The following is a 52,342-nucleotide window of genomic DNA, read 5'->3' on the forward strand; positions in this document are numbered from 1 at the left end:
AGAGGTCAGCAGCGCCGGCCCCCGGTCCGGTGCGCGCCCTCTCGTGGTGCCTGTTGAGAGGGCAGCGAACCGCGGCCCTTATCGGACGGCCCTCGGACCAACTTACGTTTTGTACGCACCAGTCGCGGGCAGCGCCTCTTGCGCCCGAATAGCACCGAAGGTGCCGGGCGCGCGCCGGACCGGCCCGATGGGCCGGCGCTCTTGTGGGTGGCGTGCCTAGCTCACAGTGAGCAATGACCTTGTTGGGATAAAGCGCATAGCTCAGAGGTCAGCAGCGCCGGCCCCCGGTCCGGTGCGCGCCCTCCGTTGTGCTGGTGGAGAGGGTGGCCTAGGAGCGGGAAGAGACGTTATGCCCAGTCTCGGCTCGCCCCGACCGGCCTCAGCCGGGCCAAACGGCGGGAATCCCGCTCCAAACGGCCTCCGCCGCCCCAAACCGTGCGCCGCCACCCCAAACCCTCCCCCCTCCAAACCCTACCTCCCACCGGAAATAAAATTGCGGTGAGGCGACATAATATTGCGCATTCCCCGGCGTCTGCTATATGATCGCTAAATCGCTGACCCCACGTCCATGGAGTTCCTCATGCCCGCGCACCGGCTCGATCCGATCGACAGAAAAATCCTGTCCGAGCTGCAGGCCGACGGGCGGATGACCAACGTGGAGCTTGCCAAGCGGGTGGGCATCTCCGCGCCGCCGTGCCTGCGCCGGGTCCGCGCGCTCGAGGAACAGGGCTTCATCAAGGGCTATCACGCCGATGTCGACCCGCGCAGCCTCGGCTTCGAGGTGCAGGTCTTCGCCATGGTCGGGCTGCAAAGCCAGGCCGAGGCGGACCTCTCGGCCTTCGAGGCGCGCTGCCGCGACTGGCCGCTCGTGCGCGAGTGCCACATGCTGAACGGCGAGGTCGACTTCATCCTGAAATGCGTGGCCCCGGACCTCTCGACCTTCCAGAGCTTCCTGACCGGAGACCTGCTGACCGCGCCGAACGTCGGTAGCGTGAAGACCTCGCTGGTGATCCGGGGCGCCAAGGATGACCCCGGCGTGCCCTTCGAGGTGCTGGAGGAGCGGCTCTCGCGCACCGCCTGACGGCGGGGCGGGGCACCGGCCTCACCACCTCAGCGACCCAAAGCTCCGAATAACAATTGCCACGGCGCAAGGGGCCGCCAAAGAACCGCCTCAGCCGCCCAGGCGCAGCACCGCCTCGCGCGAGGTGCGGGGACGGGACAGCTCGCCGAAATCCTCGAGCCCGCGGCAGCCGGGGAAGAGCGACAGGAAGGTCTCGAGATAGCCCGGGCCCAGCTCGCGCCGCAATCCGGGGCCGGGGTGGTAGCTCTCGATCTCAAGGTTGCCGACCTTCAGCGCCTTATGCTCGGCCAGCGCCACGTGGTAGATCTGCACCGAGCCGCCGGGCTGCACCGGGATCACCCGTTCGCCATCGGCGTAATCGGCCAGGGGCACGAAGACGCTGTCATGCCCGATGGTCTCGCGGAAGCGGTCGCGGCGCACCAGGAAGCGGGCGGCGGGCCCGAAGACCATGTCGGTGCCCGGCATCTCGGGCCCGAAGGCGCCGCCGGTGACGCGGTAAAGCGTGGTCAGGATGCTGTCGCTGTCCTCGACCCGGGGCACATAGCTGGTCGAGCCGATCCAGACGACGGGTTCGGCGCCGTCCGAGGTCTCGACGTAATCGCCGGGCACCAGGTCCTCGACCGCGACCGGCCCCGAGGGGGTCTGCAACAGCGTGCCGCGCGCGAAGCCGCCGGCGGTCTCTTCGAAGACCGGATGGGCGGGCGCCGTGCGCGAGAGATATTCGACGGTAAGATCCGGGAGAAGGGCGGCGGCCTCGTATCTGCGCATGAGAGAAAGGGCACGACGAGGCCGCCCGACCGGACGAGCAAACGACTCTTGCGAGACGCGGTGTGAGCGCGGTGCATGGGCGTTGAGAAGGGGCGCCTGAAGACTGTTCATGTGATCACCCTATAAATAGGCTGTCACATCCGTGCTGGCCCCCACCAACAACGACGAACGGACGTTGCGACTGCGTTCATCATCAATAGGCCGGATCCGCGGCATTCTGTCAAAAAAAGAAACGGATTGGCGGCACCGGGCCGGCCAATCCGAGTCACGAGGGAAGATTGTTCTCGGGGCGCGGGCCAGTCCCGCCACAATTGGCGGGCGGGCCTGCGAATCACTTCAGGCGCTCTTGCGGTCCCGCGGCGCGGGCGCGGCGGCGAGCTTGCGGCGCGCGATGGCCGCGCTGCGCGGGGCGCCGCGCTGGAAGGGCAGGGCGGTGTCGAACTCTTCGGCGCTTTTCAGGATCGAGGCGATGAAGCGGCGCTTGGGGGTCATGGCGGCGGTGTCCTTTGGCTCTTGTCTTTGCTCGGGCGGGGTCTCGCTGCCCCTGGCCTCGGGCTCAGGATGTCGCCGGTTTGGGGCGGGTCTTTGACGGGTTCGAGACAATTTTCCGAAAACCGCCACATTGTTCGGGAATCTGCCGATGCGGTCGATTGATCGAAAATCATGGTCAATCAGGCGTGTTGTTCCGGGATTGTTGCGCGGATTGCGGCAAAACCGGGGCGCGCGGGCTGCACAGAGGCGCCCAGCGCCCGCTCAGAGCCGGATCGTCGAGATCAGCCGCCCGTAGTCGGCCTCCTGCGCATGGGTGGCGCGGCGGAAGGAATAGAAGCGATGCGCGTCGGAATAGGTGCAATGCCGGGTCCATTCGGCGCGCACGCCCGCCTCGCGCAGAAGGTGCAGCCCGAAGCCCGGCAGGTCGAAGAGCATCCGGTCGCCGTTGCCTTGCGCGAAGAACCGCAGGTATGCGCGGTTCTCGGCCTCGAAGGTGTCGAAGAACTCGGGGCCGACCTCGTAGGCGCGCTGGCTGATGGTCGGGCCGATGCTGGCGCGAATGCGGTCGCGCTGGGCGCCGAGCCGCTCCATGGCCGTCACCGTCGCCTCCAAGACGCCCGCCAGCGCCCCGCGCCAGCCCGCATGCGCCGCGCCGATCACCCCGGCCTCGGCATCGGCGAAGAGCACCGGCTGGCAGTCGGCGGTCAGCACGCCAAGCGCGATGCCGGGGCGGTTGGTGACCATGGCATCGGCGCGCGGGCGCGGCTGGCCGAGGTCGGGGTCGGTCACCGTGACCACCTCGGCGGAATGGATCTGGTGCACCGTCACCAATGCGCTGCGGGCGACCTGCATGGCCTCGGCCACGCGGGCGCGGTTGATCTCGACCATCTCGGATTGATCCGAGGAGCCGGTGCCGCAGTTCAGCCCGTGGAACACGCCCGAGGAGGCGCCGCCGCGGCGGGTGAAGAAGCCGTGCCTCAGGGGCGCCAGCGCCGGAGAGGTGATGATCTCCAGCGTCACGGCGCCAACCCCGGCGGCACGCCCGCGTCCTTTGGCACGATACCCATTACCTTGAAGAGAGAGCCCATTTCCTCGGGGTGGGTCAACCGGCGATGCGCGGCGACATGGGCTTCGAGCGCGGGGCCTGCGAGCCGGGCGGCCAGCGCCTCGGCGCGGGGCGTGATGCCGAGCCGTTCGAGGAAGACGCCCTGGGTGACCACCGGCGTCGCCATCGCGGGGGCGGCAGCGCGGGCCAGCGCGCCGAAGTCCACATGGGCGGTCAGATCGGCCTCGCCCGGGGTCTCGAGCACCGGCACCTTGCGGTGCGCCTTCAGCGCCTGGAAGCTGTCGCCGAGGCTGGTCTCGGCGCCGTAGTCGATCACCAGCGCCAGCCCGCCGGCCTGCGCGATGCGCTCGCCGATGAGCGTGGCCACGCCTTCGGCCGCCTGACTGACCTCGACGAGGTCGCCGTCGCGGGTGTCCTCCAGCCGGTGGGCCAGGTCGGGGCGGTCCGTCGCCTCGCCGAGACCGAAGGTCAGGCGCTCGCCCTCGAGCCCGATCACCCGCTCGCGCCAGCCCGGTCCGTCGCGCAGGAACTGCCGCAACGGCAGGGCGTCGAAAAACTCGTTGGCCAGAAGGAAAAGCGGCGCGTCCGCGGGCAGGGCCTCGGAGCTGTCGACCCAGGCGACCTCGTGGCCTTCCAGTGTGTCGCGCTGGCGCGCGCGCAGGGCAGGCGAGGCCTCGACCAGGGTCACGCGGGCGGCGGCGTGGAAGCCCGGCACCCGCGTCGTGGCGCGCAGCACGTCGGCCATGAGCGTGCCGCGCCCGGGGCCCAGCTCGGCCAGGGTGAAGGGCGCGGGCGCCCCCTGGTCGAGCCAGCTTTGCGCCAGGCACAACCCGACCAGCTCGCCGAACATCTGGCTGATCTCGGGGGCGGTGATGAAATCGCCTGCGCGGCCCAGCGGGTCGCGGGTCGCATAGTAGCCGTGGCGCGGGTGGAAGAGGCAGAGGCTCATGTATTCCGCCACCGACATCGGCCCCTCGCCCGCGATCCGGGACGTGAGAAGCGCCGAAAGCGTCATGTCCGCCGCGCCCGCATCACCAGGTAGAGCCCCAGCGCGATCATCGGCAGCGACAGGATTTGCCCCATGGTCAGCCCGTAGCCGCCGATGTGCCAGGCCAGGCCCAGCGGGTTCTCGGGGGTGACGAACTGCGCGTCGGGCTGGCGGAGGAACTCCACCGTGAAGCGCGCGAGCCCGTAGCCCGCCGCGAAGATCCCGGTGGCCAGCCCCGGGCGGCGGAGGAGGCCGCGCCGGAAGGCGAGATAGAGCAGCACAGCGCCCAGGATCAGCCCTTCGAGCGCCGCCTCGTAGAGCTGCGAGGGATGGCGCGCGCAAAGCTCGCCGATCGGCTGGCCGCAGGACTGTGCAAGCTCGCCGGGGAAGATCACCCCCCAGGGCAGATCGGTCGGGCGGCCCCAGAGCTCGGCGTTGATGAAATTCGCGATCCGCCCCAGCAAGAGCCCCGGCGGCGCGGCCAGCGCCAGCATGTCGGCGGTGCTTAAAAGCGGCGCGCCCTGCCGCCGGGCATAGAGCGTCGCGGCCAGCACCACGCCCAGAAGCCCGCCGTGGAAGGCCATGCCGCCCTGCCAGACCGCGAAGACCTGCATCGGGTGGGCGAGGTAGTAGCCCGGCTGGTAGAACAGCACGAAGCCCAGCCGTCCGCCGAGGATCACCCCGAAGATGATCCAGGTCAGCAGCTCCTCGACCTGTTCGGGGCGCATCGGCGGCGTCTCGCGCGGCCAGAGTGCCGGACGGCGGACCGCCGCCACCGCCAGCCGCCAGCCGATCAGGAGGCCCGCGATATAGGCCAAGGCGTACCAGCGCAGGGCGAACTCGGTCCCGAAGAGCGAGATCGAGACGAGGTTGGGCGAGATCTGCGGGAAGTCGAGCGCGGCGATCATGGCGCTGAGAGGCCATGCCGGGGCGGGAGAGTCAACCTTGAGACGAGGCCCCGCAAGGGCCATATAGCGGGCAAGCGATCAGGAGAGAGACATGCAGACGCGCAACAAGGTATTCGACGATCTGAGCCAGCTGATGACCAACGCCATGGGCGTGGCGCAGGGGGCCAAGACCGAGGCCGAGACGGCGATGAAATCCATGCTCGACCGCTGGCTGGCCGACCGCGACTTCGTGACCCGCGAGGAATTCGACGCCGTGCGCGCCATGGCGCAGAAGGCCCGCGAGGAGAACGAGGCGCTGAAGGCGCGGCTCGAGGCGCTCGAGAACGGCTGAGGCGGCTAAGGCGCGGTGCCCGGCTGGGGGCCGCGCATAAGTCATTTGAACGGGGCGCGCGCGGTGGCTGACCGGCGCGCCCCGTTTCAGTTGTCCGCCGCCGCGTCATCCGCGCCGAGCGGGTGGTAGCAGGCCACGGCCCCGCCTCCGGGCGCCGCCTCAAGGGGCGGCGGTGCTTCGCTGCAGCGCGCGCTTGCCCGCGGGCAGCGTGCCGCGAAGGCGCAGCCCTCGGGCGGGTTCAGCGGGTCGGGCAGCTCGCTGCCCCGCGCTTCGGGCGCGGTCAGCGCCCGGCCCACGACCGGCGCGCTTTCGGCCAGAAGCCGCGTGTAGGGATGGCGCGGCGCGCGGAAGATGCGCTCGGCCGGGCCGATCTCCACCAGCGATCCGAAATAGAGAACCGCCACCCGGTCCGAGACGGCCTCGACCACGGCGAGGTCGTGGCTGATGAAGAGGTAGGTCAGCTCCAGCCGTTTGCGCAGATCGGCCAGCAGGTTCAGCACCTGCGCCTGCACGCTCACGTCCAGCGCCGAGACCGGCTCGTCGAGGATCAGGATCCGCGCCTCGGCGGCCAAGGCCCGGGCGATGCCGATGCGCTGCGCCTGGCCGCCCGAGAACTCGTGCGGGTAGCGGTCGAGGAACTCTGGCCGCAGGTTCACCGCCTCGAAGATCTCGGCGATCCGCGCCGCGCGGGCGGCTTTGTCCATGCGGTGCAGCTTTTTCAGCGGCAGTTCGAGGATCTGCCGGATCGTCTTGCGCGGATTGAGCGAGGAGATCGGGTCCTGGAAGACATACTGGATGCGCTTGCCGAACTCCGCCGGATTGGCGGTGTCGAGCGCGGTGCCCTCGATCTCGATGCTGCCGGTGCTGGGCGAGACGAGACCCACCAGCATCCGCGCCAGCGTGGTCTTGCCGCAGCCCGATTCGCCGACGATGCCCAGGGTCTCGCCCCGGCTCACCTCGAGCGAGACGGGCTGCACCGCCCGGACACCGCCCTTCGGGCCGCCGAAAAGCCCGCCGCGCAGGGGAAAGGTCTTGGACAGGTTGTCCAGTCGCAGGGCCTTGGTCATTCGGCGACCTCCCGGGCGGCTAGGGTCTCGGGGTAGAGGCAGCGCACCGCGCGGGCGCCCTCGTGCGTCAGCGGGATCGGGCCCGCGCGGCAGCTCTCGCGGGTCTTGGTGCAGCGGTCGGCGAAGGCGCAGCCCTCGGGCAGGCGGTCGACCGCGGGCGGCAGGCCGGGGATCGCCTCGAGCCGCCGGCGCCCGCCGCCCAGCTCGGGCACGCAGGCGATGAGTCGCGCGGTATAGGGATGGCGCGGCGCGGCCAGCACCGCGTCGGTCGGGCCTTCCTCGACCACCTTGCCGGCATACATGACCGCCACCCGGTCGCAGAGCTGGGCGACCACGCCGAAGTCATGGGTGATGAAGACGATCGCCAGGTCGCGCGAGCGGCGCAGGTCGTCGAGCAGCGACAGGATCTGCGCCTGCACCGTGACATCGAGCGCGGTGGTGGGCTCGTCGGCGATGATCACCTCGGGGTCGTTGGCCAGCGCCATGGCGATGCCGACGCGCTGGCGCATGCCGCCCGACATCTCGTGCGGGTAGTTGGCGATGCGGTTCTCGGGGTTGGGGATGCGCACGTCGCGCAGAAGCGCCACGGCCCGGGCGCGGGCGGTCTTGGCGTCGACCTTCTGATGCGCCTGGATCGCCTCGATCAGCTGGTCGCCGACCCGGTAGAGCGGGTGCAGCGTCGCCAGCGGGTCCTGGAAGATATAGGCGATCTCGCGGCCCCGGACGGCCCGCAGCCGGGCGTAGGGCGCGCCGATCAGGTCCTCGCCCTGGTAGCGCACCGCCCCGCCGGTGATCACGCCCGGCGGCGAGGCAACGAGCCCGGTGACCGAGAGCGCGGTGACCGATTTGCCCGAGCCGCTTTCGCCGATGATGCCCAGGCATTCGCCCGGCTTCACCGCCAGGTCCACCCCGCCCACCGCGCGCAGCCGGCGCTGGCCGACATGGAACTCGGTTTCCAGCCCCTCGATGGCGAGGACCCCGGGCAGCTTCTGCTCGGGCGGTGTGCTGCTGCGCGCTAGCCGGGTCGCCGCCATGGGCCGCGACAGCGCGCCGGACTTCAGTCGCGGGTCGAGCGCGTCGCGGATGCCGTCGCCCAGGAGGTTGATCGACATGACGATCACCAGGATCATCACGCCCGGCACCACCGAGGTATGCGGATGGCTGATCAGCGCCGCCCGCGCCTCGCCCAGCATCGAGCCGAGGTCGGCCTGCGGCGGCTGGCTGCCGAGCCCCAGGAAGGACAGGCCCGCGGTCTCGAGGATCATCCAGCCAATGGTGGTCGACATGGCGATGACGATCACCGGCAGCACGTTGGGCAGGATCTCGGTCAGGATGATCTGCGGCCGCGACAGCCCCGCGAGCCGGGCGGCATCGACGAACTCCTTGTGCGCGAGGCCCACGGTGATGCCGCGGATGTTGCGCGCGAAGAAGGGCACGTTCACGGCAGCCACGGCGATCAGCGCGTTCAAGAGGCCCGGCCCCAGCGCCGCGACGATGGCCAGTGCGAGCAGGATGTAGGGAAAGGCCATGAGCATGTCGACGCCGCGCATGATGACATTGTCGAGCCGTCCGCCGTAGAAACCCGCGATGACCCCGATCGCCGCGCCGATGCCGGCGGCGATCACCGCGGCGGCGAAGCCCACCGCCAGCGAGAGCCGCGTGCCCCAGAGAAGCCGGGACAAGAGGTCCCGGCCCAAGTGGTCGGTGCCGAGCAGCGCACCCTCGGAAAAGGGCGGCAGGAAGCGCTGGGCGGTATTGGTGACATCGGGGTCGGCCAGCGGCAGGAGCGGCGCGGAGAGCGCCAGCAGCACCACCAGGGTCAGGAGGATGCCGCCCGCCAGCGCCAGGCGGTTGCGGGCGAAAAGCGAGAAGGCGCCGGTCATGTGCGGATCCTCGGGTCGAGCAGGCTTTGCGCCACGTCCACGGCGATGTTGAAAAGCACGTAGCAGGCGGCGACCACGATCACCCCGCCCTGCACCAGGAGGATGTCGCGGCGCAGGATCGCATCGACCAGCATTCGCCCGATGCCGGGCCACTGGAAGACGATCTCGATATAGACCGCGCCCGAGAGCACGAAGCCCGCCTGGATGCCCAGCACCGGCAGGATCGAGACCATGGCCGCGCGCAGCGCGTGGCGCCAGATCACCGAGCGTTCGTGCACGCCCTTGGCGCGGGCGGTGCGGATGAAGTCCTGCCGCAGCACCTCTAGGAGCGCCGAGCGCGAGAGCCGGGCGATGACGCCGGTCGCCACCACGGCGAGCGCCAGCGCCGGCATGGCCAGATGCGAGGCCAGCGCCGCGGCGTCGCGGGCGCCGTAGATCGGCCACATGCCCGAGACCGGGAACCAGCGCAGCTGCACCGCGAAGAGCAGGATCATCATCATGCCCAGGAAGAACGAGGGGATGGAGATCCCCAGGAGCACCGTGAAGGTGATCGCCTTGTCGGCCCAGCCGTATTGATTGGCCGCCGAGATGGTGCCCGCGATCACGCCCAGCACCGAGCAGAGGACGAAGGAGGTGCCGGCGAGGATCAGCGTCGCGCCGAAGCGCTCCATCACCTCGTCGAGGACCGGGCGGTTCAGCGCGAAGCTCTGCCCGAAGTCGCCCTGCAGGAGGTTGCCGAACCAGATCACGTATTGCCGCCAGAGCGGCTCGTCGAGGCCGAGCTCGCGGTTGATCCGGGCGACGTTCTCGGGCGTGGCGTAGCTGCCGAGGATCGCCGTCGCCGGGTCGCCGGGGATCAGCGCCATGATCAGAAAGACGATCACCGTGATGCCCAGCAGCACCGGCACCGCCGAGACCAGGCGTCTGAGGATATATCCGCCCATAGGCTCTGCCTCCCTTGCGGGCCGGGGTGGTCGGGCAGGGGCCCCGAAGGGCCCCCGCGCGGGATCAGTTCTTGGTGACCTCGTCGAGGAGCAGGAAGAACGAGGGCTGCAGGGTGAAGTCCGCCACCCGGTCGTTGGTCACCGCGTTCTGCTTCCAGTTGGCGACGAAGACCCAGGGCGCATCCTCGTGCACGATGGCCTGCATCTCCTTGTAGAGCCGCGCGCGCTCGTCCTGGTCGGTGGCCCGGCGGGCCTCCTCGAGCAGGCTGTCGACCTCGGGGTTGGCGTAATAGCCCGAGTTGAAGCCGCCCTGGTCGGGCCAGGCTTCGCTGCGCAGCGCCAGGAAGGGCAGGGTGTCGGGGTCGTTGGTCATCCAGGCCATTTCGGCCATGTCGGCCTTGCCCTCGAGCCCGGGGTTCACCTCGCCGAGGAAGGTGTTCCACTCGTAGGTCTCGATGGTGACGTCGAAGCCCACGGCCTCGAGGTCGGCCTGGATCGCGGTGCCCATGGCCACCGGGTCGAGCATGCCCGAGCCGCCCTCGGTGACGTAGAAGGTCAGCTCCGCACCCTCGGCCCCGGCCTCGGCCAGCAGCGCGCGGGCCTTCTCGGGGTCGTAGGGATAGGGCGAAAGCTCCTCGTTGTAGGCCCAGGCAAAGGCCGGGGGCGTGGGCCCGGCGGCGACCTCGGCGGTGCCTTCCAGCACCTCGTTCACGATCGCCTCCTTGTTGACCGCGTAGTTGGCGGCCTGGCGCACCAGCTTGTCGGCGAAGGGGCCCTCCTTGGCGTTGAGGATCAGGAACCACAGGTGCGGCCCGGCCTGTTCGTGCAGCGCGTAGCTGTCGCCCTCGAACTGCGAGAGCGCCACCGGCGGCACCTCGACCATGAGGTCGATCCCGCCCGCGAGCATCTCGGCGGTGCGGGTGCTGGCGTCGGTGATCGGACGGAAGACCACGGCTTCGAGCGCGGGCGCGCCGTCCCAGTGGTCGGGGTTGGCCTCGACCACCACCGCCTCGTTGGGGCGCCATTCGGCGAATCGGAAGGCGCCGGTGCCCGAGGGGTTGCGGCCGAAGTCGCTGCCGTGCTCCTCGACCGCGGCGGGCGAGACGATCAGCCCGGTCGGATAGGCGAGGTTCGACAGGAAGGGCGCATAGGGCTCGTTCAGGGTGAATTTCACCGTGGTCTCGTCCAGCGCCTCGACCGTCTCGATGGCCGAGAAAAAGAAGGACAGCGGGAAGGGCCCGGTGTCGTAATAGGGGTGCTCCTCGTCGAGCATCCGGTCGAAGTTGAACTTCACCGCCTCGGCGTTGAAGGCGCTGCCGTCGTGGAAGGTGACGCCCTCGCGCAGGGTAAAGGTGTACTCGGTGCCGTCCTCGGAGATCTCCCAGTCCGTGGCCAGCGCCGGTTCCACCTCGAGCGTGCCGTCGCGGTAGCGCACCAGCCCGTCGTAGACGTTCATCAGGATGCGGAAGTCGTTCACCGCCGTCACCGCGGCGGGGTCGAGCGCCTTGGGCTCGGCGATCTGGCCGACGACAAGCACGCCGGGCGGGGTTTGGGCCTGCACGGGCGCGCTCAGCGCCAGGGTCAGGGCGGTGCCGGCGGCCAGGAGGCCTCGGCGGGTCAGATGTCCTATCGGCATGGGGGTCCTCTCCTGTTTCGGGCGATGTTATTTTTCATGATAAATTGCATCAGGCCAAATTTTCATTATAAATTCAAGCGCGCTGATACGGAGACAAAGCGATGACGATTTCGATCCTCGCATATGACGCGGAAACAGGCGCTTATGGCGGCGCGGCGACCACCGGCAGCCTCTGCGTCGGGGGCTGGGTCCTGCGCGGGGACGCCGAATCGGGGCTCTCGGCGGCGCAGGGCTCCTTGCCGAGCACGCTTTGGGGCACCGGGGTTCTGGCGCGGATGCGCGCGGGCCAGGCGGCCGAGGCGGCCGTGGCCGAGACTGTCGGCGGGGACGCCGGCCGCGCCCACCGCCAGCTCGCGGCGCTCGATCTTACCGGTGGCACCGGGCATTTTACCGGCGCCGACAGCATCCCCGCCGCGGGCGCGCGCGGCGCGCCGGGGGTCATCGTGACCGGCAATCTTTTGTCGGGCAGCGGGGTGCTGGATGCCTGCCTGAAGGGCTATCTCGACAGCCGGGGCAGCCTGGCCGAGCGGCTTCTCGCCGCGCTCGAGGCGGCGCGGGCCTCGGGCGGGGACAGCCGGGGGCTTCTCTCGGCGGCGCTCCTGGTGGTGGCGCGGGATGCCGCGCCGCTGAGCCTCAGGGTCGATTATTCCGAGACGCCGCTCTCCGATCTGGCCCGGCTGCACGCAAGGGCCACCAGCGGCGATTACGCCGAATGGGCGCGCCTGGTGCCGACGCTCGAGGCGCCGGAGCGCGCCGAGCCCTACAGCGCGCCGATCCGGCCCGCGGGGTGATCAATGGGTCATGAAACGCTTCATGACGACGGCCTGCTGGTCCTCCATCATCTCCCAGGCCATCTCCATGTGGGAGCGCATGATCGCGCGGGCGGCCTCGGCGTCGCCGGCCTCGATCGCGGCCAGAAGGTCGAGCTGGTGGCGCCGCCCGGTGCGCCAGAGCGCCTCGTTGGGCGCGGCGTAGAGCTGCTTGTAGACCGTCAGATCGGTGAGGATCTGCGACATGAAGCCGATCATGAAGGCCAGGAGCGCGTTGTCGGCGAAGCTCGCCAGCCGGGCGTGGAAGCGCAGCGAGGCGACATGCTGGCGGCGCTCCTCCTCGGGGCCGGCGGCGGGTGCGGCATAGCCCTCGACGATGGCGCGCAGCTCGGCGAGCCGCTCGGGCGAGAGCCTGCCGGCGAGGCTCGCCGCCACCTCGGGTTCGAGCGCGACGCGGATCTGGTAGATGTCGGCGATCGAGATGTCGCGGAAGTAGAAGTAATTTGCCAGGAGCGCATGCGCCCGTTCGGTCGAGACCTCGCCGACGAAGCTGCCGCCGCCGGGGCCGGTCTTGGTCTCGACGAGCCCCTGCGCCTGGAGAAGGCGCATGGCCTCGCGGATGGTGCCCTTGGACATGCCGAAGCGGGCGATCAGCTCGGTCTCGCCGGGCAGCCGGTCGCCGGGCTGCAGCCCCTGTTCGACCACCCAGTCCTTGATCGCCTCGGCCACGCGGATCGGGCGCGAGCGCTTGCGGCCCTTGCCTGTCTCGGGGGCGCCGGTGTCGACCATCACATGCCTCGTGTCACTTCCGAAGGTATCCATAGAGCCTATTCATCATGATAAATACAAGGGATTGCATGTCTGACGGAGTGGACGCCGCCGCCTGGCTGGAGAAGATCGCGGGCTGTTCGGAGCCGGGCCCGGGCGTCACCCGGCTGCCCTGGACCGAGCCCCATGCCGCCGCCCTGCGGCAGATCGCAGGCTGGATGCAGGCGGCGGGGCTCGAGGTCACGCGCGACGCCGCGGGCACCCTGGTCGGGCGGACGCCGGGGGCCACCGAGGCGCCGGCGCTGCTCTTGGGCTCGCACCAGGACAGCGTGCGCGAAGGCGGGCGCTTCGACGGCATCATGGGCGTGGCGCTGGCCTGCCTGGCGGTGCGGCGGCTGCGCGATGAGGGCGTGGCGCTGCCCTTCGCGCTCGAGGTGCTGGCCTTCGCCGACGAGGAGGGCGTGCGCTTTCCGACCGCGCTCATCGGCCCGCGCGCGCTCGCCGGGCGGTTCGACCCGGAGGTGCTGGAGATGCGCGACTCCGACGGCGTCTCCATGGCCGAGGCGATGCGCGCCTTCGGCGCCGCGCCCGAGGAGATCGCGGGGCTGGCCCGCGACCCCGCGCAGGTCGTCGGATACCTCGAGGCGCATATCGAGCAGGGGCCTGTCTTGGAGAGCGCCGATGCGCCGGTCGGGGTGGTGACCGCGATCTGCGGCATCGCGCGCTACGGCCTGCGGTTTTCTGGCGAGACCGGCCACGCCGGCACCGTGCCCATGGGCGAGCGCCGCGACGCGCTGGTCGCCGCCGGGCGCTTTGTCGCGGATGTCTCCGAGGCCGCAGGAGGCTTCGCCGAGAGCCGCGCCACGGTGGGCCAGCTGTCGGTCGCGCCCGGCGTGGTCAATGCGATTCCCTCCGAGGTGACGCTGACGCTGGAGCTGCGCGCCCCCGAGGACGCCACGCGCGAGGCCCTGGAGGCACGCGCGCGGGCGCTGGCGGAGGCGGCGGCTGCGGCCAACGGGGTCACGGTCGAGATGACGCGGACCTACGACCAGCCCGCGGTGGCCTGCGACCCCGGCCTGCGCGCGGCGCTGGGCGACGGCATGGCCGCGGCGGGGCTGGGCGCGCTGGAGCTGCCCTCGGGCGCCACGCATGACGCCTCGGCCATGGCGGACCTCTGCCCGGTGGGCATGCTGTTCCTGCGCTGCGCGGGCGGGGTGAGCCACCGGCCGGACGAATATGCGGCGCCCGAGGACATGGGGCAGGCGGTGGCGGTGCTGGCCGAGGCGGTGAAGGCGGTGGCCGCGCGGGGGTAGGGGACTGTGTGGGGGAGGTTTGGTGTGGAGCGGGGTTTTCGAAGTTACGGACGCTGCGCTCAAAGCTCTCACATCGGGCACCAACGTCTCACATTGGGCACCAAAGTGATGGGATGCGCCAACCCCATCCCGGCCAAACCAACGGACCATCAGCGCGCTTGGGCCCAACCTAGCGCCACTTGCGCCCGAATAGCACCGAAGGTGCCGGGCGCGCGCCGGACCGGCCCGATGGGCCGGCGCTCCTTGGGATGGTGTGCGCCGCTCGCCTCTAGCCCTGACCTTGCCGGGATAAAGCGCTTCGCTCCGAGGTCAGCAGCGCCGGCCCCCGGTCCGGCGCGCGCCCTCTGGTGGGCGTGTGGCACGCGCACCGGTTTCGGCTTCGATGTGAGCGCAACGGCACAGACGTCTGCACGCAAGCCCCCCGGTGCAGCCAGCGCTTCTTGCGCCCGAATAGCATCGAAGATGCCGGGCGCGCGCCGGTCCGGCCCCTTGGGCCGGCGCTCTTGTGGGTGGCGTGCGCCGCTCGCCTTTAGTCCTGACCTTGTTGGGATAAAGCGCCTCGCTCAGAGGGCAGCAGCGCCGGCCCCCGGTCCGGCGCGCGCCCTCTGTTCGGGAGGGGTATCGGCGGGGCAGGGCGCTTTGGGAGAGGTTGGGGCGAATCCCTTCGCGTTTTCTGGTTTGAGAGGTGGTGGGCGGAGAAGGAGGCGCAAAGCAGGCGTTTTATCCCGAAGGAGGGACAGCCTGAGCACCTAAGCTCCAGAGCATCCCGCAGCCACCAAGCTTCAGGAAGCCCCCAACCCGAGCACCTGGCGCCAGACTCAAACGCCAAGCCCCCAGCCCGAGCATCAAACGCCAGACCGCCTCGCAGCCCCACGCCAAGGCACCTCACCGAGCGCGCACAAGGCCACCCCGGCCACACCGCGCCAAAAGGCGCCAACCACCCCGACGATCACCAGATTTTCCGGATCAGTGGTGAGCCGTGCAGGATTCGAACCTGCGACCCACTGATTAAAAGTCAGTTGCTCTACCAACTGAGCTAACGGCCCACTGGGCGGGCTTCTAGAAATACCGCCGGATAGGGTCAACCCAAAAATTCGGAAAAAAGAACCGACCCCGGGGCACCCTCTGGAAAGGGCCCCTCGGGGGGCGTATATGCGCGCCCATGGCACAGGCGCAGGACGCGATCAGTTTCATCAAGATGCACGGGCTCGGCAATGATTTTGTCGTGCTCGACGGACGACGTGGCGCGCCCGAGGTCACGCCGGGCCTCGCGCGGGCGCTGGGCGACCGGCACCGGGGCGTGGGATTCGACCAGCTCGCGGTGATCGAGGCCCGGGGGCCGGGCGACGCGCATCTGACCTTCTACAACGCCGACGGCTCGACCTCGGCGGCCTGCGGGAATGCCACCCGCTGCATTGCCGATATGCTCCTGCGCGAAACCGGGGCCGAGGCGCTGGTCCTGACCACCGACCGCGGGTCGCTGCCGGTGGTCCGGGCCGAAGGCGGCATGGTCTCGGTCAACATGGGCCCGCCGCAGACCGACTGGGACGCGGTGCCGCTCTCCGAGCCGCTCGACACGCTGGAGCTGCCGATCGAGGGCGGCCCGGTGGCGACCGGCATGGGCAATCCGCATTGCACCTTCTTCGTGCCCGACGCCGAGGCGGTGGCGCTCGAGGCCTTCGGGCCGCGCTACGAACACCACGCGCTTTTCCCCGAGCGCACCAACGTCCAGGTGGCGAGCCTCACCGGCCCCGACCGCCTGCGCATGCGCGTCTGGGAACGCGGCGTCGGGGTGACGCTGGCCTCGGGCTCGTCCTCCTGCGCGACGGCGGTCGCGGCGGCCCGGCGCGGGCTGACCGGGCGGCGGGTCACGGTGGACCTCGACGGCGGCACGCTCGAGATCGACTGGCGCGAGGACGGCGTCTGGATGACCGGCCCGACGGCGCGGGTCTTCGACGGCACGCTTTCGGCCGACTGGCTGGCAGAGGTCACCCCATGAGCACCCCGCCCAAGTTCACCACCATGGGCTGCCGCCTCAACGCCTATGAGACCGAGGCGATGAAACGCATGGCCGCCGAGGCCGGGCTCGAAGGCGCGGTGGTGGTCAACACCTGCGCCGTGACATCCGAGGCGGTGCGCAAGGCCCGCCAGGAGATTCGCCGCCTGCGCCGCGACAACCCGGGCGCGCGGGTCATCGTCACCGGCTGCGCCGCCCAGACCGAACCCCAGACCTTCGCCGCCATGGAAGAGGTCGACCAGGTCATCGGCAACTCCGAGAAGATGACCCCCGAGGTCTGGCGCGACATGGCCGCCGATTTCATCGGCGAGACCGAACGCGTGCGGGTCAACGACATCATGTCGGTGACCGAGACCGCCGAACATCTGATCGACGGCTTCGGCACCCGCTCGCGCGCCTATGTCCAGGTGCAGAACGGCTGCGACCACCGCTGCACCTTCTGCATCATCCCCTACGGCCGGGGCAATTCGCGCTCGGTGCCGGCGGGCGTGGTGGTCGAGCAGATCAAGCGGCTGGTGCAGGAAGGCTTCAACGAGGTCGTGCTGACCGGCGTCGACCTGACCTCCTGGGGCGCCGATCTGCCCGCGACGCCGAAGCTCGGCGACCTGGTGATGCGCATCCTGAAGCTGGTGCCGGACCTGCCGCGGCTGCGGATCTCCTCGATCGATTCGATCGAGGTGGACGAGAACCTCATGCAGGCCATCGCCACCGAGCCCCGGCTGATGCCGCATCTGCACCTCTCGCTGCAGCACGGCGACGACCTGATCCTGAAGCGCATGAAGCGCCGCCACCTGCGCGACGACGCCATCCGCTTCGCCGAGGAGGCCCGCCGCCTGCGCCCCGAGATGACCTTCGGCGCCGACATCATCGCGGGCTTCCCGACCGAGACCGAGGCGCAGTTCGAGAACTCGCTGAAGCTGGTCGAGGACTGCGCGCTGACCTGGCTGCATGTCTTCCCCTACAGCCCGCGGCCCGGCACGCCCGCGGCCCGCATGCCGCAGGTCGATGGCACCGCGATCAAGGACCGCGCCAAGCGGCTGCGCGCCGCCGGCACCGAGGCCGTGGCGCGCCACCTCGAGGGCTCGGCGGGACGGGCGCATCACATCCTGATGGAGGCCCCCGACATGGGCCGCACCGAGCAGTTCGCCGAGGTGCGATTCTCCACCCCGCAGACCGAGGGCGCGCTCGTCACCGCGACGCCCGCGCGCCACGACGGGCGGGTGCTCTACGCCTGAGGCGCGGCGCCGCGCCCCGGGGCGGCACGCTGCGCTTGCGAGAGGCGGCACCTTCCGGCATCACACGGGGATGGATATTCGACGCCAGGCGCTTCTCGTCCACCTTCTGACCGCAACGGGCTCCGTCTTCGCCATGCTGGCGCTGCTCGCCGCCGCCACCGAGGACTGGGCGGTGATGTATCTCTGGCTGGTGCTGGCCTTCGCCGTCGACGGGATCGACGGCCCGCTGGCGCGGCGCTACCAGGTGCGCGTCAACGCGGCGCGCTTCGACGGGGTGCTGCTCGACCTGATCATCGACTACCTGACCTATGTCTTCATCCCGGCCTTCGCGCTCTTCCAGTCGGGGCTCCTGCCGGGCTGGACGGGGTGGTTCTCGATCTTCGTGATCACCTATGCCTCGGCGATGTATTTCGCCGACACCCGGATGAAGACCGACGATTATTCCTTCGAGGGCTTCCCGGGCTGTTTCAACATGCTGGTCTTGGTGTTCTTCGCGGTGGAACCGGCGATCTGGGTCATGGTGGCGCTGATCGCGGCGCTGGCGGTGGCGATGTTCCTGCCCTTGAAGTTCGTGCACCCGGTGCGCACGGCGCGCTGGCGCTGGCTGACGCTGCCGGTGGCGCTGGTCTGGGTTCTGGCCGCGGCCTGGGCGGCCTGGGTCGAGTTCGACCCGGCGACCTGGGCGGTCTGGCTCCTGGTGCCGTCCTCTGTTTACCTCTTGGGCGTGGGGATCGTGCAGCAGGTTTTCCCGGCGCGGGCGGGCTGAGGCGGCGCGCCCTCGGGCGCGCGCGCCGCGTGGGTTGGTTTATGCTTGGGGGCTTGCGGGCTGTAGGCCCTGACGGCGCGAGGGCCTTAGGCACTCTGCGCCATCCCAACCCAAAGCCGTCAGACCGCGGCGACGCACTCCCTCAGAAGCACTCCCTCAGAACCGCTCCACCCAGGGCCGCAGGGTCAACTCGTGGCTCCAGGCCGAGCGGTGCTGGTCGATCAGCGCGGCATAGCTTTCCGCGATGGCCTCGGGGTCGAGCATCGAGTCGGGGTTCTCCGCCGCCTCGCTACGCCCGGGATTGCGGATCGCCCCGTCGATGTTCACCCAGGCCACATGCACCCCCTGCGGATGCAGCTCGCGCGAGAGGCTCTCGGCCAGCCCGCGTTGGGCAAACTTGCCCATGGCGAAGACCGAGGAGCGCGGGAAACCCTTCACCCCCGCCGAGGCGCCGGTGAAGAGGATCGTGCCGCGCACGCCCCTTGCGTCGGGCTCGGCCTCCAGCATCCGCCGCGCGGCGCCCTGGGCGGCGAGGAAGGCCCCGAAGGCGGTGACCTCGACCGCGTCGCGCACCGCCTCGGGGTCGAGCTCGGTGATGCCGCCCGCGACCCGGCGCGAGGGGTTGTAGATCACCACCCGCGGCGCCTGCGGAAGCGCGTCGAAGAGCCCGGCCATGGCCTCGGTGTCGGTGGCGTCGAGCAGATGCGTCTCGGCGCCCAGCTCCTCGGCCAGGGGCAGCATCTTTCCTTCGCTGCGCGCGCCGAGATGCAGCGCGTAGTCGGGCGCGAGCCGCCGCGCCAGCGCGGCCGACAGCCCGTCGCCCACGCCCAGGATCACCGCGATGGGTTTGGTCATGGCGCCCTCCCTAGTCCTTCAGCCGGTAGCCGCGGCGGAACATCCGCCAGCCGACGAGATTGATCGCCAGGACCGCCGCGAGCGAGATCACGAAGCCCAGGACCGGCGAGCTGTCCGAGACCCCGATCATGCCGTAGCGCGCCCCGTCGATCAGGTAGAAGATCGGGTTGATATGGGTCAGCTCGTACATGCCCGGGGGCAGGGCGCTGACCGAGTAGAAGGTGCCCGAAAGGAAGGCGAGCGGGGTCACGATGAAATTGGTGATCGCGGCCATCTGGTCGAACTTCTCGGCGAAGATCCCCGCCACGATCCCGAGCCCCGACAGGAAGGCCGCGCCGAGGAAGACGAAGACCAGCGTCACCAGCGGGTATTGCGGCCAGACGCCCAGCACCAGGCCCACGCCAAGCGCGATGACCACGGCCACCACCAGCCCCCGCGCGATGCCGCCCGCGAGGTAGCCCAGCACCATCTCGGCGCCCGAGAGCGGCGGCATCAGCGTGTCGACGATATTGCCCTGCACCTTGGCGATCACGATCGAGGAGGAGGTATTGGCGAAGGCGTTCTGGATCACCGTCATCATCAGGATGCCCGGCGCGATGAAGGTGGTGAAGGGCATGCCCATCACGTCGCCCCGGCGCGGGCCGATGGCGATGGAGAAGATCACCATGAACAGCCCGGCGGTGACCAGCGGCGCGAGAAGCGTCTGGGTCCAGACATTGACGAAGCGCATGACCTCGCGTTCGGCCAGCGTGTAGAGGCCCATCCAGTTGACGCGGCCGAAGCGCCGGTCGCCCTGGCGGTGGGGAAAGGTATCGGACATGAGGTCTCCGGGTTGTATCTCGCTATGGGCTACATAAAATAGAGACCGAAGACGAGATGTCAGGCGGCTCTCTTTTCCGGGGGCCGCTTTTTATTCATTGAGGTATAGCCGATGTCCTGGACAGACGAGCGGGTCGAACTTCTCAAGAAGATGTGGGGCGAGGGACAATCCGCGAGCCAGATCGCCAAGGAGCTGGGCGGCGTCACGCGCAACGCGGTGATCGGCAAGGTCCATCGCCTCGGGTTGTCGAACCGTTCGGGCAGCGAGGCCTCCGAGCCCGCGCCCAAGGCCGAACCGGCCGCCGAGCCGAAGGCCAAGACCGGGTCCAAGGCAAAGGCGAAGCCTGCCGAGCCGAAGGAAGACCCCGCGATGAGCGACACCAAGAGCGCCGCGCCCGCACAGGCGCCGCAGCGCCCGAAGATCATCCCCGCCGGCCAGCCGCTGCCGCCGCAGCCCTCGGCCAACGAGATCAGCCCCGAGGCCCTGGCCAAGGTCAGCGCCGTGGAGAAGAAGTCCAAGAAGCTGGGCCTGATGGAGCTGACCGAGCGGACCTGCAAATGGCCCGTGGGCGATCCGGCGACCGAGGACTTCTGGTTCTGCGGCCTGCCGGTGCAGCAGGGCAAACCCTATTGCGAGGCGCATGTGGGCGTGGCCTTCCAGCCCATGTCCTCGCGCCGCGACCGCCGGCGGTAAGTCTGTCCGGCGCGCCTTTCGCGCGCACAGCCAGCATCCCCCCGGCGCGCACGCGCGTCCGGCAAAAAGACATCCCCCGCGCGGCGCCCTCCGGCCCGCGCGGGTGTTTCTTTGCGGGCCGGGAGCCCGCGCCGAGGCCAGGCCCCACGGCACTTGCCGGGACGTCCCGGCGCCCCTCAACACCGCGCCGCGTGTTGACCACCTGCGCTCGGCGCATCGCCGGGCCCGCCGCACCCCGCTCCCCCGTGTCCTCCAGTCCACGCGGAGCGTCACGTCGCGCGTCCTGCGGACTTCCCCGGCCCGCGCGGCTCGGCTACACCCGCCCCATGTCGCAGAATCCCCCCGATCTTCGTCCCGATCTCGCCCGCGCCCAGGTCTCCGAGAGCGCGCGTCCCGGCCAGCCGACCATCGGCATGGTCTCGCTTGGCTGCCCCAAGGCGCTGGTCGACAGCGAGCGCATCCTGACCCGGCTCCGGGCCGAGGGCTACGGCATCTCGGGCGACTACCAGGGCGCCGACGCGGTGATCGTGAACACCTGCGGTTTCCTCGACAGCGCCAAGGCCGAGAGCCTCGAGGCCATCGGCGAGGCCCTGCGCGAGAACGGACGGGTGATCGTCACCGGCTGCCTCGGGGCCGAGCCCGACTACATCACCGGCGCGCATCCCAAGGTCCTGGCCGTCACCGGCCCGCATCAATACGAACAGGTGCTGGACGCGGTGCATGGCGCGGTGCCGCCGGCGCCCGATCCCTTCGTCGACCTGCTGCCGGCCAGCGGCGTCAGCCTGACACCCCGGCATTACAGCTACCTCAAGATCTCCGAGGGCTGTAACCACAAGTGCCGCTTCTGCATCATCCCCGACATGCGCGGACGGCTCGCCTCGCGCCCCCATCGCGCGGTCCTGCGCGAGGCCGAGAAACTGGTCGAGGCGGGCGTGCGCGAGCTCTTGGTGATCAGCCAGGACACCTCGGCCTATGGCACCGACTGGAAGGACCGCGAGGCCAAGGCGCCGATCCTCGATCTGGCCCGCGACCTTGGCAGCCTCGGCGCCTGGGTGCGGATGCATTACGTCTATCCCTATCCGCATGTGCGCGAACTGGTGCCGCTCATGGCCGAGGGCGGCGTGCTTCCCTACCTCGACATCCCCTTCCAGCACGCGCATCCCGATGTGCTGAAGCGCATGGCGCGGCCTGCCGCCTCGGCCCGCACGCTCGACGAGATCCAGGCCTGGCGCGCCGCCTGTCCCGAGATCACCCTGCGTTCGACCTTCATCGTCGGCTACCCCGGCGAGACCGAGGCCGAGTTCGACTACCTGCTCGACTGGCTCGAGGAGGCGCAGCTCGACCGGGTGGGCTGCTTCCAATACGAGAACGTCGCCGGCGCGCGGTCGAACGAGCTGCCGGACCATGTCGCGCCCGAGCTCAAGGAAGAGCGCTGGGCGCGCTTCATGGAGAAGGCCCAGGCGATCTCGGAGAAGAAGCTCGCCGCCAAGGTCGGTACCGAGGTCGAGGCCATCGTCGACCTGGTCGAGGAGGATGCCGCCACCTGCCGCACCAAGGCCGATGCGCCGGAGATCGACGGCAACCTCTTCGTCGACACCGGCCACGAGGGGCTGAGCCCCGGCGAGATCATCCGCGTGCGGGTCGACGAGGCCAGCGAATACGACCTCTGGGGCGCGCGGGTCTGATCGCCATGGCCAAGCTCTACTTCATGTATTCGACGATGAACGCGGGCAAGTCGACGCTGCTGCTGCAGGCCGCCCACAACTACGAGGAACGCGGCATGGCGGTGCTGCTCCTGACCGCGGCCTTCGACGGGCGCGCGGGCGCGGGGCGGATCGGCAGCCGCATCGGGCTGGGCCGCGAGGCCGAGACCTTCGACGGCGAGAGCGATCTTTTCGCCCGGCTCGAGGTGCGCCAGCGCGAGGGCGGCGTGGCCTGCGTCTTCGTGGACGAGGCGCAGTTCCTGACCGAGGCGCAGGTCTGGCAGCTCGCCCGCGCCGCCGACGACCTGGGCCTGCCGGTGATGTGCTACGGGCTCAGGGTGGATTTCCAGGGCAAGCTCTTCCCCGGCTCGGCGGTGCTGCTGGCGCTCGCCGACGACCTGCGCGAGGTGCGCACGATCTGCCATTGCGGGCGCAAGGCCACCATGGTGGTGCGCCAGGACGCCGAGGGCCGGGTGCTGACCGCGGGCGAGCAGGTGCAGATCGGCGGCAACGAGAGCTACGTGAGCCTTTGCCGGCGGCACTGGCGGGCGGCCATGGCGGACTAGCGGGGGAAAACGCCGCACGCGGCGTTTTGGTCGGATCTTTGCGAAAGATCCTGGGCTCTGTGGCGAAGTGTGGAGAGAGCCCGTCAGGGAGCAAAGATCCTGGGCTTTGTGGCGAGGTGCGGAGAGTGCCCGTGAGGGGCGAAGATCCTGAACTCTGTGCCAATGTGCGAAGTGACCCCGTCAGGGGCGAAGACCCTGCGCCCAGTGGCAAGGGGCGGGACGCGGTTCGGCAGGGCCCAGCCCTCCATGGAATGTGCGTCCACATTCCATGCGGAGCCCGCGTCGGGCTCCGCCACGCACAGACCTACACCCGTTCGACCAGCACCGAGCCCACGGAATAACCCGCCCCGAAGGAGCAGATCACGCCCTTCTCCCCGGGCCCCAGGTCCTCGGAGTTCTGCGCGAAGGCGATGATCGACCCCGCCGAGGAGGTATTGGCGTAGTCCTGCAGGATGTTGGGCTGTTCGCCCGGCTCCGGCACCCGTCCCAGCACCTTCTTGCCGATGAAATCGTTCATCGCCTTGTTGGCCTGGTGCAGCCAGACGCGCTTGAGGTCCTCGGCGGCCCAGCCCTCGTCCGACATATGCGCGGCGATATGGCTCGAGACCAGCGGCAGCACCTCCTTGAAGACCTTCCGGCCGTTCTGCATGAACTGCATGTCCCGGCGGTCCTCCATGGCGTCGCGGGTGCGGCGCAGGAAGCCGTTGTTGTTGCGGATGTTGTTGGAGAACTGCGTGGCGCAGCGGGTGCTGTGCACCAGGAAATGCGCGCCCTGCGCGTCCTCGGCGCGCTCTAGGACCACCGCGGTGGCCACGTCGCCGAAGATGAAATGGCAGTCGCGGTCGCGCCATTCCAGGTGGCCCGAGGTGATCTCGGGCGAGACCACCACCGCGCAGCGCACCGAGCCCGAGCGGATCATGTCGGCGGCGGCCTGGATGCCGAAGGTCGCCGAGGAACAGGCCACGTTCATGTCGAAGCCGAAGCCGCCCGCGCCGAGCTCCTTCTGGATCTCGATCGCGATGGCGGGATAGGCGCGTTCATGGTTCGAGGCGGCGCAGATCACCAGGTCGACCTCATCGCCGCTGCGGCCCGCGGCGGTTAGCGCCTGGCGCGCGGCGTCGAGGCCGATCTCGGCCATGATCGAGACCTCCTCGTCGGCGCGTTCGGCCAGCCGCGGATACATCCGGTCGGGGTCGAGCACGCCCTCCTTCTCCATCACGTAGCGCCGTTCGATGCCCGAGGCCGAGAAGATGAACTCCGCCGAGGACTGCGGCTTGGCCGCGACCTCGCCCGCGGCGATCTCCGCGGCATGGGCGGCGTTGAAGCGCTCGGCATGGGCGTTGAAAGCCTCGACGAGCTCGTCGTTGGTGATGGTCTCTGCGGGGGTGAAGACCCCGGTTCCGGTGATCGCGGGCAAAAACATGTCAGGGCTCCTGGGATTGCCGGAGGGATAGTCACGCGACGGCGCGCGCGCAAGCCTCGCGGCGGGTCAGTGCATCCTGGCGCCGTTCGGCACCCCGTGGTCCGGCGAAAGCAGCGTGATCCGCCCCTCGGCATCGGCGCAGCCCAGGGTCAGCACCTCGGACATGAAAGGGCCGATCTGGCGGGCGGGGAAGTTCACCACCGCCATGACCTGGCGGCCGATCATCTCCTCGGGAGCGTAGAGCCCGGTGATCTGCGCCGAGGTCTTCTTCTCGCCGATCTCCGGGCCGAAATCGATCCAGAGCTTGATCGCGGGCTTGCGGGCCTCGGGGAAGGGCTCGGCCCGGGTCACCGTGCCGGCGCGGATGTCGACCTTGAGGAAGTCGTCGAAGGCGATCTCCCCGCTCATTGGCCCAGCTCCCGCGAGCGCGCGGCGGCGGCCTTGACCGTGGCGCGCAGAAGCGGCGGCAGGCCTTTGTCGGCATCCATCAGCACCTCGAGCCCGGCCTGGGTGGTGCCATTGGGCGAGGTCACATTGGCGCGCAGCACGGAGGGATCGGTGCCGGTCTCCTGGGCCAGCGCGCCGGCACCGGCCACGGTGGCGCGGGCGAGCGTCAGGGCCAGTTCGGGGCGCAACCCCTCGGCCTCGGCGGCGGCGGCCAGGCATTCGATCATGTGGAAGACGTAGGCCGGGCCCGAGCCGGAGACGCCGGTCACCGCGTCCATCTGCGCCTCCTCGTCGAGGGTGACCACTTCGCCCACGGCCTCGAGCAGAAGCCGGGCCTGTTCGAGATGGGTCTCGCTGGCGTGCCGGTTGCCGATGATGGCGGTCACGCCGCGGCCGATGGCGGCGGGGGTGTTGGGCATGGCGCGCACCACCGGGGTGCCTTCGCCGAGGAGCCCCTCGAGCCGCTCGGTGGTGACCCCTGCGGCGACCGAGACGAAGAGCGTGGAATTGCTGCCGTAGGGCTGCAGCGGCAGGAGCGCGTCGTTCATCATCTGCGGCTTGACCGCGAGAAGGATGATCGCCGGTTCCTCGGGCAGTTCGGCGTTGACGCGCACGCCGCTGGCCTTGACCTCCTCGGAGGCGCCGGGGTCGAGGACCGTCACGCTCTCGGCGGGCAGCCCGCGGTCGAGCCAGCCCTGCAGCATGGCAAAGCCCATCTTGCCGCAGCCCAGCAGCACAAGCCCGCGCCGGGCGATCTCGGTGTCGCGCATCCTGTCCCTCGTCGTCGCTGATGTCACGTCCCGAGCGTTACCGAGGCGGGGCGGGCCGCGCAACCTGAAGCGGCGCGGGAGGGGGGATGGTGGCGGGATGTGACGGGGGGGCTGTTGCGGGCGGTGGCCGCTGAGAGGCGCGGGTGGTGGTTGGCTTGGAAGAGAGCTTGGCGCAGGTCGCTCAAGCTGAGGGGCCGCGCAGGTTGATGCGGCCTTGGGCTCTCTGATGGCGCCCAACGTCAGCCGAGGCCGAGGGCCCCGAGCACCGTATTATCACGCTGATTGCCCCCATACCACGCCACCCCGCGCCGCCCAGCGCGTAAACACGCGGCCGCGAGGGAGGAGGCGCGGCCGCGTGCGGCGGTGAGACCGGGGAGGGAGAGAACCCCGGTCAGGCAGTTCCGTAAGCTTCGGCGATGGCGATCTGCATCGCCTCCGCCGGCGTCTGATTGCCCCAGGCCATGAGCTGGAAGGCCGGGTAGAAGCGTTCGGCCGCCATCACCGCCGAGCCGATCATCGTATCGATCTGTTCCGGCATGGCGACCTGGCCGCCGGCCAGCACCAGGCCGTATTTGTAGACCATGAGCTTCTGTTCGTCCCAGAAGGAGAAGGCCCCGGCCCAGCAGAGGTCATTGGCGCGGTTCAGCCCTTCGTAGATCTTCGGCAGGGCCTCTTCGGGGGGCTCCATCTCGAAGGTGCAGATGATCCGCAGGGTCTCGTCGTAGGGCGACCACGCCAGGGTGATCGAATAGGTGCGCCACTGGCCCTCGACCGCCATGGCGATCTGGTCCTCGCCGATGCGGTCGAAGTCCCAGTCGTGGTGCTCGGCGATATGCTCGACGATATCGATGGGATGTAGGTCTTCCGACAGGAACTCTTCGGATAGTGCCATGGGCCACCTCATTGCCTGTGTAGCGAAGGGGGCTGGCAGCGCCCCCTAGCGCTAGGTGCCTGCTCTAGGAAAGGAGCGGTTGCCACCTTGCCATACTAGATATGGTGCCTGCGGCGCGGCGGATCTGTAAAGCGATATTTTCGGGCGACGGGCAATAAGTTGTGGATTGATCGGTAGGGGCGCCCAAAATGGTGTCGGTTTTGCGGGGAGGGGTGGGGGAGGATTGGTGACGGCTTGCGGTTGGGCGCAGACCGGGGGTGGCCGGTGGCCGCCCGGTTTGAGCTTTGGCGCGTTCCTCTATGGCCCAGACCTCCCCTTGCGTCCGAATAGCATCGAAGATGCCGGGCGCGCGCCGGACCGGCCCCTTGGGCCGGCGCTCCTTGGGATGGCGTGCGTAGCTCATCGCTAGCCCTGACCTTGTTGGTATAAAGCGCCTTGCTCGAATGGCAGCAGCGCCGGCCCCCGGTCCGGCGCGCGCCCTCTGTCGAGAGCGGGTGACGAACAGGGAAAAGGTTGCTTGAAGAGTCGGAGTTCCGGCCCTCGGGGACCGCCTGTTTCTTCGTGGTCGCCCCGATCTTCCAAGCAAACCCTAACTCGGCCGCGTTTCTTCGCTGACCTTTGGCCGTGATCCCCCTCTTGCGCCCGAATAGCACCGAAGGTGCCGGGCGCGCGCCGGACCGGCCCCTTGGGCCGGCGCTCTTGTGGGCGGCGTGCATAGCTCCCAGCGAGCAATGACCTTGCTGGGATAAAGCGCGCAGCCCGGAGGTCGGCAGCGCCGGCCCCCGGTCCGGCGCGCGCCCTCTGTTGTGCGGGTTGTGAGGGGCGCTGGGGTGAGGGCAAGTCTTTGGTTTAGTGCGTTGGTGTGGGTTTCTAGGAGCCGCGCATGCGCGGCGATCCGACCGGCGGCTCTTCAAGCCATCAACCGTTAGGCGGTCATGGCAGGCACAGACCGCCAGCACTTGCGGCGCGGGCTCCCGCCGCAACGACTCGCCAGACCGTCACGACCGACCGCGCACCCAAGACCTCTACCGCGCCGCCCACCACTCCCTACCGCCACACACTCACCACCAACCCCCGCTCCCACCTCCACCCGCCACGTCCCCCCCAAACCCCCGCAATCCCGCACAGCCCAAGCCACATCCCGCCACGCTCTTTGCCTTTCCAAGCGGGGCCATCTGCATTATCTGCCCGGGCGTGACATGAGGAGCCGAGATGACCGATTACGAAAGCCCGGGCGACGTCGAGACGAACTGGAAGGACGCGATCTCGAGCGTCGAGGAAATCCTCGAGGATGCGCGCAACGGCAGGATGTTCATCCTGGTCGACCACGAGGACCGCGAGAACGAGGGGGACCTGGTGATCCCGGCGCAATGGGCGACGCCGGATGTGATCAACTTCATGGCCACCCACGGGCGCGGGCTGATCTGCCTGTCGATGACCACGGACCGGATCGACGAGCTGGGCCTCGAGCTCATGTCCTCGAACAATTCCTCGCGCCATGAGACCGCCTTCACGATCTCGATCGAGGCGCGCGAGGGCGTCACCACGGGGATCTCGGCGGCCGACCGGGCGCGCACCGTGCAGGTGGCCATCGACGCCTCCAAGGGCGCCCAGGACATCGCCACCCCGGGCCATGTCTTCCCGCTGCGCGCCAAGACCGGCGGCGTCTTGGTGCGCGCCGGCCATACCGAGGCCGCGGTCGACATCTCGCGGCTCGCCGGGCTGAACCCCGCCGGGGTGATCTGCGAGATCATGAACGAGGACGGCAGCATGGCGCGGCTGCCGGAACTGGTGTCCTTCGCGCAGCGGCACGGGCTGAAGATCGGCACCATCTCGGACCTGATCTCCTACCGCCGCCGCAACGACAACCTGGTGCGGGTCGAGAAGGAAGAGACCATCGCCAGTGAGTTCGGCGGCGACTGGCAGATGCGGGTCTATGCCGACAGCACCCATGGCGACGAGCACATCGTGCTGATCAAGGGCGACATCACCACGCCCGAGCCGGTGCTGGTGCGGATGCATGCGCTCGACCCGATGCTCGACATCGTGGGCGCGGGCCCGGCGCGGCGCGCCGACGAGTTCCGCGACGCCATGCGCATCGTCTCCGAGGAGGGCCGCGGCGCGGTGGTGCTCCTGCGCGATACCTCGATGAAGATCGGTAACGTGCACGAGGCCAGCCCCTCGACGCTGCGGCAATACGGGCTCGGCGCGCAGATCTTGTCTTCGCTGGGGCTGTCGAAGCTGACGCTCCTGACCAATTCGCCGACCCCAAAGGTCGTCGGGCTCGAGGCCTACGGGCTTGAGATCACCGGCACCCGCAAGATCTCGGAGCTGGGCTGATGGCATCGAACGAGACGCATTACACCCTGCCGCGCGGCCAGGTCGACAAGCCCACCAAGGTGCTGATCGTGGTCGCGCCTTACTACCGCGACGTCGCCGACGAGCTGATCGCCGGCGCCCGCGCCGAGATCGAGGCCTGGGGCGCCACCCACGAGACCATCGAGGTCCCGGGCGCGCTCGAGGTGCCGAGCGCCATCGGCATGGCCGGGCGCATGGCTGATTACGACGCCTATGTGGCGCTCGGCTGCGTGATCCGCGGCGAGACCACCCATTACGAGACGGTCTGCAACGACAGCTCGCGGGCGCTGACGCTCCTGGGCCTGCAGGGGCTCTCGATCGGCAACGGCATCCTGACCGTCGAGACCAAGCCGCAGGCCGACGCACGGGCCGAGGCCAAGGGCCAGAACAAGGGCGGCGGCGCGGCCGCGGCGGCCTTGCATCTCCTGGCGCTCGCCCGTAAGTGGGGCGCTCCGCGCGGGGGCGTCGGCTTCGTGCCCGCGCGCGGCGAAGACCAGATCGCCGGCGACACCAAGGGCTTTTCCTGAGATGACCTCCTCCAGCTCCGACCAGAAACGCGCCGCGCGCGAAGAGAAGCGCCGGGCCAAGTCCGCCTCGCGGCTCTACGCGGTGCAGGCGCTGTTCCAGATGGAACATTCGGAGCTTAGCGCCGACCGGGTGCGCCAGGAGTTCCTGAACCACCGCTTCGGGCTCGAGCTCGAGGAAGGCATGGAGATGGTCGACGGCGACATCGACCTTTTCCGCGAGATCGTCGACGAGGCGGTGAACTGGCAGGCCAAGATCGACCAGATGACCGACCGGGCGCTGGTGGCGAAATGGCCCATCGCGCGGATTGACCCGACGCTGCGCGCGCTGTTCCGCGCCGCGGGGGCGGAGTTCCTCGCGACCGATGCGCCGCCCAAGGTGGTGATCGTGGAATACGTGGAGATCGCAAAGGCCTTCTACCCCGAGGGGCGCGAGGCGAAGTTCGTCAACGCGGTGCTCGATCACATGGCGCGGGAGGCCAAGCCGGAGGCCTTCTGAGGCGGGAGGTGTCTTGGGGGCCTTTTGCAGGGCTTTGCTAGGAGAATTGAGGGAAGCGTCGCCGGGGAGGGCGGCGCTTTTTTGTTTGGTCCGGGCCGCCTTTGGCGTCCCGGACCGGGGCAGGGGGCTCTGCCCCCTCTGCGGGCGTGCCGCCCGCATTCACCCCCGAGGTATTTGGACAAGCTGAAGGGCGAAGGGGGTGCGCTTTTTTGTGGGTGGGGGCGTCGGGCCGGCGGTGGGGCGTGCCTTGGCGCGGGGGATCGGGGCGGGCCTGTGAGGGGCGCGCGCCGTTTCATTTGGGGGAGAAGGCGGCGGGACCACCGCAACCGTGTGGTTATCTCATTCCCGAGGACCTGTATGTACAGGTGGGCGCCAGGTAATCAGACCAGGGCCTGAACAGAGCCAGCTCCCTCGAAAATGCTTAAGGCCACCGGAATGCAACCGTTCACGGGAAGGGCAGTGCCCGCCTGATCGCGAGTTAGGCGCGCGGGCGCGCCGAGGCAAGGGGGCGTTTGGGAAATATCGCCTCGGGTCGGCCCGGCGGGGCGCGTCAGGGCGTCGCGGAGATGAAGCCGTAGTCCTGCAACTCCTCGGGCAGGAGCACGTAGATCTCGTCCGGCGGGGTCGCCAGCGCATGCGCCATGACCCGCGGGTCGATGCCCATCTCGACGAGATAGGTCATGACCTCGGCCTGGCCGCGCTGGATGTCCTCGACCGCGACGAAGGCGGGCAGGATGGTCGAGCGGCCGAAGTAATGCTGGTGGACGCCGAGCGAGGCGCCCTCGGCGAGGCTGCGGCTCTCACCCCCGGCGAAGAGATAGGGGCAGGCGGAATAGCAGAAATCCCCTTCGCGCATCTCGGTGGCGATGCCGCGGGCGCGCAACGCGCGGCCGAGCTCCAGCGCGTCCTGGACCGAGCCGCCGGGGGAGTTCAGCACCAGTTGCTCGGGCGCGGGCTGGACCTCGTCGAGCCGCGCGGTGATGCGCGGGGCGTCGCCCTCGGCGATGCTGCCCTCGAGCAGGTAGCGCGCGCCCTCGAGGCTCGTGAGGAGCAGGCGGTCGGGCAGGGGGCCTGAGTCTTGCTCCGGGGTGAGCTCCGAGGGCACGCGCGAGGGATCGAAGGTGCGGCGCTGGTCGCCGGGGCGCACCGGGTTGGTGAGTTCGGGCGCGCCGGGGCCGAGGCGCGGCAGGGTCAGGCCGCCGCCCGCCAGATCGCCCAGGGCCAGGAAGGCGCCGATGCCGATCTGGAAGGCGAGGACCGCCTTGAGGACGCTTGGGACGCGGGCGCCCGGCATCAGCGGGGGCCTGTGCCTTGGGTGGGGCCGCCGTTGGGGGCGGTGGCTGTGCCGGGCTCCGAAGTGGTTTGGGCCGGCGTGGTGTCTGTGCCGGGAGCCGAGGCGTTGGTGGCGCCGGTGCTCTCGGCGGAGGTCGCGGCGTCATCGGACGGCCGGTGCTGGGCACCGTTCGAGGGCTCCGCACCCGCTGCCTGCGCCTCCCGCCCCGCGGGCCCGGCCCGCTCACCCCGCGCGCCCGCCAGCCCGGCGCTCTCGCCCTCGACGTCGCGGAAGGCGGTGATCGCGGCGCGCAGCTCGGCCAGGGTCATCGTGTCGGCCAGGTCCGCGCCCTCGCGGCCGTCGCGGATCGCCGCCTGGGTCACCGCCAGGATCAGCACCAGAACCGCCGGCAGCAGGTCGATGGCGATCGCCCCGGCCCAGGAGGGCACGAAGTTCCGCGCGTAGAGGATCACCGCGTCGGCCGCGGAGACCGGCGTGTAGGAGACCTCGGGCGCGGGCGTCAGCGTCATGACGTTCTGCGCGGCGCGCTCCAGCGTGGCGGCGCGCTGGCCCAGGACCTCGAGCACCGAGCTGATCGTGGCGGCCTGGCTGCCGCGGGTCTCCTCGGTGCTGCCGTCGAGCTCGGGCAGGACCACCGAGGCCGAGAGATCCTGCGCGGCGCGTTCGACCAGCGGCGCGACCGAGAGCTGGCGCAGCTGGGTGATGATGCCCTGCAGGTTCACCGCCGCCTCGGAGAACTCGACCGAGCGGGCCTCGACCGGGCCGGGCTCGACCGTCAGGGCGCGCATCCGGCTGAGGATGGCGTTGCCCTCGGTGAAGGCCTGTTCGACCAGCGGGGTCTGGGCGGCGATCTGGGATTCCAGCGCCGAGAGCTCGGCGGCCTTCTGGCGCAGCACCCGGAAGACCGCGCCGCGGCCTGCGAGGCCGGAGAGGCTGCCGGCCTCTTCCTGTTCCGAGAGATCCTCGAAGCTTTGCCGGACCCGCGCCACGTCGCGTTCGAGCCCCTGCGCTGAGAGCGTGATCTCATGCGCGCGCTCGAGGCTCGACTGGTAGTCCTGCACGGTCTCGGCCAAGTGCTGTTCAACCGCCGCCGAGCCCGCCAGCGCCGCGGCGTTCAACCAGGAGGACATGGCCACGATGGCCAGCGAGCCGAGCCCCATGGCCGCGGTCAGCCCGATCCGCGCGCGGGCGCTGCGCACCGCCGGGAACAGCCGCATGAGATAGGACCAGAAGACGAAGATGCCGACCGAGACCGCGGTGGAATAGGCAATGGCGGCGAAGACCGACATGGCGCCGTCCTCGTCGAGCAGCGAGGAGACGCCGAGATAGGTGTAGATGCCCGAGGCCACGGCCAGGACGCCGAGGGCGGTGCCGGAGAAGGTCTCGAGCCAGGTGATATGGCCTTCGAGTTCGCGGGCGTGGCGCAATCCGCGCGCCTCGGCGCGGCTGGGGGGCAGGCTGTCGGCCATCTGGCTCTCCGGTGTCGCGATGTGCTTGCAGATATGGGGTCTGGGGCGGCAGGCAAGGGGTCTGCCGCGAAGAGACCTTGGCATGTTCATGAATTGTTCGTAGGTTCGGTGCTATGAGTGATGCGCAGATCGAGATGATGCCCGGCCAGCTTCTGGCGCGCGGCGTGGCCCGCCACCTGGTGCACGGCCATGGCTTCGCCTGCGTCGAGGAATTCGTGCCCGAGCGCGGCCGCCGGGTCGACGTCATGGCGCTGGGGCCCAAAGGCGAGATCTGGGTGGTGGAGTGCAAGTCCTCGCGCGCCGATTTCATGTCGGACGGCAAGTGGCAGGGCTATCTCGACTGGTGCGACCGCTACTTCTGGGCGGTGGACCAGGCCTTTCCGACCGATCTCCTGCCCGAGGAGACCGGGCTGATCATCGCCGACGGCTATGACGCGGAGATCCTGCGCATGGCCCCGGAACACAAGCTCGCGGGCGCGCGGCGCAACGTGCTGATCCGCAAGATCGCCTTCCACGCGGCGCGGCGGCTGCAGGGGCTACGCGATCCCGAGGGCGGCGCGGGGCTTTTGGGCTGAACCACTGACGCGGCGGTTGCACGGTCTCGGAACTGCAGGTCTGAGCCACTAACCTGGCGGGAGCGCAATCCCGGTCGCGCGGCTGCTGGACTAAACCGGCGGCGTGGAGGCCGGGCGTCTTTCCGGGGCATTCGGGCGCTCAGCGGCGGGGCTTCACCTTGCCGGCGGTCGCGGCGGCGGCGCGGATTTCCTCGGCGATCTCCTCGGCCTCCTCGGGGGAGAAATCCATCGGGATCTCCAGCCGGTCGGCGGTGATGAAGAGCCGCACCATGCCGTGATCGGTGGGGCCGATCTGCAGGTTGGCCTCGATGTTGCTGTCGTCGTTGATGCCCATGGGACGGTCCTTTCGGGGGACATTCGGCCGCGCGTGCATCGGGGCCGCGCAAGATTGGCAGCGGGATAGGCAACCCGGTCTTGAAAAGCAAGCGCGGAGGGGGATGATCACCCCCATGCCCCCGGTGATCCGCCCCTATGCGCCGGACCGCGACGCGGACTGGCTGGCCGACCTGCACGCGCGCCTCTACGCCCGCGAGGCGGGCTTCGACGCGCGCTTCGGCGCGCTGGTGGAAGAGATCCTGGCGGAGTTCGCCGCGACGCATGACCCGCGCCGCGAGCGGGGGTTTGTGGCGGAGGAGGCGGGCGGCAGGTCTGGGGAGGTGCCGGGCGGTATCTCGAGCGAAGCTCAGCGCCAAATATCGGGCGCGGTTCCGGGTGAGGGCTTAGGAAAGGTTGCAGGCGAGGCGCGGGGTCAGATCCAAAACGAGGTTCCGGGTAATGTCCCGGGCGAGCCGCGGGGGCAGATCCAAGGCGAGGTTCCGGGTGGGGCGCCCAGCGGCGCCCCCAGCGACGCCCCCGGCGCGCCCCGGCGGCTGGGCTCGATCTTCTGCGTCGCCGAGGGGCCCGAGGTGGCGCGGCTGCGGCTCTTTCTCTTGCATCCCGAGGCGCGGGGGCAGGGGCTCGGGCGGCGGCTGCTCGGGGCCTGCACCGAGTTCGCGCGGACCGCGGGCTACAGGCGCATGGTGCTCTCGACCCATGAAAGCCACCGCGCGGCCTGCGGGCTCTACGCCGCCATCGGCTGGCGCTGCCTGAGCGCGCATCCGGTCACGCGCTTCGGCCAGGCGCTGGTCGAACAGCAGTGGGACCGGGCGCTTTGAGCGGGAAATCGGGCTTGCAACGCTCTGGGCGGGGCGTTATCTCCCGCGCCAGTGCCGCCTTAGCTCAGTAGGTTAGAGCGCTTGATTGTGGATCAAGAGGTCCCCCGTTCGAGCCGGGGAGGCGGTACCATTTCTCCCAAGCCCCTGAGATTGCGCCGCTGCGGTCGGTGAGCTGTGTGCCTGCGGGTTTTGCCGGCGCTGGAATGGGCGTGGCGAATCGGCTTTGTCGCTCGGGCCCGATCAGCTTTCGCAGCCCCGCCAGAGCAGGGCGGATTGTTCGTCGTAGCGCAAGACGCCCTGGGTTTGGGGCCGAGCCCATCCCCCAACTCTGGCCATCGCCCCACGCCCCGTCTAAGCCTGTGGCGCAACAGCCAGACAGGGGGACGAGACGATGAAATTCGCGCGACTGGGAGAGAAGGGGCAGGAGCGGCTCGCCGTCCTCGACGGGGAAGGCCACTACCGCGACGTCTCGGAGAGCTTCGGCGATCTGACCGCCGCGCGGCTCAGCGATGCCGCGGCACTGACCCGGATCGATCCCGAGGATTTCCCGCGCGTCACCGGCCAGCCGCGCGTCGGCGCCTGCATCCCCTCGGTCGGCAAGATGATCTGCATCGGGCTCAATTACTCCGACCACGCCGCCGAGGCCGGCATGGATGTGCCCGCCGAACCAATCCTCTTCATGAAGGCGACCTCGGCGATCTGCGGGCCGAACGACGACCTGATCCTGCCGCGCGGCTCGGAAAAGACCGACTGGGAGGTCGAGCTGGGCGTGGTGATCGGAAGGCGCGCCCGCTACGTCGAGGAGGACCAGGCCATGGGGCATGTCGCGGGCTACTGCGCGGTCAACGACGTCTCCGAACGCGCCTTCCAGATCGAGCGCGGCGGCCAATGGGTCAAGGGCAAGAGCGCCGACACCTTCGGCCCCATCGGCCCCTGGTTTGTGACCGCCGACGAGGTCGCCGACCCGCAGGCGCTGGAGATGTGGCTCGAGGTCGACGGCACCCGGATGCAGGCGGGTTCGACCCGCACCATGGTTTTTCCGGTCGCGCATCTGGTGTCCTACGTCTCGCAGTTCATGACGCTGGAGCCGGGCGACATCATCTCCACCGGCACGCCGCCGGGCGTCGGCATGGGCAAGCGCCCGCAGGCCTTCCTCAAGCCCGGCCAGACCGTGCGGCTGGGGATCGAGGGGCTGGGCGAACAGGCGCAGAAGGTCGTGGCTTCGGACTGAGGCTCACTGCGCGCTGAGGCTCGCTGGCCCTGAGGTTTAGCGGGCCGCGAGGTTCGGCGTGCTCCGAGGCTCAGCGGGTCCAGAGGCTCGATACGCCCAGTGGCTCGGCGCGCGCCTGATGCTCGTCGCGCCTTGAGGCTCGCTGGGCCCTGAGGCTCGGGGAACCCCGAGGTTCAGCGCCCCCCCGCGGCTCAGCGCCCCGCCTCGGGCCCCTCGAGCGGGATCGTCTGTGCCAGGCTGCCGTCCCGCGCGAAGACCAGGAGCCGGCCGTCTTCCGTCACCACCAGCACCCGCTCTCGGGAGGTGGTGACGGCCTCGGCCACCGCGCCCTCGGGCAGGGCGAGGTCCTCGGGCAGGGCCAGCGGCAGCGGTTCGCGCAAGCGGATGACAAGCAGCACGATGATGACTAGAACCCCCGCGATCATCGTCGCGGTCAGGACCGTGACCAGCCGCTTGATGAAGCGGATCTGAAGCAGGTCAGGCTCCGGGGTCTCGGAAGGGTCGTCCATGACACATACCACGCATCGGTTCACGATCGGGCCGAACCCGCCCGCCCGGCTTGATAAGGCCTTGGCGCGCGATGTGCCAGAGGCGCTGGCGCTCTCGCGGACGCGGCTGGCGCAGCTCCTCGGCGCGGGCGCGGTGCGCGTCGACGGGGCGCTCGCCCAGGACGCCAAGGCGCGCGTCGCCGAAGGCGCCGAGGTCGAGATCACCCTGGCCGAGGCCGCCGAGGTCGACACCCGGCCCGAGGCGATCCCGCTCGAGATCCTGCACGAGGACGCCGACCTCGTGGTGGTGATGAAACCCGCAGGCATGGTGGTGCATCCCGCGCCGGGCTCGCCCTCGGGCACGCTGGTCAACGCGCTCCTGCACCATTTCGGCGGCGATCTCTCGGGCATCGGCGGCGAGAAGCGGCCGGGCATCGTGCACCGGATCGACAAGGACACCTCGGGGCTTCTCGTGGTGGCGAAATCCGACCGGGCGCATCACGCGCTGTCCGAACAATTCGCCGCCCATAGCGTCGAGCGGCGTTACCTCGCGCTGGTCCACGGGGTGCCGCACACCGGCGATCCCCGGCTGAAAGGCGTGCGCGGCGTCTCCTTCGAGCCGGGCGCGGTGATGAAGATCACCACCGGGCTCGCGCGGCACCGCAGCGACCGGCAGAAACAGGCGGTCTATTTCGACGGGCAGGGGCGGCACGCGGTGACCCGGGCGCGGATGCTGGAGAGCTTCGGCAACCCCGCCGCGCTGGCGCTGATGGAGTGCCGGCTCGAGACCGGGCGCACCCATCAGATCCGGGTGCATATGGCCCATGCGGGCTTCGGCCTCGTCGGCGATCCGGTCTACGGCGGGCGGCGCAGGCTCAGCCCCAAGGCGGTGACGCCCGAGGCGCTGGCCGCGATCGAGGGCTTCTCGCGCCAGGCGCTGCACGCGGCGAGCCTGGGCTTTGCCCATCCCGCCGACGGGGCCTGGATGAGCTTCGAGGCGCCGCTGCCCGAGGATATGGCCGCGCTGCTGGGCGTGCTCGGCGGGGGCCGCTGAGGCCCCGGCGCAGCCCCGAAAACCCGCCCGTCACGCCAGAAATTCCGCAGCGCAGAACGCTCTGGGCTTGAAACAACAGGAACCTGTGCGTGAACGCGCGGAAATCTGGGGATCATCGCGTCAAAAGATGCGTTACACCCATGCGAACTTAACGACGATGCGACACGCTTCGCCTTCTTGAAACCCCTTCGGCTGGCGCCCATATGGGATGTTAAGCTGATAAACATCAGGTCTGATGGAGGGATGGGATGAGCAATTACGCCAATCTCCCGGCCCCGTCCCCGGAAGCGGGACTGAGCCGTTACTTGCAGGAGATCCGGAAGTTTCCGCTTCTGGAGCCGGAAGAGGAATACATGCTGGCCAAGCGCTGGGTCGAGGATCAGGACGCCGAGTCCGCCCACCAGCTGGTGACCAGCCACCTGCGGCTCGCCGCCAAGATCGCCATGGGCTACCGCGGCTACGGGCTGCCGCAGGCCGAGGTGATCTCGGAGGCCAACGTCGGCCTGATGCAGGCGGTCAAGCGCTTCGACCCCGAGAAGGGCTTCCGCCTCGCGACCTATGCCATGTGGTGGATCCGCGCCGCGATCCAGGAATACATCCTGCGGTCCTGGAGCCTGGTGAAGCTGGGCACGACCTCGGCGCAGAAGAAGCTGTTCTTCAACCTGCGCAAGGCGAAAAGCCGGATCGGCGCGCTCGAGGACGGCGACCTGCGGCCCGAACACGTGCAGCGCATCGCCACCGACCTCGGCGTGACCGAGGACGAGGTGATCTCGATGAACCGGCGGATGTCGGGCGGCGATGCCTCGCTCAACGCCCAGGTCGGCCAGGAAGACGACAGCTCCATGCAGTGGCAGGACTGGCTCGAGGACGAGGACGCCAACCAGGCCGAGGACTACGAGGCCAAGGACGAGCTCGACGCCCGCCGCGCCATGCTGGCCGATGCCATGGACGTGCTGAACGACCGCGAGAAGGACATCCTGACCAAGCGGCGGCTGGCCGAGAACCCGATGACCCTCGAGGATCTCTCGGGCGAATACGACGTCAGCCGCGAGCGCATCCGCCAGATCGAGGTGCGTGCCTTCGAGAAGCTGCAGAAGCGCATGCGCGAGCTGGCGAAGGACCAGGGGATGATGGCGGCCAGTTGACCGCGGACCCTCGGGTCACCGACAGGAAAATACCGCGCGGGCCGTGACCGTTCCGCGCGGTTTTTCATTGGGGGCCGCAGGCTTTGGGTGCGAAGCCGGGGCCCCGGGGGCGGGCTGTGCCTCAGCCCGCCAGAAGCGCGTCGAACTGCGCCGCGCAGGCGAAATCGGCTTCCGTCAGCCCGCCCGCCTCATGGCTGGTGTAGCTCAGGGTGAAATACCCCCAGCCCAGCGCCATGTCCGGGTGATGGCCCGCCGCATCGGCGAGCCAGATCGCCAGGTTGGCCAAATAGGTCGCCTTGGCGAAGCCCTTCACGGTGAGCCTGCGGGTGATCGTCTTGCCGTCCTCGCTGAGCTGCCACTCGGGCAGATCGGCCAGCCGGGCCTCGGCCTCGGGGCGCGCAAAGACGGGGGCGTTGGCGTCGCATTTCGGAATGTCGCCGATGTTGCAGGTGATCATTTCAGGCCGCCTTTGGTGGGAATTTCGGAGCGTGCAGCCCGGCTTCCCGGGCCGTGGCCACATCGGCCAGCAGGTCGCGCTCGGCCGCGGCGAAAAGCGCGTCGAGGTCGTCCAGCACGAAGTAGACCGGCTGCGGGATGTCGATCCGGTAGGGCGTGCGCAGGATGTCGATCACGTCGAAGGGGCGGTATTCGGGCTGGCCCGAGACGCTCCATTCCAGCTCTTCGGGCGAGGAGGCGAGGCCCGAGCCCAGGGCCTTCATCTGGCCGCCTTCGCGCATCAGGCCGAACTCGATGGTGAACCAGTAAAGCCGGATCAGCCAGGCGAAGTCGTCCTTGCCGGCCTGGGCGCCCGCCTTGCCGATGGCCTGGCTGAAGGCGGCGAAGCGCGGGTCGGTCAGAAGCGGCGTATGACCGAACATCTCGTGGAAGATGTCGGGCTCTTCGATGTAGTCGAAATCCTCGCGGCTGCGGATGAAGGAAGCGGCCGGAAAGGCCGCCTCGGCGAGCATCGAGAAGAAGCGCCCGAAGGGAATGAGCGCGGGCACCGGCTCGACCCGCCAGCCGGTCAGAGCGGTCAGCCGCTCGGAGACCTCGGGGCATTGCGGCACGCGGTCCGCGGGCAGGGCGATGCGGGCGAAGCCGTCGAGATAGGGCCGCGCCATGAGCGCCTCGATCTGCGGCTTCTGCCGGGCGTAGAGATCCGCCCAGACGGCGTCCTCTTCGGGGGTATAGGCGATGAAGCCCCGGTCGTCGGGATGCTTGGCCTGGTATTTCGTCGATTTGGGCATGAAGTCCTCCTCACTCCTCCTTGAGGCCGAGGATGGCCCGCCAATCGGGAAAATTATTGCCTCATTTGCCGGAAAATGCGCTATTCTGGGGTTGGTTTGCCCCAAACGGCATGTGGAAAGGCAAGAATGACCCCGGCGCTCGACTCGACCGATCGCAAGCTGCTGGCGCTGTTGCAGACCAACGGCAAGGCCAGCCTCCAGGAGCTGGCCGAGGCGGTGGGCCTGTCCTCCTCGCCCTGCTGGCGGCGGGTCAAACGGCTCGAGGAGGAGGGCGTCATCAAGGGCTATGTCGCCCGGCTCGATCCCAAGCGCATCGGGCTCGACGCGCTGGCCTATGTCTTCGTCTCGCTGATCGACCACGGGCAGGACACGATCACCCGTTTCGCCCGGCTGGTCTCGGCCGAGGACCGGATCGTCGAATGCGCCTCGGTCACCGGCGGTAGCGACTTCATCCTGAAGGTGGCGGCCAAGGATCCCGAGGACCTCGAGACCTTCCTGATGGGCGGCATCCTCGCCTCGGGGCTGGTCCGCGCGAGCCAGACGCATTTCGTCTTGCGCCGCACCAAGACCCGCAGCCCCTGGCCGCTGCTCGACTGACTTGTCGTCGCGCCGCACCCGGTTAGGGTGCGCGGGCAAGGCAAAGGAGGTCGGTCATGGCATATCTCAGATGGGGCATTCTCGGCGCCGCGCGCTTCGCGCGCGAGAAGATGGGCCCGGCGATCCACGCGGGCCGGGGCGGGACGCTGACCGCGCTGGCCACCTCCTCGCCCGAGAAGGCCGCGCCCTTCGAGGCGCTCGCCCCGGGGCTGCGGGTGCATCACGACTACGAGGCGCTTCTGGCCGATCCCGAGATCGACGCGGTCTATATCCCGCTGCCGAACGCCATGCATGTGGAATGGACGCAGAAGGCGCTTGCCGCGGGCAAGCATGTGCTTTGCGAGAAGCCGCTGGCCATGGCCGCCGAGGAGATCGACGCGCTGATCGCGGCGCGGGACGCCTCGGGGCTCCTGGCCGCCGAAGCCTACATGATCGTGCACCACCCGCAGTGGCAGCGCGCCCGCGAGATCCTGCAGTCGGGCGAGATCGGCCCCCTGCGCGAGGTCGGCGCGCAGTTCTCCTTTTTCAACGACGACCTCGCGAACATCCGCAACAAGCCCGAGGAGGGCGGCGGCGCGCTGCCCGACATCGGCGTCTACATCTTCGGCGCGGCGCGTTTCGTCACCGGCGAGGAGCCCGAGGCCATCCTCTCGGCCGATCTCGACTGGCAGAACGGCGTCGACACCCGCGCGCATGTGACCGCGCGCTTCCCGTCGTTCCACTACCAGGGCTATGTCTCGACCCGCATGGCGCCCTTCCAGCGCATGACCTTCCACGGCGAGGCGGGCGTGATGACGCTGGAGGCGCCCTTCAACGCGCAGGCCTATGGCGAGGCGCGGATCACGTTGGAGCTGGGCCAGGGCATCCGCCGCGAGGAGCGCTTTCCGGCGGCGCAGCATTACACGCTGCAGGTCGAGGCCTTCAACGCGGCGGTGCTGGAGGGCAGGCCCTATCCCTGGACGCTGGAGGACGCCAAGGGCACGCAGCGGATGCTCGACATGACCTACGCGAAGGCGCGGGGCTAAGGCGCGCGGCGGCGCTCGGACAGGCGCGACGGGGCAGAGCGCCGGGCTCGCCCGCGCCCGGCCGACCACCCGCGCCGGCCCAAGGCCGACAGACCGGACCGAACCGCGCAGCGCGCGGCGGGCTCAGATCACACTGTCAGGAAAAATGCCCAAAAACCGGGCAGGGCGGGGGCGGCGTCCAAGGGCCGCCCCCGAAGCCGTCAGGACAGGTTCACCACCTGCGCGCTTTTCTGCGCGCCGGATTTGGCCGCCTTGGCGCTGGTCTTGGCGGTGCGCGAGGCGTCGGAATTGGCGTCGATGAACTCCAGCACCAGGGGCCGGATGTTGTTGCGCCACTTGCCGCCCGCGAAGATGCCGTAATGACCCGCGCCGGGCTCGAGGTGGCTGGCCTTCATCTCGTCCGGCAGCCCGGTCAGAAGGTCCAGCGCCGCCACGCATTGGCCGGGGGCGGAGATGTCGTCATTCGCGCCCTCGACGGTCTTCACCGCGACATTGGTGATCTTGCCGATGTCCACGGGTTTGCCCTCGATGGTGAAGGCGTTCTTGGCGATCTCGCATTCCTTGAAGATGCGCTGCACGGTCGAGAGGTAGAACTCCGCCGGCATGTCCATCACCGCGAGGTATTCGTCGTAGAACTTGTTGTGGCGGTCATGCTCGGAGGCCTCGCCGCGCGCGGCGCGCAGGATCTGGTCCGAGAAGGCCTTGGCATGGGTATCGGCGTTCATCGCCATGAAGGACGAGAGCTGCAGGAGCCCCGGGTAGACCCGCCGGCCGACGCCCTTGTAGCGGAAGCCGACGCGCTGGCACATCGCCTCTTCGAGCTGGCCCATGGTGACCCGGGCGCCGAAGTCGGTCACCTCGGTCGGGGCCGCGTCGGGGTCGATCGGCCCGCCGATCAGCGTCAGCGTGCGGGGCTGCGCCTCGGGGTCTTCCTCGGCCAGGTAGGCGGTCGCGGCCAGCGTCAGCGGCGCTGGCTGGCAGACCGCGATCACATGGGTGTCGGGGCCCAGCTCGCGCATGTAGTCGACCAGGTAGAGGGTGTAATCCTCCACGTCGAACTTGCCCGCGCTGACGGGAATGTCCCTCGCATTGTGCCAATCGGTCACGTAGACTTCGCAATTGGTGATCAGGCTTTTGACGGTAGAGCGGAGGAGCGTCGCGTAATGGCCCGACATGGGAGCCACCAGAAGGATCTTGCGGGGCTGTTCCTCGCGGCCGACCACGTTGAAGTGGATCAGGTCGCCGAAGGGCCGCTCCAGCACGGTCCGCACCTCGACCAGGTGGTCCTTGCCGTCGTCGCAGGAAATGCTGTCGATGCCCCAGTCGGGCTTTGCGATCATCCGCTCGAAGGTGCGTTCGGTGACCTCGCCCCAGGCTTCGACCCATCGGATCGCCGGGTTCGGGATCAGCGCCAGCCCGGGGAAGGACGCCATGGTGCGCGCGGTGGCACCGATCCACTGGTTGGTGTTTCGCACCGTCTCCATCATGTCGTAGAGAGCCATGTGACGCATAAGTCGTCTCCTATCGCCAATACCCGGCGAGCAAATGGCACGATCGCCGCCCGCAATGGTATTGCTGCACGGCAGAAAGCTAGGGGGTATCCCGTAGGATGACAACCGAGACGTTTGACCAGCCGCAGAATCTGGAAAAATTCAATCAGAACCTCGCCCGCGTGGAGGAACTGTCGCAACGGCTGATCGCCGCGATGACCAAGCGCAAGCCGCTGGACACCTCGCTGCAGGGCCCCGACCAGGAGCTCTATGCCAAGGCCATGACCGGCTATTGGCAGGCCTGGATGCAGAACCCCGCCAAGGTGATCGAACACCAGATCTCCTATTGGGGCGACACGGTGAAACATTTCGTCGAGGCGCAGCAGGCGCTGGCCTCGGGGCAGCTCAAGGCGCCCGAGGATCCCGGCCCCAAGGACAAGCGCTTCGCCAATCCGCTTTGGGACACGCATCCCTATTTCAACTTCATCAAGCAGCAATACCTGATCAATTCCAAGGCGCTCGAACAGGCGGTCGCCGACATCGACGACATGGACCCCAAGGAAAAGCGCCGGCTGAGCTATTTCGCGCGGCAGATCGTCGACATGATGGCGCCGACGAATTTCCTCTCGACCAATCCCGACGCGCTGGAAAAGGCCATCGAGACCGAGGGCGAAAGCCTGGTGAAGGGGCTCGAGAACCTGATTTCCGACCTCGAGGCCAACAACGGCGAGTTGGTGGTGAAACTGGCCGACGAAGAGGCCTTCAAGATCGGCGAGAACATCGCCACCGCCGAGGGCGAGGTGGTCTACCGCAACCGGATGATGGAGATCATCCAGTATGCGCCCACCACCGAGAAGGTGAAGGAAACGCCAATCGTGCTGTTTCCGCCCTGGATCAACAAGTTCTACATCCTCGACCTGCGCGAGCAGAACAGCTTCATCCGCTGGGTCGTCGACCAGGGCTACACGCTCTTCGTGGTGAGCTGGGTGAACCCCGACCACGACTACAGCGATGTGGGCCTCGACACCTACATCGAGGAGGGCTTCCTGACCGCGATCGAGGAGGTGAAGGCGATCACCAACCAGAAGCGGATCAACGCGATCGGCTACTGCATCGCCGGCACCACGCTGTCGCTGACCCTGTCGCTCCTGAAGCAGCGCAAGGACAACTCGATCAAATCGGCGACCTTCTTCACCACGCTGACCGATTTCTCCGACCAGGGGGAGTTCACGCCCTTCCTGCAGGACGATTTCGTCGACGGCATCGAGGACGAGGTGAAGCGCACGGGTGTGCTGCGCTCCTTCATCATGGCGCGCACCTTCTCCTTCCTGCGCTCGAACGACCTGGTCTACCGCCCGGCGATCCAGAGCTACATGATGGGCGAGACGCCGCCCGCCTTCGACCTGCTCTACTGGAACGGCGACGGCTCGAACCTGCCCGCGCGCATGGCGGTGCAATACCTGCGCGATCTCTGCCAGGCCAATACCTTCGCCGGGGGCGAGGGCATCGAGCTTCTGGGCGAGACGCTGAAGATCGAGGACGTGGACGTGCCGCTCATGTCCATCGCCTGCGAGACCGACCATATCGCCGCCTGGAAGGACTGCTTCCGGGGCGTGACGCTCATGGGCTCCAAGGACCGCAGCTTCGTCCTGGCGGAATCGGGCCATATCGCTGGCATCGTGAACCCGCCGATGAAGAACAAATACGGCTACTACCTGAACGACGACTTCCGCGGCACGCCCGAGGAATGGCAGGCCGGGGCCGAGCATCACAAGGGTTCCTGGTGGCCGGTCTGGGAAGCCTGGATCGGCAAGCGCTCGGGCCGCTGGATCAACGCGCGCGCGCCCGGCGATTCGGAGCATCCCTCGCTCGGGAAGGCGCCCGGAACCTATGTCACCGCCAAGGCCCGTGAAATCGAACCCTGATTTCGCAGCACAGCCAGGGCCTTAGCATACAGTCGCCAGTTTTTTGCTGCACCGCGGCGAAAATCCTTGAAATGCTGCGGCGCAGCACGCATATTCCTGTGCAGATGCAGAAAACGCGGTGAGGTGGGCTCACCGGAAGATGCATGAAAGGATTTTGAGATGGCTACCAAGCAGCAGCAAGACTTCACTGCGATGATGAAAGACATGATGGGCGCGTTCCCGGTCGACACCAAGGCGATGGAAGACGCCTTCAAGACCCAGGCGACCCTGAACGAGAAGCTCTCGGGCGTGGCTCTGGAAGCCGCCGAGAAGTCGACCGAGCTCTCCGCCAAGTGGACCAAGGACACCCTGACCAAGATGGGCGACCTCTCCAAGGCGAAGGCCGAGCCCGCCGACTACGCCAAGGCGATGACCGACTTCGCATCGGCCCAGGCCGAAGTGACCGCCGAGCACATGGCCGCCTTCGCTGAGATCGCGAAGAAGGTCCAGATGGACACCGTCGAGCTGATGATGGCCGCCGGCAAGGACATCACCGAAGACGCATCGGCCGCCATGAAGAAGGCCACTTCGGACATGACCGCCAACGCCAAGAAGGCAACCACCGCCGCCGCCTCCAAGTAAGGCGTCAGCGACACAAGGATCGGCGCGCGGCACTCCTCCCTTCGTCGTGCGCACTTCCTGGGCGGGCCGATCGGCCCGCCCTTTTTCGTCTGCGGGGACCAGAGGACACTTGCCCATTTCCTAAGCAAGGTCTTAGGGTTTCTGCACCGCAGATATGGGGAGGCCCAGAGTGTCGAATTCGGAAAAGCCGCTGCTTATCAAGCGTTACGCCTCTCGGCGGCTCTACAACACCGAGACCAGCGACTATGTCACGCTCGAGGACATCGCCGGCTTCATCCGCGACGGACGCGAGGTTCAGATCGTCGATCTGAAATCCGGCGACGACCTGACGCGGCAGTATCTGCTGCAGATCATCGCCGAACACGAAAGCCGCGGTGAAAGCGTCCTGCCGATCAACGTGCTGAACGACCTGGTGCGCAGCTACACCACGCAGGCGACCTCGATGGTGCCGCAGTTCCTGGCCCAGAGCTTCGAGATGTTCCGCGACAGCCAGTCGAAATGGGTGGAGAACATGAACGCCATGAACCCCATGGCGAAGATGCCCGGCTTCGAGGCGATGCAGGCGCAGCAGGAGGCCTTCATGAAGGCCATGACCCAGGGCGGGCCCGGGGGCACCGGCCCGCGCGCGCCGGGCTCTGAGGAGGCCCCGGGCCAGGGCGGCGGCACCGCCAAGGCCAAGCCCGCGCCGCGGCGCGGCGCCGAGCCGCCCACCGAGTCCGCCGAGGACATCGAGGCGCTGAAGAAAGAGTTCGCCGAGCTTCAGGCCAAGCTCGCCAAGTTCGGCAAATAGCGCGCGGGGCTCAGGTCCCGTAGGCGCGGGCCGGGGCCATGGCGGCCTCTGCCGCGCTGATCAGCGCCTCGGCCACCGCGGTGCATTGATCGAGCGTCAGCCGCGCCGGCAGCCGGGTGTCGCAGGCCCGCATCAGCATGGCGCGGGTGCGCGGCAGCTCGGGCATCTCGGGCAGGAACTGCCAGTTCCAGAAGGCCCGCGCATTGTCGGCGCTGCGCCCGAAGACCTGCACCTTGACCCCGGCCTCCGCCGCCGCGGCGGTGAAGGCGTCGACATCCGCGTCGCTCATGCCGACGAGGTTGAACTGCAGCGAATCCGGCGCGCGCATCTCGGGGGCCAGCTTGCGCGGCACCTCGAACCAGGGCGTCTCGGCAAGGCGCGCGGCGACATGGTCGTGGTTGCGCCGCCCGTCGGCGACCCGGCGCGGCAGCTCGGCCAGTTGCGGGCGGATCACCGCCGCGGAAAGGTTCGAGAGCCGCAGGTTGTAGAGCGGCAGCTTGTTCTGCCAGCGGGCAAAGGGCTCGGTCAGGAGCCCGTGTTTCTTCCAGTTGGTCTCATAGGCGCCCGACATGATCACCGCGCGGGCGATCATCTCGGCGTCGTCGGTGACCAGGAGCCCGCCCTCGCCGGCGTTCAGGAGCTTGTAGCTCTGAAAGCTGAAGCAGCCGATGCGGCCGAGCGTGCCGATGTTGCGCCCCGCCCAAGTGGTGCCGAGGCTGTGCGCGGCATCCTCGACCACCGGCACGCCGTGGCGGTCGGCGATCGCGAGGATGGCGTCCATGTCCGAGGTATGGCCGCGCATGTGGCTGATGATCACCGCCGAGACAGTGGCGATCTTGGCCTCGAAATCGGCCAGGTCGACGCGGTAGTCGCTGCCGACCTCGCAGAGGACCGGCAGGCAGTCGGCGTGCAGCACCGCCGAGGGCACCGCGGCGAAGGTGAAGCCCGGGATCAGCACCCGCGCGTCGCGCGGCAGGCCCAGCGTCTTCAAGGAGAGGAACAGCGCGGCCGAGCAGCTCGAGACGGCCAGCGCGTAGCGGCAGCCGAGGGTCGCCGCGAACTCCTGCTCGAGCCGCGTCACCGGGCTGTCGGCGCTGCCGTGATACCGGAACAGGTCGCCGCTTGCGAAAAGCCGGTCGACCTCGGCGCGGGCCGCCTCGGGGATCGGCTCGGCGTCGTGCATTTCCGGAATGCCGCTCATTGAGGCCTCCTCCTGTCGCGCTCGGGCCAGTGTTACTTGCTGGGCTGCGGGTCGCCAAGCGCTAAGGTGCCGCGCCGCGCGGGCTGCGCGCCTGTGCCTCAGAGCCCGAGGCGATCGCGCAACGCATACCAGCTCATGGCCAGCACCAGGAGCGGCGCGCGCAGGGCGCTGCCGCCCGGGAAACGCGGTGTCGGCAGGCGCGCCATGGTGTCGAAGCCCTCGGCCTCGCCGGCGATGGCGCGCGCCATGAGCAGCCCCGCATGGGTCGCCGTGCCGACCCCGTGGCCGGAATAGCCCGAGGCCGAGAGCACCCGCTTCCCGGGCCGCGCGAGATGCGGCAGCCGCTTCATGGTGATCGCCAGCGTGCCGCCCCAGGCATGGGTCAGCGGCACATCGGCGAGATGGGGGAAGATCTCGAGCATGGGCTTGGAGACCAGCGCGCGGATGTCGGCGGGGAAGCGGTAGCCGTAGCTTTCGCCGCCCCCGAAAAGCAGCCGCCCGTCGGGGCTGAGCCGGAAGTAGTTCACCACGAAGCGGTCGTCGGCCACCGCCATGTCGCGGGGCAGCACCTCGGCGGTGCGCGCGCCCAGAGGCTCGGTCGCGACGATGAAATTGTTGATCGGCATGACCCGCGCGGCGACCCGGGGCGCGAGCCCGCCGAGATAGCCGTTGGCCGCCAGCACGACGTGTTCGGCGGTGACCTTGCCGCCGCGGGTGGTGACCGTCGCGGGCGCCCCATCGCTGACGCCGGTGACCTCGGTGCCTTCGTGCAGCCGCACCCCGGCCTTGAGGCAGGCCGCCCGCAGCCCTAGCGCGTATTTCAACGGGTGCAGATGCGCGGCGTCGTGGTCGATCACCCCGCCGCGATAGGCGGGTGAGGCGCAGGCCGCGCGCCAGTCGTCGCCCGCGAGCGGCTCCAGCGCGTCGTAGCCGTAGCGCGCCTGCATGTGCTCGGCGTGCGCGAAGGCCTCGCGCAGCCCGCGCGCGTCCGAGACCGCCTCGGCCACGCCGGGGCGCAGCTCGCAACCGATGCCGTGGCGCGCGATCAGATCCTTGACCAGCGCTTTGGCTTCCTGGCCGAGCTCCCAGTAGGCGCGGGCCTCGCCGGCGCCCAGCATCTTCTCGAGCGCCATCTGGTCGACCCGCTGGCCCGAGCCGAGCTGCCCGCCGTTCCGCCCCGAGGCGCCGAAGCCCGCCCGATGCGCCTCGACCAGCACCACGTCGCGGCCCATCTCGGCCAGGTGCAGCGCCGCCGAAAGCCCGGTGTAGCCCGCGCCCACGACGCAGACATCAGCCTTGGTGTCGCCCTGAAGGGCCGGGGCGGGCTCGGGCAGGGGGGCGGTCTCGGCGTAGAAGCTGGCCGGGTAGCGGCCCTGGGTGTCGTTGGCGTAAAGCAGGTTCACGGGCGGCGGTGCCTTCTCAGATGATCGGGCCGAGGGGCGGCGGGGGCCGGGCGCGCCGTGGCCCCGGCGCCGGGCGAGTCTCGGCCTCCAAGCCTCAGACGTTCAACAGCAGGTGCTCGCGCTCCCAGGGGCTGATGACCTGCAGGAATTCCTCGTATTCGGCGCGTTTCACGATGGTGTAGACCCGCGCGAACTCGGGCCCGAGCGCGGCATGCAGCGCCTCGGCCCCGTCGAACAGCTCCAGCGCCTGGCCCAGCACCCGGGGAATGTCGCCCTCGCCCTCGTAGGCGTCCCCCTTGAACTGCTTCGAGGGCCAGGCCTCCTCGGTCAGGCCGAGGTAGCCGCAGGCCAGCGAGGCGGCGATCCCGAGGTAGGGGTTGCAGTCCATGCCCGCTAGCCGGTTCTCGATCCGCCGGCTCTCGGGGCCCGACAGCGGGATGCGGATGCCGGTGGTGCGGTTGTCGCGCCCCCATTCGAGGTTGATCGGCGCGGCATGGTCGCGGACGTAGCGCCGGTAGGAGTTCACGTAAGGCGCCAGCACCGCGATGGCCGCGGGCAGGTGGCGCTGCAGCCCGCCGATGAAGTTGAAGAAGGCGTCGGTCTCGCCGCCCTGCGGGCCCGAGAAGATCGACTTGCCGGTCTCGATGTCGTTCACCGAGTGGTGGATGTGCATGGCCGAGCCCGGTTCCACCGCGATCGGCTTGGCCATGAAGGTGGCGAAGCAGTTGTGGCGCAGCGCCGCCTCGCGGATCAGCCGCTTGAAGTAGAAGACCTCGTCGGCCAGCTTCACCGGGTCGCCGTGGCGCAGGTTGATCTCGAGCTGCCCGGCGCCGCCTTCCTGGGTGATGCCGTCGATCTCGAAGCCCTGGGCCTCGGCGAAATCGTAGATGTCGTCGATCACCGGGCCGAACTCGTCCACGGCGGTCATCGAATAGGCCTGGCGCGCGGCGGCGGGGCGCCCGGTGCGGCCCATCATCGGCTCGATGTCCTTGGCCGGGTCGGTGTTGCGGGCGACCAGGTAGAACTCCATCTCGGGGGCCACCACCGGCTGCCAGCCCTTCTTGTGATAGAGGTCCACCACCCGGCGCAGCACGTTGCGCGGCGCGAAGGGGATCGGGCGGTCCTTGCGGTCGTAGGCGTCGTGGATCACCTGCAGCGTCCAGTCGCCGGTCCAGGGCGCCGCCGAGGCGGTCGACATGTCGGGCTTCAGGATCATGTCGCGCTCGATGAAGCCCTCTTCCTCGTCGGCGGCCTCGCCCCAGTCGCCGGTGATCGTCTGGTAGAAGATCGAGTCGGGCAGGTGGAAGGTCTTCTGCCGCGCGAATTTCGAGGCCGGCACCGCCTTGCCCCGGGCGATACCGGGAATGTCGGAGATGATGCATTCCACCTCGTCGAGGCGGCGCCCCTCGAGGTAGTCGCGCGCCGCCTGCGGCAGGCCGTCGGTCCAGTCGCTCATGCCTCGACCCTCCCGCCGCGGAAGACCCGGTCGAACTGGTCGGCGAGCTCGGCGCTGTCGAGCCGCCCGCCGAGGCTGCCGCGCGCGGCCTCGAGCTGGTCGTCCGGCACCACGCCCGGCCCGCGGCTCTCGATCAGGCCCTGGATGAAGGCGTCGTCGAACTCCGGGTGCGGCTGCACGGTGTAGATGTGATCGCCATAGGCCAGCGCCGCATGGGCGCAGAAGTCGCTCTTGGCCAGGGTGCGGGCGCCCTCGGGCACCTCGACCACCTGGTCCTGGTGCCAGGCGTGGATCCGGCGCGTGCCCTCGGGGAAGCTGTAGTCCTGGGCGCCGACCGACCAGCCGCCGGCGAATTTCTCGACCCGGCCGCCGAGCGCCTGGGCGATGATCTGATGGCCGAAGCAGACGCCCACGAGCGGCCGCCCGCTGTCGCGAATGGCGCGGATCAGCTCTTCCAGCGGCGGGATCCAGGGGTGATCCTCGTAGGCACCGTGGCGCGAGCCGGTGATCAGCCAGCCCTCCGCGTCCTCGGGGCCCTGGGGGAAGTCGTTCTCGACGACGCTCCAGGTCTGGAAGCTGTGGCCCTTGGGGGCCAGGAGCGCCTCGAACATGTCCTTGTACTGGCCATGCTCCGGGGCCAGCTCGCTGGGGACGAGGCCGGTTTGCAGGATGCCGATCTTCATGGTTCACCGCGTTCAGGGAATGGGGCGGATGCTAGGTCGCAGCCGCGTCGGGGGCAAGCGTCAGACGGTGTCGAGATAGATCTCCACCTGTTCCTTGGGCGAGAGCTCGGCCATGTAGTGGCGCTCCTGCTTCTTGGTCAGCAGGTAGTTGCGGATCAGCTCGGCGGGGAAGATCCGCGGCATGATCTCGCTCTGCTCGAAGCGGGTGATCGCATCGGCCCAGTTGTCGGGCATGTGCTCAAGCTCCAGCGCATAGGCGTTGCCGGTGATCGGCTCGGGCGGGTCGATGGCGTCCTCGATGCCGTTGAAGGCCGCGCCGAGGATCGCGGCGAGCGAGAGATAGGGATTCACATCGCCGCCCGAGACGCGGTGCTCGATCCGCCGGGCCGCGGGCGCGCCCGAGGGCACCCGCAGCGCCGCGGTGCGGTTCTCATAGGCCCAGCAGAGCCCGGTCGGCGCATGGGCGCCCGGCACCAGCCGGTCGTAGGAGTTGAGATGCGGCGCGAAGATCAGCGCGCTGTCGGACATCGCCGCGAGGCAGCCCTGGATCGCGTGGCGCAGGGTCTCGGTGCCGCGCGGGCCGCCGTCGTCGAAGATGTTGCGCCCGGCGGCGTCGAGCACGGAGAAATGCGCGTGCATGCCCGAGCCGGAATAGTCCTCGTAGGGTTTGGCCATGAAGGAAGCGGCGAAGCCGTGGCTGCGCGCCAGCCCCTTGACCAGCATCTTGAAGAACCAGGCGTCATCGGCGGCGCGCAGCGCGTCGTCGCCATGCATGAGGTTGATCTCGAACTGCCCGAGCCCGGCCTCGGAGATCGCCGTGTCGGCGGGAATGTCCATGGCCTCGCAGGCGTCGTAGAGATCGGTGAAGAAGCTGTCGAAGGCATCAAGCGCGCGGATCGACATGGTCTCGGCCGCCTTGCGCCGCTTGCCCGAGCGCGGCGAGATCGGCACCTCGAGGGTGCGGCCGGAGTCGTCGATCAGGAAGAACTCGAGCTCCACCGCGACCACCGGGGTCAGCCCGCGCGCCTTGTAGCGGTCGAGCACCGCGCGCAGCGCGTGGCGCGGGTCGCCGTCATAGGGCCGCCCGTCCTCGCGGAACATCCAGATCGGCAGGAGCGCGGTCGGCGCCTCGAGCCAGGGCATGGGCAGGAAGCCGCGCTCGGTCGGGAAGAGGACGCCGTCGCGGTCGCCGCTCTCGAAGACCAGCGGGCTGTCGTCGATGTCCTCGCCCCAGATGTCGAGGTTGAGCACCGAGACCGGGAAGCGGGTGCCGTTCTCGACCACCTTGTCGGCGAAGCGCGAGGGCACCCGCTTGCCGCGCGGCTGGCCGTTGAGGTCGCAGGCGGCGACGCGGATGGTGCGGATCTGGGGGTGTTTCCGCAGGTAGTTCTTCATTTGCAGCGAGGACATTGGGGGACCGTGGATAATTTGATCAAAATCTTGCACGGCCCGTCGGGCGAGGCAAGGGGGCGTGTTTTTTGGGTGCTGGTAGGGAGTGGAGTGGGTGGCTGGTCCTCTAGGGGCATGGATGTCTGTGCCTGCGATTGGGCTGGGCGTCTATGACGTGCGGAGGTTTAGGTGCCGATGGCGCAGTGGGGGCAGGTTGGCCTTACCGCGCGGGAGGCTCGGTGATCCTGACCTTCGGACGGCAAGAAGCCCATGCTACGCGGATTTCTAGGTCTCCCTGCAACATGGGGGTTTTGTGCCTGTGTCGCTTAGATGGCCGGGGGCCTCTGCTTCGTGAAGGCCAAGTGTCCAAGCCAAGCAGAGAGCAACGTGCCCCTGCCACCCAACAACCCCTCGCACCAGAGGGCGCGCGCCGGACCGGGGGCCGGCGCTGCCGACCTCTGGGCTATGCGCTTTATGGCAGCAAGGTCAGGACCAACTACGAGCTAAGCACGCCGCCCAAAG

At 69.0% G+C, this 52,342-nt stretch carries 51 protein-coding genes, 2 tRNA genes and 1 other RNA gene; 24 read left to right on the plus strand and 30 right to left on the minus strand.

Annotated elements, in window-relative coordinates; all coding sequences use genetic code 11:
* Positions 1 to 580 precede the first annotated feature (580 nt).
* Positions 581 to 1,081 (plus strand): Lrp/AsnC family transcriptional regulator, encoded by a 501-nt coding sequence (locus tag ACX938_RS16145; protein ID WP_232753407.1) that lies wholly within the window; start codon positions 581 to 583, stop codon positions 1,079 to 1,081.
* Positions 1,082 to 1,171: 90 nt separating this feature from the next.
* Here ACX938_RS16145 and ACX938_RS16150 read toward each other — a convergent pair whose 3' ends face one another.
* From ACX938_RS16150 to lgt, 5 genes are all read right to left on the minus strand, one after another.
* Positions 1,172 to 1,849 (minus strand): Hint domain-containing protein, encoded by a 678-nt coding sequence (locus tag ACX938_RS16150; RefSeq protein ID WP_459431817.1) that lies wholly within the window; start codon positions 1,847 to 1,849, stop codon positions 1,172 to 1,174.
* Between the two features lie 336 nt (positions 1,850 to 2,185).
* Positions 2,186 to 2,341: a hypothetical protein gene (locus ACX938_RS16155; protein ID WP_459431818.1), complete on the minus strand. Its 156-nt coding sequence runs from the start codon at positions 2,339 to 2,341 to the stop codon at positions 2,186 to 2,188.
* A gap of 261 nt (positions 2,342 to 2,602) precedes the next feature.
* On the minus strand, positions 2,603 to 3,361 hold the full coding sequence (pgeF, locus tag ACX938_RS16160) for a peptidoglycan editing factor PgeF (protein ID WP_232753410.1): 759 nt from the start codon (positions 3,359 to 3,361) through the stop codon (positions 2,603 to 2,605).
* Positions 3,358 to 4,422 (minus strand): class I SAM-dependent methyltransferase, encoded by a 1,065-nt coding sequence (locus tag ACX938_RS16165; RefSeq protein WP_459431819.1) that lies wholly within the window; start codon positions 4,420 to 4,422, stop codon positions 3,358 to 3,360. Before ACX938_RS16165 ends, pgeF begins: the two co-directional genes overlap by 4 nt.
* On the minus strand, positions 4,419 to 5,303 hold the full coding sequence (lgt, locus tag ACX938_RS16170) for a prolipoprotein diacylglyceryl transferase (protein ID WP_459431820.1): 885 nt from the start codon (positions 5,301 to 5,303) through the stop codon (positions 4,419 to 4,421). Before lgt ends, ACX938_RS16165 begins: the two co-directional genes overlap by 4 nt.
* A 91-nt stretch (positions 5,304 to 5,394) precedes the next feature.
* Between lgt and ACX938_RS16175 the strand changes: the two genes are divergently transcribed.
* On the plus strand, positions 5,395 to 5,634 hold the full coding sequence (locus ACX938_RS16175; protein ID WP_459431821.1) for an accessory factor UbiK family protein: 240 nt from the start codon (positions 5,395 to 5,397) through the stop codon (positions 5,632 to 5,634).
* An 86-nt stretch (positions 5,635 to 5,720) separates the two neighbouring features.
* On the opposite strand, the gene ACX938_RS16180 is transcribed toward ACX938_RS16175, so the two are convergent.
* From ACX938_RS16180 to ACX938_RS16195, 4 genes are all read right to left on the minus strand, one after another.
* On the minus strand, positions 5,721 to 6,701 hold the full coding sequence (locus ACX938_RS16180) for an oligopeptide/dipeptide ABC transporter ATP-binding protein (protein ID WP_459431822.1): 981 nt from the start codon (positions 6,699 to 6,701) through the stop codon (positions 5,721 to 5,723).
* A complete protein-coding gene (locus ACX938_RS16185) occupies positions 6,698 to 8,584 on the minus strand; it encodes a dipeptide/oligopeptide/nickel ABC transporter permease/ATP-binding protein (RefSeq protein WP_459431823.1) in 1,887 nt (628 codons plus the stop codon). The genes ACX938_RS16180 and ACX938_RS16185 overlap by 4 nt, the downstream gene beginning before the upstream one ends.
* Positions 8,581 to 9,528, minus strand: coding sequence for an ABC transporter permease (locus ACX938_RS16190; RefSeq protein WP_459431824.1), 948 nt, complete (start codon positions 9,526 to 9,528; stop codon positions 8,581 to 8,583). Before ACX938_RS16190 ends, ACX938_RS16185 begins: the two co-directional genes overlap by 4 nt.
* Positions 9,529 to 9,592: 64 nt before the next feature.
* The gene (locus tag ACX938_RS16195) at positions 9,593 to 11,164 is read right to left on the minus strand and encodes an ABC transporter substrate-binding protein (RefSeq protein ID WP_459431825.1); all 1,572 of its coding nucleotides are present in this window, start codon (positions 11,162 to 11,164) and stop codon (positions 9,593 to 9,595) included.
* A 101-nt stretch (positions 11,165 to 11,265) separates the two neighbouring features.
* On the opposite strand from ACX938_RS16195, the gene ACX938_RS16200 reads away from it, so the two are divergent.
* The gene (locus ACX938_RS16200) at positions 11,266 to 11,955 is read left to right on the plus strand and encodes a DUF1028 domain-containing protein (protein ID WP_459431826.1); all 690 of its coding nucleotides are present in this window, start codon (positions 11,266 to 11,268) and stop codon (positions 11,953 to 11,955) included.
* On the opposite strand, the gene ACX938_RS16205 is transcribed toward ACX938_RS16200, so the two are convergent.
* Entirely contained in the window at positions 11,956 to 12,723 is a 768-nt protein-coding gene (locus ACX938_RS16205) for a FadR/GntR family transcriptional regulator (protein WP_459431827.1), read from the minus strand. It abuts the gene before it with no gap.
* A gap of 68 nt (positions 12,724 to 12,791) precedes the next feature.
* On the opposite strand from ACX938_RS16205, the gene ACX938_RS16210 reads away from it, so the two are divergent.
* Positions 12,792 to 14,015, plus strand: coding sequence for a M20 family metallo-hydrolase (locus ACX938_RS16210; RefSeq protein ID WP_459431828.1), 1,224 nt, complete (start codon positions 12,792 to 12,794; stop codon positions 14,013 to 14,015).
* A 970-nt stretch (positions 14,016 to 14,985) separates the two neighbouring features.
* On the opposite strand, the gene ACX938_RS16215 is transcribed toward ACX938_RS16210, so the two are convergent.
* A tRNA-Lys gene (locus ACX938_RS16215) sits at positions 14,986 to 15,061 on the minus strand.
* A gap of 116 nt (positions 15,062 to 15,177) precedes the next feature.
* Between ACX938_RS16215 and dapF the strand changes: the two genes are divergently transcribed.
* The 3 genes from dapF (at position 15,178) to ACX938_RS16230 (ending at position 18,033) form a co-directional block, all read left to right on the plus strand.
* Positions 15,178 to 16,014 (plus strand): diaminopimelate epimerase, encoded by an 837-nt coding sequence (dapF, locus tag ACX938_RS16220; protein WP_232753421.1) that lies wholly within the window; start codon positions 15,178 to 15,180, stop codon positions 16,012 to 16,014.
* Positions 16,011 to 17,267 (plus strand): tRNA (N(6)-L-threonylcarbamoyladenosine(37)-C(2))-methylthiotransferase MtaB, encoded by a 1,257-nt coding sequence (gene mtaB / locus ACX938_RS16225; RefSeq protein WP_459431829.1) that lies wholly within the window; start codon positions 16,011 to 16,013, stop codon positions 17,265 to 17,267. The genes dapF and mtaB overlap by 4 nt, the downstream gene beginning before the upstream one ends.
* A 70-nt stretch (positions 17,268 to 17,337) precedes the next feature.
* Entirely contained in the window at positions 17,338 to 18,033 is a 696-nt protein-coding gene (locus tag ACX938_RS16230) for a CDP-alcohol phosphatidyltransferase family protein (protein ID WP_232753423.1), read from the plus strand.
* A gap of 156 nt (positions 18,034 to 18,189) precedes the next feature.
* On the opposite strand, the gene ACX938_RS16235 is transcribed toward ACX938_RS16230, so the two are convergent.
* Entirely contained in the window at positions 18,190 to 18,888 is a 699-nt protein-coding gene (locus ACX938_RS16235) for an SDR family NAD(P)-dependent oxidoreductase (protein WP_459431830.1), read from the minus strand.
* 10 nt (positions 18,889 to 18,898) lie between these two features.
* Positions 18,899 to 19,708 carry an ABC transporter permease gene (locus ACX938_RS16240; RefSeq protein ID WP_459431831.1) on the minus strand — a complete coding sequence of 270 codons (810 nt, stop codon included), beginning with the start codon at positions 19,706 to 19,708 and terminating at the stop codon, positions 18,899 to 18,901.
* A 111-nt stretch (positions 19,709 to 19,819) separates the two neighbouring features.
* Here ACX938_RS16240 and ACX938_RS16245 point away from each other — a divergent pair, with 111 nt between their 5' ends.
* The 3 genes from ACX938_RS16245 to ACX938_RS16255 all read left to right on the plus strand — a co-directional run bounded on the left by ACX938_RS16245 (position 19,820) and on the right by ACX938_RS16255 (position 22,670).
* Positions 19,820 to 20,401 carry a GcrA family cell cycle regulator gene (locus tag ACX938_RS16245; protein ID WP_459431832.1) on the plus strand — a complete coding sequence of 194 codons (582 nt, stop codon included), beginning with the start codon at positions 19,820 to 19,822 and terminating at the stop codon, positions 20,399 to 20,401.
* 326 nt (positions 20,402 to 20,727) lie between these two features.
* Positions 20,728 to 22,086 carry a 30S ribosomal protein S12 methylthiotransferase RimO gene (gene rimO, locus ACX938_RS16250; RefSeq protein ID WP_459431833.1) on the plus strand — a complete coding sequence of 453 codons (1,359 nt, stop codon included), beginning with the start codon at positions 20,728 to 20,730 and terminating at the stop codon, positions 22,084 to 22,086.
* A 5-nt stretch (positions 22,087 to 22,091) separates the two neighbouring features.
* Complete coding sequence (locus tag ACX938_RS16255; RefSeq protein WP_459431834.1) at positions 22,092 to 22,670, plus strand: thymidine kinase; 579 nt, start codon at positions 22,092 to 22,094, stop codon at positions 22,668 to 22,670.
* A 304-nt stretch (positions 22,671 to 22,974) separates the two neighbouring features.
* On the opposite strand, the gene ACX938_RS16260 is transcribed toward ACX938_RS16255, so the two are convergent.
* The 4 genes from ACX938_RS16260 to ACX938_RS16275 all read right to left on the minus strand — a co-directional run bounded on the left by ACX938_RS16260 (position 22,975) and on the right by ACX938_RS16275 (position 26,202).
* Positions 22,975 to 24,093 (minus strand): beta-ketoacyl-ACP synthase III, encoded by a 1,119-nt coding sequence (locus ACX938_RS16260; RefSeq protein ID WP_459431835.1) that lies wholly within the window; start codon positions 24,091 to 24,093, stop codon positions 22,975 to 22,977.
* Positions 24,094 to 24,159: 66 nt separating this feature from the next.
* Complete coding sequence (locus tag ACX938_RS16265; RefSeq protein WP_232753430.1) at positions 24,160 to 24,501, minus strand: tRNA-binding protein; 342 nt, start codon at positions 24,499 to 24,501, stop codon at positions 24,160 to 24,162.
* Positions 24,498 to 25,310, minus strand: coding sequence for a pyrroline-5-carboxylate reductase (gene proC / locus ACX938_RS16270; protein WP_459431836.1), 813 nt, complete (start codon positions 25,308 to 25,310; stop codon positions 24,498 to 24,500). The genes ACX938_RS16265 and proC overlap by 4 nt, the downstream gene beginning before the upstream one ends.
* Positions 25,311 to 25,701: 391 nt before the next feature.
* Positions 25,702 to 26,202 (minus strand): type III secretion system chaperone family protein, encoded by a 501-nt coding sequence (locus ACX938_RS16275; protein ID WP_232753432.1) that lies wholly within the window; start codon positions 26,200 to 26,202, stop codon positions 25,702 to 25,704.
* Between the two features lie 1,212 nt (positions 26,203 to 27,414).
* Between ACX938_RS16275 and ribB the strand changes: the two genes are divergently transcribed.
* The 3 genes from ribB to nusB are packed head-to-tail and all read left to right on the plus strand — an operon-like array spanning position 27,415 to position 29,583.
* A complete protein-coding gene (gene ribB, locus ACX938_RS16280) occupies positions 27,415 to 28,542 on the plus strand; it encodes a 3,4-dihydroxy-2-butanone-4-phosphate synthase (protein WP_232753433.1) in 1,128 nt (375 codons plus the stop codon).
* Entirely contained in the window at positions 28,542 to 29,087 is a 546-nt protein-coding gene (locus ACX938_RS16285) for a 6,7-dimethyl-8-ribityllumazine synthase (protein WP_459431837.1), read from the plus strand. Before ribB ends, ACX938_RS16285 begins: the two co-directional genes overlap by 1 nt.
* A 1-nt stretch (position 29,088) precedes the next feature.
* The gene (gene nusB, locus ACX938_RS16290; protein ID WP_459431838.1) at positions 29,089 to 29,583 is read left to right on the plus strand and encodes a transcription antitermination factor NusB; all 495 of its coding nucleotides are present in this window, start codon (positions 29,089 to 29,091) and stop codon (positions 29,581 to 29,583) included.
* A gap of 310 nt (positions 29,584 to 29,893) precedes the next feature.
* Here the strand turns inward: nusB and ssrS are convergent.
* The 3 genes from ssrS to ACX938_RS16305 form a co-directional block, all read right to left on the minus strand.
* Positions 29,894 to 30,049, minus strand: a non-coding RNA gene (gene ssrS / locus ACX938_RS16295) — 6S RNA.
* Between the two features lie 84 nt (positions 30,050 to 30,133).
* Complete coding sequence (locus tag ACX938_RS16300) at positions 30,134 to 30,877, minus strand: COG3904 family protein (RefSeq protein WP_459431839.1); 744 nt, start codon at positions 30,875 to 30,877, stop codon at positions 30,134 to 30,136.
* Positions 30,877 to 32,346 (minus strand): hypothetical protein, encoded by a 1,470-nt coding sequence (locus ACX938_RS16305; protein ID WP_459431840.1) that lies wholly within the window; start codon positions 32,344 to 32,346, stop codon positions 30,877 to 30,879. Before ACX938_RS16305 ends, ACX938_RS16300 begins: the two co-directional genes overlap by 1 nt.
* Positions 32,347 to 32,459: 113 nt before the next feature.
* Here ACX938_RS16305 and ACX938_RS16310 point away from each other — a divergent pair, with 113 nt between their 5' ends.
* Positions 32,460 to 32,921, plus strand: coding sequence for an MmcB family DNA repair protein (locus ACX938_RS16310; RefSeq protein WP_459431841.1), 462 nt, complete (start codon positions 32,460 to 32,462; stop codon positions 32,919 to 32,921).
* Between the two features lie 139 nt (positions 32,922 to 33,060).
* Here the strand turns inward: ACX938_RS16310 and ACX938_RS16315 are convergent, their stop codons facing one another.
* Complete coding sequence (locus ACX938_RS16315) at positions 33,061 to 33,255, minus strand: DUF6324 family protein (RefSeq protein WP_232753439.1); 195 nt, start codon at positions 33,253 to 33,255, stop codon at positions 33,061 to 33,063.
* Between the two features lie 115 nt (positions 33,256 to 33,370).
* Between ACX938_RS16315 and ACX938_RS16320 the strand changes: the two genes are divergently transcribed.
* The 3 genes from ACX938_RS16320 (at position 33,371) to ACX938_RS16330 (ending at position 35,306) form a co-directional block, all read left to right on the plus strand.
* Positions 33,371 to 34,075: a GNAT family N-acetyltransferase gene (locus ACX938_RS16320; protein WP_459431842.1), complete on the plus strand. Its 705-nt coding sequence runs from the start codon at positions 33,371 to 33,373 to the stop codon at positions 34,073 to 34,075.
* Between the two features lie 53 nt (positions 34,076 to 34,128).
* A tRNA-His gene (locus ACX938_RS16325) sits at positions 34,129 to 34,205 on the plus strand.
* A 261-nt stretch (positions 34,206 to 34,466) separates the two neighbouring features.
* Complete coding sequence (locus ACX938_RS16330; RefSeq protein ID WP_459431843.1) at positions 34,467 to 35,306, plus strand: fumarylacetoacetate hydrolase family protein; 840 nt, start codon at positions 34,467 to 34,469, stop codon at positions 35,304 to 35,306.
* A gap of 191 nt (positions 35,307 to 35,497) precedes the next feature.
* Here ACX938_RS16330 and ACX938_RS16335 read toward each other — a convergent pair whose 3' ends face one another.
* Positions 35,498 to 35,815, minus strand: a complete 318-nt coding sequence (locus ACX938_RS16335; RefSeq protein WP_459431844.1) for a DUF6476 family protein — start codon at positions 35,813 to 35,815, stop codon at positions 35,498 to 35,500.
* Here ACX938_RS16335 and ACX938_RS16340 point away from each other — a divergent pair.
* Together ACX938_RS16340 and rpoH are read left to right on the plus strand one after the other, a co-directional pair.
* Positions 35,814 to 36,848 carry an RluA family pseudouridine synthase gene (locus ACX938_RS16340; RefSeq protein ID WP_459431845.1) on the plus strand — a complete coding sequence of 345 codons (1,035 nt, stop codon included), beginning with the start codon at positions 35,814 to 35,816 and terminating at the stop codon, positions 36,846 to 36,848. The genes ACX938_RS16335 and ACX938_RS16340 overlap by 2 nt on opposite strands.
* 248 nt (positions 36,849 to 37,096) lie before the next feature.
* On the plus strand, positions 37,097 to 37,993 hold the full coding sequence (gene rpoH, locus ACX938_RS16345; RefSeq protein WP_232753443.1) for an RNA polymerase sigma factor RpoH: 897 nt from the start codon (positions 37,097 to 37,099) through the stop codon (positions 37,991 to 37,993).
* Between the two features lie 121 nt (positions 37,994 to 38,114).
* On the opposite strand, the gene ACX938_RS16350 is transcribed toward rpoH, so the two are convergent.
* Positions 38,115 to 38,450: a 4a-hydroxytetrahydrobiopterin dehydratase gene (locus ACX938_RS16350; protein WP_459431846.1), complete on the minus strand. Its 336-nt coding sequence runs from the start codon at positions 38,448 to 38,450 to the stop codon at positions 38,115 to 38,117.
* 1 nt (position 38,451) lies between these two features.
* Positions 38,452 to 39,240, minus strand: coding sequence for a phenylalanine 4-monooxygenase (gene phhA / locus ACX938_RS16355; protein ID WP_459431847.1), 789 nt, complete (start codon positions 39,238 to 39,240; stop codon positions 38,452 to 38,454).
* A gap of 126 nt (positions 39,241 to 39,366) precedes the next feature.
* On the opposite strand from phhA, the gene ACX938_RS16360 reads away from it, so the two are divergent.
* The gene (locus ACX938_RS16360; RefSeq protein WP_232753446.1) at positions 39,367 to 39,837 is read left to right on the plus strand and encodes an Lrp/AsnC family transcriptional regulator; all 471 of its coding nucleotides are present in this window, start codon (positions 39,367 to 39,369) and stop codon (positions 39,835 to 39,837) included.
* 56 nt (positions 39,838 to 39,893) lie between these two features.
* Positions 39,894 to 40,862, plus strand: coding sequence for a Gfo/Idh/MocA family protein (locus ACX938_RS16365; RefSeq protein WP_459431848.1), 969 nt, complete (start codon positions 39,894 to 39,896; stop codon positions 40,860 to 40,862).
* Positions 40,863 to 41,062: 200 nt separating this feature from the next.
* Here the strand turns inward: ACX938_RS16365 and phaZ are convergent, their stop codons facing one another.
* On the minus strand, positions 41,063 to 42,373 hold the full coding sequence (gene phaZ, locus ACX938_RS16370; protein WP_459431849.1) for a polyhydroxyalkanoate depolymerase: 1,311 nt from the start codon (positions 42,371 to 42,373) through the stop codon (positions 41,063 to 41,065).
* 98 nt (positions 42,374 to 42,471) lie between these two features.
* Between phaZ and ACX938_RS16375 the strand changes: the two genes are divergently transcribed.
* From ACX938_RS16375 to phaR, 3 genes are all read left to right on the plus strand, one after another.
* A complete protein-coding gene (locus tag ACX938_RS16375) occupies positions 42,472 to 44,277 on the plus strand; it encodes a PHA/PHB synthase family protein (RefSeq protein ID WP_459431850.1) in 1,806 nt (601 codons plus the stop codon).
* A 159-nt stretch (positions 44,278 to 44,436) separates the two neighbouring features.
* Complete coding sequence (locus ACX938_RS16380) at positions 44,437 to 44,898, plus strand: phasin family protein (RefSeq protein ID WP_232753450.1); 462 nt, start codon at positions 44,437 to 44,439, stop codon at positions 44,896 to 44,898.
* 169 nt (positions 44,899 to 45,067) lie between these two features.
* Positions 45,068 to 45,688: a polyhydroxyalkanoate synthesis repressor PhaR gene (gene phaR, locus ACX938_RS16385; protein ID WP_459431851.1), complete on the plus strand. Its 621-nt coding sequence runs from the start codon at positions 45,068 to 45,070 to the stop codon at positions 45,686 to 45,688.
* 10 nt (positions 45,689 to 45,698) lie between these two features.
* Here phaR and ACX938_RS16390 read toward each other — a convergent pair whose 3' ends face one another.
* From ACX938_RS16390 to ACX938_RS16410, 5 genes are all read right to left on the minus strand, one after another.
* The gene (locus ACX938_RS16390) at positions 45,699 to 46,889 is read right to left on the minus strand and encodes a DegT/DnrJ/EryC1/StrS family aminotransferase (protein ID WP_459431852.1); all 1,191 of its coding nucleotides are present in this window, start codon (positions 46,887 to 46,889) and stop codon (positions 45,699 to 45,701) included.
* A gap of 98 nt (positions 46,890 to 46,987) precedes the next feature.
* On the minus strand, positions 46,988 to 48,292 hold the full coding sequence (locus tag ACX938_RS16395) for an NAD(P)/FAD-dependent oxidoreductase (RefSeq protein ID WP_459431853.1): 1,305 nt from the start codon (positions 48,290 to 48,292) through the stop codon (positions 46,988 to 46,990).
* Positions 48,293 to 48,386: 94 nt separating this feature from the next.
* Entirely contained in the window at positions 48,387 to 49,748 is a 1,362-nt protein-coding gene (locus ACX938_RS16400; protein ID WP_232753454.1) for a glutamine synthetase family protein, read from the minus strand.
* Positions 49,745 to 50,431 (minus strand): type 1 glutamine amidotransferase, encoded by a 687-nt coding sequence (locus ACX938_RS16405; RefSeq protein WP_459431854.1) that lies wholly within the window; start codon positions 50,429 to 50,431, stop codon positions 49,745 to 49,747. The genes ACX938_RS16400 and ACX938_RS16405 overlap by 4 nt, the downstream gene beginning before the upstream one ends.
* Before the next feature lie 60 nt (positions 50,432 to 50,491).
* Positions 50,492 to 51,826: a glutamine synthetase family protein gene (locus tag ACX938_RS16410; RefSeq protein ID WP_232753569.1), complete on the minus strand. Its 1,335-nt coding sequence runs from the start codon at positions 51,824 to 51,826 to the stop codon at positions 50,492 to 50,494.
* Positions 51,827 to 52,342 lie beyond the last annotated feature (516 nt).

The sequence above is a fragment of the Roseivivax sp. genome (genome assembly GCF_054552075.1).

Coding starts and splice junctions, on each gene's coding strand:
- ACX938_RS16390 (WP_459431852.1), bottom strand. CDS start 46,889: ATGAGCGGCATTCCGGAAATGCACGACGCCGAGCCGATCCCCGAGGCG.
- ACX938_RS16195 (WP_459431825.1), bottom strand. CDS start 11,164: ATGCCGATAGGACATCTGACCCGCCGAGGCCTCCTGGCCGCCGGCACC.
- ACX938_RS16340 (WP_459431845.1), top strand. CDS start 35,814: ATGACACATACCACGCATCGGTTCACGATCGGGCCGAACCCGCCCGCC.
- ACX938_RS16410 (WP_232753569.1), bottom strand. CDS start 51,826: ATGAAGAACTACCTGCGGAAACACCCCCAGATCCGCACCATCCGCGTC.
- ACX938_RS16145 (WP_232753407.1), top strand. CDS start 581: ATGCCCGCGCACCGGCTCGATCCGATCGACAGAAAAATCCTGTCCGAG.
- ACX938_RS16335 (WP_459431844.1), bottom strand. CDS start 35,815: ATGGACGACCCTTCCGAGACCCCGGAGCCTGACCTGCTTCAGATCCGC.
- ACX938_RS16185 (WP_459431823.1), bottom strand. CDS start 8,584: ATGACCGGCGCCTTCTCGCTTTTCGCCCGCAACCGCCTGGCGCTGGCG.
- nusB (WP_459431838.1), top strand. CDS start 29,089: ATGACCTCCTCCAGCTCCGACCAGAAACGCGCCGCGCGCGAAGAGAAG.
- rimO (WP_459431833.1), top strand. CDS start 20,728: ATGTCGCAGAATCCCCCCGATCTTCGTCCCGATCTCGCCCGCGCCCAG.
- ACX938_RS16230 (WP_232753423.1), top strand. CDS start 17,338: ATGGATATTCGACGCCAGGCGCTTCTCGTCCACCTTCTGACCGCAACG.
- ACX938_RS16175 (WP_459431821.1), top strand. CDS start 5,395: ATGCAGACGCGCAACAAGGTATTCGACGATCTGAGCCAGCTGATGACC.
- lgt (WP_459431820.1), bottom strand. CDS start 5,303: ATGATCGCCGCGCTCGACTTCCCGCAGATCTCGCCCAACCTCGTCTCG.
- ACX938_RS16315 (WP_232753439.1), bottom strand. CDS start 33,255: ATGGGCATCAACGACGACAGCAACATCGAGGCCAACCTGCAGATCGGC.
- ACX938_RS16210 (WP_459431828.1), top strand. CDS start 12,792: ATGTCTGACGGAGTGGACGCCGCCGCCTGGCTGGAGAAGATCGCGGGC.
- mtaB (WP_459431829.1), top strand. CDS start 16,011: ATGAGCACCCCGCCCAAGTTCACCACCATGGGCTGCCGCCTCAACGCC.
- ACX938_RS16400 (WP_232753454.1), bottom strand. CDS start 49,748: ATGAGCGACTGGACCGACGGCCTGCCGCAGGCGGCGCGCGACTACCTC.
- ACX938_RS16330 (WP_459431843.1), top strand. CDS start 34,467: ATGAAATTCGCGCGACTGGGAGAGAAGGGGCAGGAGCGGCTCGCCGTC.
- ACX938_RS16265 (WP_232753430.1), bottom strand. CDS start 24,501: ATGAGCGGGGAGATCGCCTTCGACGACTTCCTCAAGGTCGACATCCGC.
- ACX938_RS16380 (WP_232753450.1), top strand. CDS start 44,437: ATGGCTACCAAGCAGCAGCAAGACTTCACTGCGATGATGAAAGACATG.
- ACX938_RS16300 (WP_459431839.1), bottom strand. CDS start 30,877: ATGCCGGGCGCCCGCGTCCCAAGCGTCCTCAAGGCGGTCCTCGCCTTC.
- ACX938_RS16255 (WP_459431834.1), top strand. CDS start 22,092: ATGGCCAAGCTCTACTTCATGTATTCGACGATGAACGCGGGCAAGTCG.
- ACX938_RS16190 (WP_459431824.1), bottom strand. CDS start 9,528: ATGGGCGGATATATCCTCAGACGCCTGGTCTCGGCGGTGCCGGTGCTG.
- ACX938_RS16275 (WP_232753432.1), bottom strand. CDS start 26,202: ATGGCACTATCCGAAGAGTTCCTGTCGGAAGACCTACATCCCATCGAT.
- ACX938_RS16155 (WP_459431818.1), bottom strand. CDS start 2,341: ATGACCCCCAAGCGCCGCTTCATCGCCTCGATCCTGAAAAGCGCCGAA.
- ACX938_RS16260 (WP_459431835.1), bottom strand. CDS start 24,093: ATGTTTTTGCCCGCGATCACCGGAACCGGGGTCTTCACCCCCGCAGAG.
- ACX938_RS16240 (WP_459431831.1), bottom strand. CDS start 19,708: ATGTCCGATACCTTTCCCCACCGCCAGGGCGACCGGCGCTTCGGCCGC.
- ACX938_RS16360 (WP_232753446.1), top strand. CDS start 39,367: ATGACCCCGGCGCTCGACTCGACCGATCGCAAGCTGCTGGCGCTGTTG.
- ACX938_RS16205 (WP_459431827.1), bottom strand. CDS start 12,723: ATGGTCGACACCGGCGCCCCCGAGACAGGCAAGGGCCGCAAGCGCTCG.
- ACX938_RS16365 (WP_459431848.1), top strand. CDS start 39,894: ATGGCATATCTCAGATGGGGCATTCTCGGCGCCGCGCGCTTCGCGCGC.
- phaZ (WP_459431849.1), bottom strand. CDS start 42,373: ATGCGTCACATGGCTCTCTACGACATGATGGAGACGGTGCGAAACACC.
- ACX938_RS16150 (WP_459431817.1), bottom strand. CDS start 1,849: ATGCGCAGATACGAGGCCGCCGCCCTTCTCCCGGATCTTACCGTCGAA.
- ACX938_RS16200 (WP_459431826.1), top strand. CDS start 11,266: ATGACGATTTCGATCCTCGCATATGACGCGGAAACAGGCGCTTATGGC.
- ACX938_RS16320 (WP_459431842.1), top strand. CDS start 33,371: ATGCCCCCGGTGATCCGCCCCTATGCGCCGGACCGCGACGCGGACTGG.
- ACX938_RS16405 (WP_459431854.1), bottom strand. CDS start 50,431: ATGAAGATCGGCATCCTGCAAACCGGCCTCGTCCCCAGCGAGCTGGCC.
- ACX938_RS16350 (WP_459431846.1), bottom strand. CDS start 38,450: ATGATCACCTGCAACATCGGCGACATTCCGAAATGCGACGCCAACGCC.
- ACX938_RS16165 (WP_459431819.1), bottom strand. CDS start 4,422: ATGACGCTTTCGGCGCTTCTCACGTCCCGGATCGCGGGCGAGGGGCCG.
- ACX938_RS16180 (WP_459431822.1), bottom strand. CDS start 6,701: ATGACCAAGGCCCTGCGACTGGACAACCTGTCCAAGACCTTTCCCCTG.
- proC (WP_459431836.1), bottom strand. CDS start 25,310: ATGCGCGACACCGAGATCGCCCGGCGCGGGCTTGTGCTGCTGGGCTGC.
- ACX938_RS16245 (WP_459431832.1), top strand. CDS start 19,820: ATGTCCTGGACAGACGAGCGGGTCGAACTTCTCAAGAAGATGTGGGGC.
- ACX938_RS16235 (WP_459431830.1), bottom strand. CDS start 18,888: ATGACCAAACCCATCGCGGTGATCCTGGGCGTGGGCGACGGGCTGTCG.
- ACX938_RS16305 (WP_459431840.1), bottom strand. CDS start 32,346: ATGGCCGACAGCCTGCCCCCCAGCCGCGCCGAGGCGCGCGGATTGCGC.
- phhA (WP_459431847.1), bottom strand. CDS start 39,240: ATGCCCAAATCGACGAAATACCAGGCCAAGCATCCCGACGACCGGGGC.
- ACX938_RS16375 (WP_459431850.1), top strand. CDS start 42,472: ATGACAACCGAGACGTTTGACCAGCCGCAGAATCTGGAAAAATTCAAT.
- rpoH (WP_232753443.1), top strand. CDS start 37,097: ATGAGCAATTACGCCAATCTCCCGGCCCCGTCCCCGGAAGCGGGACTG.
- dapF (WP_232753421.1), top strand. CDS start 15,178: ATGGCACAGGCGCAGGACGCGATCAGTTTCATCAAGATGCACGGGCTC.
- ribB (WP_232753433.1), top strand. CDS start 27,415: ATGACCGATTACGAAAGCCCGGGCGACGTCGAGACGAACTGGAAGGAC.
- ACX938_RS16310 (WP_459431841.1), top strand. CDS start 32,460: ATGAGTGATGCGCAGATCGAGATGATGCCCGGCCAGCTTCTGGCGCGC.
- ACX938_RS16285 (WP_459431837.1), top strand. CDS start 28,542: ATGGCATCGAACGAGACGCATTACACCCTGCCGCGCGGCCAGGTCGAC.